Raw genomic sequence first — 57,671 nt, forward strand, 5'->3', positions numbered from 1 at the left:
CGAGTCTGAACAAGCAGATCACCAAAATACCGCTCAGGCTTCACATGACAACACACGGGAAAATAACTTGAATATAATCCGACATCTGCAGATGAATTCCAATAACCGCGCTGGTCCAAACTTGTATTTAGAATAAATGTTTCTTGATCAAAATATCTGGCAATAAAAATCTCGCTAAGCGCTAGCATCAGAACAAAAGGGGTGACTTCAGCAGACTCAACAATATGGTTAAACTGATTCAGCACTGGTTCCTCAAGCTGAAACTCATAGGAAAAAGCAGCATCATCAGCCCGATCGATCTGTTTTTCGAGATTGACCAAAGATACCGCAGACTGATAGTCCATCAGCCGATCCCGCCAAAAACTGAGCTGAGCCATTCTCTCTTCGCTGTCATGCCAAGCAATAACTTCGTCGGTGTAGGCTTGGTATGATGCCAGATCAGCCGATGCTGTGGACGTTTCAAGTTTACCTATCAGTTCTTTTTCCAGCCGCGCCTCAATCCATGCCAGTGTGTGAGCATCACAGACAATGTGGTGAATGGATAGGATAAACCAACAGCAACCTTCCCCTGGACTGACTGAAACTTTAACCAGCTCACTCTGCTCCAGATCTGAGCAGGTAAACTGATGTGGTAACAACTTGCCACTGTCTGGGTTCTGCTGAATAAAAGGCGTATACCCATGGGCAAAGCATACTTCCACAACATCACTTGAGCATCTGAATCGAGCACTCAGCACAGGCAAATCTGAAATGACTTTCTGAATAGATTTGCTCAGTTGCTCCAAAGAGCAGTTTCGCACCCGATAAAGCTGACTGATTTTATATAAATCACACTTCGCGGCATTCTCTAGAAACATTTTGTACAGCACAGCCTGTTGAGGGTGAGCCTGCTGCCATGGTGTGTATGAACTGTAAACGTTATGCATCTGATACAGCTCCATCCATCAGATTTTTGAGTGACTGCTTCGATGTCAGGAGGTCTCTGATATTGATCTCGATACCGAATTGCTTCTTCATCTCGAATCTCAGTTTCAGAGCCACTAAACTAGCCCCCCCTAACTCCCTGAACGATTTCGTATGATCGAAATTATCAATACCAAGAATGGTTTTAACCAATTTATCTCGGGGATCATCATGAGACATATAAGTAGCCGCTTTTCGCTCAGTCAGTAAATGGACGTAAGTCTTGGTCATATCTTTGAGCGCCATTTTTCCATTTTCATTGTAAATAAACTGCTCCATCTGAATGGCCTTGTAGCTGACAGAGGAAGGCATGACATTTGTAAACACAGGAACCTGTCCGGCTTTTGCCGAGTCAGCAAGAATATAAAATACAAGTAAGTCAGTATTTAAAATTGCCTTTACATCAACTGAAAGACTGGCGATACGGACACAATCCACAATATCATTGGTCTTTAATATCTGATTTTCGATTTCCGAAAGACTGAGTCTGATACCAGATATCTTGACCTGCTCATCCCGTCTCCCTTCAAAAACAATGTCACCATTTGAGTCAATATATCCAAAATCGCCAGACTGATAGGCCACAGCTCCTGAGTCACAGGGAATAAAACTGCTGTTATCATGATTCAGATACCGGCACATGCCTATCCCAGAAATATAAATTTCACCAACCTCGCCGTCTGGCAAGGGCTGCATATGTTCATCGAGAACCTCTATGACAGTGCCGCTGAAAGGTTGACCAATCGGTAAGCTTTTCAAGTTACGATAATTTTCCTGATCGATGACATAGTGAGTCGCAAGCATGGTTGTTTCAGTAGGACCATAAATATTCGCGACAACATCAGTATCAAAACAGGACAAAGCCTGCGCCAGCACGTCTTTCGTTAAAACATCACCGCCCAAAAACAGATACTTCAGATTCAACTTTTCCTCAAAATCGGAAAACTCACACAGCGCCTGAATAAACGAAGGCACCTGATTAATAAAGTTGACGCTGTATTGTTTAATGGTATTCAGATAGCCTGAGAGTTCATTAAGGTATACCTTCGGTGGGGTAATGAGAGTGCCACCACAATATAAAGTGGATAAGGTTACAAAAAGAGAGATATCGAATGAAACACTGCAACACCAGAGAGCATTCAGGTGATGGTCAAAGCCCAAATCTCTGGTTGTATTTGAAATACGCTGACTGATGTTTTCAGTACTGACAAAAACAGGCTTTTTCTTACTCACACTACCTGAGGTGAAATAAAGAAACCCACCTGACTCTAGCCCCATATCAGGTAAATCGTCCGTACCTGAATCCAGAATAAGCTGATCAAGTACAATGTTCTCAAATGCAATACTAAGATCAGATGCCACCAATGGTTCAGAAAAGGACAGACCAGAATCGGTCATCAAGGCTTTCTGAGTATCCGCGTCAAAATTTGTTACCTCAATCGGATAAACGATAGCTCGAGCCTTTAATAACGCCAGCATACAAATCAGGCTATGATTTGTCCGCCCAGCGACAAGTGGCACAATATCTCCGGCCCTGATCCCTTTGTCTTTGATTAGGATAGACGCTAGTTGATCAGATTGCGCCTCAAGCAGAGTATATGAAACAGACCCTAAATCACCATTTACAGCTAGCTTATTAGGTGTTCTTTCTGCATTGTCTTTGAGCTTTTCAAGAACAGTACCGAATTGTGAGTGTGAATTGCATTCCATTGTGCTACCTTCAACATCCAATTTAAGGTCTGACTTACCTGCGTATTAGCTAATACATGGACAGCCTGCCGATTTCACACGTCTCAGCGACTTTTTATCGTTAGCTTCGCCGGCAATCATGACTTCGTCTGACGCATAAACGACAGTGTCCGGACAAATAATATCGATATGATACTGGGTCCATGGCGTTAAGCCTAACCCCCAGTGAACTGTACCATTGCTGCCGCCATAACATTCATTAGGTGAACGGTTTCCTTTCTGGAAATCGATATCATGATTAGTCCCAAAACCAATCTCCCAAATGATTCTGTAGCGCGAGTCGATATCAAACAACTTCTCTAACATCACAATTGCGGGGTGGGTCTCGATGTCACTGCGTAGTGAAGTAATCACACCATGCTCGACGGTTGCAACAACCGGCACTTCATAAAGCGACTCTAGTGCATCGAAAATTTTATTCTGGTCTTCTCTTAAAAAAGACACAGAGCCACTGTTCACAATGGGATATCCACGAAAAGCAATTTCTCCCTGAATATTTAACCGCTTATTAGCATTGTAACTTCCGTGAAACAGCGGCAAGACGCTGATTTCACCAGAGGGTACAAATTGCTGCTCTCCCCAACTAAGACGACCCAATTGCTCAAACCAGCAATATTCGTCACTATCGTGAAGAAAAATGGCTTCACAACCGTTTTTTTTATCAACAAACTGAATGTGATCGGACTCTTCAACATGGTCAAAGAAATAATCCGCCCAAGCTTTTTGAGCATCAGGATCAGTCAACTCCATCTTCTCCAAGAAATAACTTATATCGTCCAAGAATATTTCTGTAGAGTTACATGGCATTGAAATAATCTTACACTTCTCTGCAATTTTCTCTTCTGGTGGTGAAGAGAATAAGACATGAGGAGAAATGACAAGAAAATGGGTTTGATGAGCTAACTTTTTATTATCCAAAATGTCATGAAAGCTTTCTGGTGTATCGCAAACAATTATCTTTGTTGATAGATAGTCATTCTCCGTTGATATTTCGAACTTGTCAGAGAATTCACTATTTGTCAGCAGGACAAAATCACAGTTTTCAGACGCACCCAACTGCTTATATTTTTCTGGTCTAATTACAATCATACGTTCTCCATACGCTCCCCAAATCTATGGGGAGCATACCGGTTTAGCCGATCAGGTTGCCTAAGTACTGGCCATTCTTGTTACGGCTAATTTTCGATTTTTTCTGTGCCTTTGACTTTTTCATGATTTTTTCCTTATAAACAATAGTTATCTAACGTTTCATGCCTCTCATTTTGAGACATTTCTTTCCTTTCCAATGGTAAAACCATTTTCAAGAAACTTTGAAAAGGAGTCGTATACATTTCTTTATCCCATTCATTCTGTAAGTCTTCAGGGATATGGTACTCCTCTACGATGACACCATCCTGATAGACTCGGAACACAGGATGAATAAATGTACTGCTGTCGCCATCATCCGGCACCCGGACAACATTAAATGGATCGGGATGCTCTTTCTTACCGTATTCAAATGTGAATCTAATATGGCTTTGTTTGCGATATATCTTTTCAATGAGATCAACTGGTATATCGATAACATATTCAACATTGCCATCATTAATAAGAAGAATATCGCTAATAAACCCAGGCTGCTGATATAGCGATGAATTACTATGAATCCTTTGCATGATTTTTTTATAAACAGATTCAAATGAATGTAATTTCTCACGGTGAAACGCATCTTTGCCTTGCTTCATTTTTAATATTTCAGCTAGTGCTTTCACGTTGTACCTAAATCCATGTATGAAACCAGAAAACGACTGTTTGTAATCACGCATGTGCATAATAGTTCCGGCGAAATACATATCCTCGACATTGGAAGATTCCCAGGATTCTGTCATTTTCGGATATTTCTTATTATCTGTAATCTGAGGGACTGCAGCACCTTCAAACATACTGTCGTCAAAAGAGAAACCTATACAAGAAATAATCTCATCGACAATAATCTGCCAATGCTGCCCATTCGCGTGAGTATAAGAAAAATCAACAATATACTTTTCATTATCTTTGGTAACTTTAGTCACTTCAGCATCGAGAATAGTATTCTGTGACTTTAACTGATAGGTATCTAATATATTATTATTTACTGCTCTCAGATGTCCTACATAATGTGTTTTCCAAGCCAACTTCACTGGTGTTGGGCTTAACATATGTATAACTGACGCGGTTTCAATCAAATTATCAGCCGTTTCAAAAGCAGAGTTACCTTTTCCTAATATCAAAATAGATTTGTTTTTGTAATCATCAGGATTAATTGAAGCTTTGGTGTAAGTTTTTACATATTCACTCCCAGGAAAACAAGGCTTATTTTCTTTTGCTAACCCAGTTGCAATAATAAGTTTCTCACATGTGTATACCTTACCATCAGCACCCCTTAATGAAAAATGTTCACCTTTATCGATGGATACAATATCGGTATTGTAAGCTACGTTTATTCCAAACTTATCTTTAAAGTCATTTAAATAATCAACTAAATCTTTTGCATCAGGGAAATATTTTTTAGAGTAATCTTTAAAAAGAAACCCTTCATCATTTAATAATGAATTCCAGTCCCAACGAAGATTTATTTCATCATCATTGTAACCTGTATAAACCTTATTGATAGAAATGAGCTTTCCATGCTTCGGCAATGTTTTAAATGCACTTCCCGAGCAATCTCCCTTTTCCAGAATCAAATAGTCTTCATTTGATTTCTCGAGATAATAAGCGAGCTGTAATCCAGCTGGTCCAGCGCCAATAATGATATATTCATGATGCATAATAAAATCCCTTATATAATACGCCTGTCGCAAAGCTGGTTAAATTCTGATGTTAAAGAACGCAGATCTCTGATGATATTGATTCTTTTTAGCCATCGATCATAATGATCATATTTCGCTGAAAATTGACGCCTCCCATGCACAGCCCTTCTGTTATCAATCAGCATAATCTGCCCTTCAATAAGACAGACATCAATCAGAGATTGGTTCACAATCAACTTAAACTTTTCAAGTGCCTTTGCTGCGCCTTTATTCTCACCAAGCACTGCCATATAAGGCAGATCTGCTCGCATAAAAGGCCTCTTCCGATTCCCATATAAAATTGAAATCGGTGTATCGACATATTTTGCTTCATCACTGAGATGGTACTTATGAATATCGATATCCCAATGATCACTATTATTTTCTTTAACGTGATGTGATGTATCTGGAGCAATACAAAATAAATTGCTGAACAGAATATCAATTGTTTCCTCATCTAACTGACTAACAATTTTATCGACATGGCATAATGATGTCGCTGCCTGTTCTGTATTGCGATAACACATCAACGAAACATAATCAGCTGGTGTTGGATGGAAAGCTTCTTCCGTGTGCCAGTCAAGTTCAGCTGTACTGCTTGACCCCAGCTGCTCATAAGCATCTGCTTTGATTGGTACAACATGACGCATAAAACGACCATTTTCTTGCGTTGACCACCCAAAAATTTCACCGAATAGGCAGGAGACTAATGAATGGATGACTTCATATGAAAACGTCTCAGAATGATGCCAGTCACAGTCCCATGTTCTGGGCGTCTGAATATTTTCAATATCAATCGGAAGCCCCTCAATTAAGAATGATGCGTAACTATGAGCTGTGTTTTTGAAGTCTAATACAGCCTCTCTCAAGCTCCTGCTAAGTTCCATCGCATACACAGCACAATCTCTGGCGAAACTATCTGTTTCAACTGAGTCATGTTTTGCCATCAACTGCTTACAAGCATGATTGATCAATTGCAGGTCTTCAGTCGTTAGACAATATTTTTTATAATTTTCCATTCCTGTCACTATTTAGAATAAAATTTAAATTTCTTCAGACCAATATAAAAGCTTGAGTGTTATATCTTCATGCAACATTTTATCTTCTAAGCGTTTATACTCCCTAACAATATAGTCATCGAAGTTTGTTGGCTTCCCAATTAAATATTCTAGCCATGGTTCAAGACCCATAGCATATACAAATACAGAATCAGGATTGATCAATCTAATAAGTTGTTCAGTTTCATCACTGTCACAGCCAACTAGGCGCCGGTTCTTCGCATACTCAGGTTGATAACCTTGGTTTAATAGAGGTTCATACAGCCAAGTATAGGGTGCACCTTCACATTCCATGCCGACAAACATCTTTCCAACCTTGAGTGAATTATCGACTAAATATTGATAAATTTCTGGCTGAATAAACTTCGAATCCGATAATATCAGTAACTGATCAGAATCCGTTTCAATATAATAAGATGACTTTGCATCAACCCGAAGGTCACCATGCTCTCCCAAAAAAGGAAGAGTATGTAGCTGAAAAGTATTTCCCTGGATATTTTCAAATGAGTCCACTTCGATCACATTCTCGAAGCCTATTTTCCTGAGTATCTTTGCAAGTGACGGGTCTTCAATCATGTCACCAGAACTTTTAGGAACAATAATGTTCCCCACTTTATGTCTGATTTGCAGCAAAGTTTCGACATTAAAGTGATCTGCATGCCCATGAGTTATCACAACATAATCAATACTGTCAGGTAAATCCGCTAACGAATATGACGTTTTCCCATTTTTTAAAAAAGAGTCATTCTGAATCCAGGGGTCAATCAGCAATGATTCAGATGACGTTTCAATCAGCAAAGTCGCATGACCGAAATAACGAATCTTTCCATTACTAGGCTCTGGTAGTCCTTTATATTCACACTCAGATGTAAACATCATTCTGAATTTCAGCTTCGCTTCGTCAGTTAAATTGATCTCTTGACACAGCTTATTGAAATCAACAGGACGTCGCCTTGCCTGAAAAATCTTATCAAGTACTTTTGCTTTAAAATCAATATCAATCAGAAACTGAGTTTCATGACGGCTCAAACGTGGTGTATTAAAGACTGGCGGACGTGTGGTGTGATCCGTTTTTAATGTAAACAACACGCTTTCACATTTTTCAAATATCCCACTAAATGCATTTTCAAAAAGACGATATGCACCGCTCTGATTTCTAGCGTAAAAAAGCTCAACTTTACCTTTTAACTCTGAAGGAACTTCCTGATAAAGAGACTCTAAGCTGTCCCCATTAAACTGTGAGACTAAATCATCAAGCTTTTCTACTGCTAAAAGTAGTTTTTCTTGTTGTATCTCTTGGTGTCGATTGCAATCTAAGTAGCTTTCCACACAGGACACATCATCCTTTGATAACCTAACTGTACTAACTTTCCCACTAGATATATCGCTATGAAATTCAGGATACTTTAGAAATGATCTTAATTGCTTTCTATTTTTTCTCATAAAAAAAGAACGAGAAACCGGAGAAAGTAAATAATGCCATGCATACCAATGTTCAACTAATGGCTCAACAAATACATTATTCCTTAGATAGACAAACACCTCATCTTCAGCCTCACAGCAATTCCTTCTTTTCATAAAGTTAACTATCTCATTTAAATTTATGGTGTTACTGGCTTTCGGTATAACAATGGTTTATTTAATACCATCAGCAAAATGCATTCATAGCAATTAAAAAACAAGCGCACTAAAACCAACTTATATTAACATGAACGATATACATATATATGACATGCAAATACACGACTATGCGCATAATTAATTTTAACCAAAAAAAAGTAAACGACCTGATAACAAAACTGATACAAATATCACATTAAACCATCATAATTGATTGAATTAAAAACCAATCGAGCAAGTTACAACCAAAGATATTAACTTTGAGTTAATTGCGTGTTAATTCAGTGCTTATTGAAGTTGATCGACTTTCAATGAAATCAGGATCATGATAAGTACCATGAAAATAGCAATGATTGCCCTACAAAAGTAGCAACTTGAGCAGATGCATGACTCAGGCGTGATAATCGTGTATAGAAACGGATTTACTTCCTTCGAAAGGCTGGGGTAAGGCGATGATTTCTCAAGCTCTTCGCACTCATACGCTTGATTGTTGCGCATAATCTGACTAGTGCTTTCTAAAAAGCTTAAGCCTAAAAATAGTGGTAACCAAAACAAACTTTATGAACTCACTCCATGCATATCATAGAACATTTGACTAAGCATACTTATGCGCATGATTTTCAAATTGTTTCTTATGTGAAAGACGCGTTTGGCCTTCTCTACACAGTTTCGGGTATGATATAGATGGCTGCATCATAGTAGCTTTAACTACAAACAATCGACAGGAATTCTCTCAATGTTGACAAGACTAAGTAGAAAGAGTTCATTGGTGGTTTACGAGGCTCTAAAGGCGAGTGGCGGCTAGAATGATATGACAAAGAGTTTGTCCCTGCCAGAGAGAATTGAAAGAAACTACCCAAGCGTAATAAAGCAAGGCCTAGTCGCTATACAACTAGGCCTTGCTAAAAATAGTTAAGTTGTCTTAACTTAGATGCATTAATCCTCAAACTAATCTTTTATCATGACGAAAGATCACTCGTCACCTCCATCTTCTTCAGTATCGTAGGGGTGCTCGTAGTAAGTTCCCCAACCATCATAAATAATGTCGTACTTCTCAGCGAGGTGAATTAGCTTTTCTACTTGAGCATCTATTGCCTCAGCGTTCAACGCCGATTCCATTGTCGCGTCACAGCAAAGGAGTTTGTTTCCATCTTCATCTTCAGTCTCTTCTGCTTCTAGAACCTCAAAACCCATTTTAAAAGCCTCTACAACTGCTTTCTCTAGAGTTTCAAAGTTCTCTGCAAAAAGGTGATGCTCAATGTCATACAGTGCATCTGGTTCACTCCCATCTTCCAGCAAGGCTTGGATGATATCGCGAGTCTCCTCCTTTTGAATCTCAATTAATTCTTCAACTGATAGATATTCGTCTTCATGAGACATAAGTCGGCTCCAGATAGTGGCAATATTGATCAAAAATTAACGCCAAGAAATATCGCATGGATACCATTAAATTGCTACCCACAATAACGCTAGAGTAGTAACTTGATCGCTCACATCACCGAAGATAAGAACAGATTAAGCTCACAAATGGCAAAAATTAACATTTTTTTATCATCAGTGATATTCAGAACTATCTACCGATAGTCGCCATCTATGATAAAAACGACCAATGCGTTTTTATTTTCTACTTATGCATAGATTCATTCTCATCAAAATTGCATACAAATATAACTTTCACATTATTATCTGTTAATGTGTGAATAGGTATGCTTAAAACCTTTCTAACCTATCACTAATCATTAGAAGACATAGCGAATAGCGACGCATTGTAACACCTGTTACCCAAGCCATGACTATAGGTGAAAGTAATCAAATTACAGCCCATAAACAGCATTTATCACTGAAAATAACATAAAGCCCAGTCATTGACTCCGATAAATACACTTGCATCTTGATAACAAGCTTGTCATAAATAGGTAATGGAAATTATTGTAAGGATGCAGAATGAGTAAGTTATACGTAGGTTCAGAAGTAGGCCAGTTGAGGCGTGTACTCTTGGCTCGACCAGAGCGAGCACTGACACATCTAACACCTTCAAACTGCCATGAACTACTGTTTGACGATGTTCTTGCCGTAGAAGCTGCGGGAGAAGAACATGATCAGTTTGCACAAACACTATCAAATCAGGGGGTAGAGGTTTTACTCCTCCATGATTTATTAGTCGAAACACTGTCTGTGAAAGAGGCAAAAGAGTGGCTACTAGACACCCAAATATCAGATTTTCGTTATGGCCCTACCTTTGCGAGAGATTTACGCCATTACCTATCCGATATGGATAACGAACACCTAGCCACTGTGCTGCTTGGAGGCTTGGCTTATTCTGAGTTACCAATCCAATCCTCTTCAATGCTACCCAAAATGCATCGTCCGCTGGATTTTGTGATTGAGCCCCTGCCCAATCATTTATTTACTCGTGATACATCATGTTGGGTTTATGGCGGCGTCTCTCTCAATCCAATGATGAAACCTGCAAGACAACGAGAGACCAATCACTTGAGAGCGATTTATCGTTGGCACCCTGTATTTGCAGGCCAAGATTTTATTAAATATTTTGGTGATGAAGATTTACACTATGATAATGCCAATATTGAAGGTGGCGATGTTCTCGTCATCGGAAAAGGTGCTGTACTGGTTGGAATGTCTGAACGCAGCACTCCGCAAGGGGTTGAGAATCTAGCAGCCAATCTGTTCCGTCATGGCCAAGCAAAGCAAGTCATCGCTGTTGATTTACCCAAACATAGATCTTGCATGCACCTAGATACCGTTATGACTCACATGGATATTGATACTTTCTCTGTTTATCCAGAAATCATGCGAAAAGACCTCGACACATGGAAGCTTACACCAAAAGGCAGTAATGAGATGACGGTGGAGCAAGTTCCAAGTTATACCCATGCAATTGAACAAGCTCTCGGCGTTGACTACCTCAAAATTATTACTACAGGTGGCAATAATTATGAAGCAGAGCGTGAACAATGGAATGATGCCAATAATGTGTTGACCGTCAAGCCCGGTGTTGTGATTGGCTATGAGCGCAACGTTTATACCAATGAAAAATATGACAAAGCGGGTATTACCGTTTTACCCATCCCCGGCAATGAATTAGGCCGTGGGCGAGGTGGAGCTCGTTGTATGAGCTGTCCAATAGAGAGAGATAATATCTAGAACAAAGCAATAAACGAAAAAAGGGGAAAGCATTGCTTTCCCCTTTTTTAACCAAAGCTGGCTCTGTTCAAGCTCTAACACCAGATTCTAAATTAAGCGCTTTTACTTCTTCATCTAATGCTTGGAGCTTATCTTTCATCTGCTGATGGCAAATGTTAGCAAACTCTCGAATATTAGCTTTATCGAAATCTTCTGAACTAACAGGTGGAAGCATCTCAACAATCACATGGCCATTATTCCAGCGGTTGAGTTTAAGGCCACATGTCGTGCTACACACAATTGGTACAACGGCAACCTTAGCTCCTACCGCCGCATGAAATGCGCCTGTTTTAAATGGCAATAAACCGCGTCCACGAGAACGTGTTCCTTCAGGAAACATCCATACCGATACTTCGCTAGCCTTCATATTATCGACAACTTGATCGATAGTACTTTTGGCTTTTGAGCGATTAGCCCTATCGATCAATATATTACCCGTCAACCAATACAATTGGCCAAACAAAGGCATCCAAGCCAAACTTTTTTTCCCTACCGTAACGACTTTAGGCGTCACAGCTGAAGATACGGTAAACAAATCCCAATTATTTTGGTGGTTGGCAATGTAGACGTGCTGTCCACGTTGGTATGCATCACTCGGTATGCGTAATTCGAGAGTGACACCAAAGACACGAGACATCTTGCTAAACAAGCGACCAAAGGTAAAAACGTGTTTGGGGTTTCGAGGGCTCAATAAGCAATAACCACAGCCAAATATAAACATCACAATGGCAAAAATCGCGATAGCCAATACACGTAATAGTGCAATCATTAGTTGTGCTCCAACAACAAAACAGTCAGTAGTCTATGTCCATGACTCTAACTGATCTTACCCTCATAAAAAAGCCGAAACTCCCGTTTCGGCTTAGCTTTGCGAGTTAGAATCAGTGAGAATCGCTAAAGCGCTCGATATTCGCTCCAAGAGCAGATAACTTATCTTCAATCTTATCGTAACCGCGATCTATATGATAAATTCTATCGACGATCGTTTCACCTTGAGCAATACAGCCTGCAATAACTAAACTGGCTGACGCACGTAAATCAGTCGCCATTACTTGAGCGCCACTCAATTCTTCTACATCACCACAAATAACAGTGTTACCTTCAATTTCAGCTTTTGCGCCCATGCGCATCAGTTCAGGCACGTGCATAAAGCGATTTTCGAAAATAGTTTCCGTGATCACTCCACCACCTTGAGCCATGATGTTCAGCAGAGTAAATTGCGCTTGCATATCGGTCGGAAAACCTGGGTGCGGCGAGGTTCGCACAGTCACAGCTTTTAACTCACGTTCGCGCATATCAACTGAAATCCAGTCTTCGCCAGTTTCAACTTTAGCTCCGGCCTCTTCTAGTTTTGCTAACACAGCTTCAAGTAAATGGGCTTTGGTATTACGGCATACCACTTTGCCTCGTGATACCGCGGCGGCCACTAGGAAAGTCCCTGTTTCAATGCGATCTGCCACAACAGCATGTTTACCACCACCAAGGTATTCAACACCTTCAATGGTAATAGTATCTGTACCTGCACCCGATATCTTGGCACCAAGTTGATTAAGAAACTCTGCAGTATCAACAATTTCAGGCTCGCGCGCGGCATTATCTAGCACTGTCGTTCCTTGCGCCAAGGTCGCGGCACTCATTATGGTTATCGTGGCACCAACGCTGACTTTATCCATAACAATATGAGCACCTTGTAATCGCCCATCAACACTTGCCTTTACATAACCATCTTCTAGCACAATAGTTGCGCCCAACTGCTCTAAGCCATGGATATGGAGATCAACGGGTCTGGCCCCAATAGCGCAGCCACCGGGAAGTGACACTTGTCCCTGACCAAAACGAGCAACTAAAGGTCCCAGAGCCCAAATAGAAGCACGCATTGTTTTGACTAAATCATAGGGTGCACAAAACTCATGGATACCACTTGGATCAACATGCACAGAACCATTACGTTCTACTTTCGCACCCAAACGCTTTAGCAGCTCCATTGTGGTGTCAATATCACGCAAGTGAGGAACATTAGCTACCTCTACCGGTTCTTGTGCCAAAATAGAGGCAAATAATATTGGCAATGCCGCATTTTTTGCTCCTGAAATCGTGACTTCACCATTAAGTGGTTGCTTGGAACCTATTACTCGAAACTTATCCATTATTAACCCTTACAGAGACATCAGTTTCTTATCTCGAGCCCACTCGTCCGGGGAGTAAGCCTTAATAGAAACGGCATGGATGTCATTTCGTTGAATATATTCCATCAAGGGAGCATATACCAACTGCTGTTTTTTCACTCGACTCATTCCATCAAAACAAGCATCTACCGCCACGACTTCGTAATGACTACCCTCACCTTTGACGTGAAGTTCTTCTAAATGAAGTGCTTGCTCTAAAATTTGCTGTACTTTGGCACTATCCACCACTTACCCCTGTTTACTTCTTTATATGCCCATCGATACATTCTTCAACGTTGCTCAACTGAAACAAAGTTAGCAGTTGTTTCGGCACGAAACTGAGCATTATATGACAGTTTTTAATTTTTGCATGCTCTAAAAGATGAATTAGCATCACCATACCAGCAGAGTCGACTCTCTCTACCTTTTCTAAACTTAGCTCTATATTGGAGTGACTGGGATTCCATTGAGACAAAAACGCCCACAATTCTGGCACAGACTCTCTATCAAGCACTCCTAGTATCTGATATTTGTCGTCAGGTAGTTGCCGCCATTGTTCTGAGTTCATTTGTCTTTACTCTCAAAACGAATCGGTCGAGCTGCCAGTTCTTCAAGTTCTTTAGCAACGGACAAGATACCCTCTTGACGCAATTGTGTGCTCCACTCTGATTGTTTGCTGGAAAGTAAACTGACTCCCTCAGCGATAATGTCAAAAGCCTTCCACTCACCCGTTTTTTTGTCTTTTCTCAATTTAAATTCAAGCTTGATATTGGGCCTTGGGCTATCGATAATGTCGACTTTCACGCCCGTAATCTTCTTGTTTGCATCTATTTTAGGTTCAGGGCCAAACTCAATCTCTTGGTTAGTGTATTGAGTTAAAACCTGGGCGTAAGAGCTCACCAGATAGGCTCGAAAAGCGTTAATAAACGTACCAACATCTTCACGTTTAGCGCCTTTTAAATTAGGTCCCAATAGCTTTAATGCGGCATATTTTTCGTTGATATACGGCATTAATTCTTCTTCGACAATGATCTTCAGGTGATCGGGATTTTTATGAACAGCCTCCTGTTCTGACTTCAGTCGATTAAAAGCTATTTCTGACACCTGCTTCATCATTTGGTAAGGCTGCGTTTTATCAATATCAGTCGCATTCACTGTCAAGGTGACAGTATACAGAGCTAGGCTCACTAATAACCGCTTTAACATGCTTAGTCCTCTTCCTTCTTGTCTGAATCACCGCCACCAACGCTGTATAAGACTTGCCCTATCAGATCTTCTAATACCAAAGCTGATTTAGTATCTTCGATATAGTTACCATCGACCAACATCTCTTCATCATCAAAAATAAAGCCTGGTGTTAACCCTATATATTGCTCGCCTATCAAACCTGAAGTTAATATCTTCACGCTCGATGTGTCTGGAAATTGATCATATTCCGCATTAATTGACATAGTGACAACAGGAAGAAGATTTTCTTTATTGAGTCCAATATCTGCCACACGTCCGACGACTACTCCCCCAACTTTAACAGGTGAGCGTACTTTTAAGCTTCCTATATTATCGAACTCAGCTTTGAGTGTGTAAGTATCGTTAGTACCCAACCCTTTTACGTCAGCTACTTGAAAAATCATCACCAAAACTGCGCAAATTCCAGCAATAACAAAAGTGCCAACCCATAATTCAATTTTTCTTGTTTGTTGCATAATTAATTCCCAAACATCAAGGCTGTCAGTACAAAGTCTAAACCAAGTACTGCCAATGAAGAATGTACAACGGTACGAGTCGTCGCTCGACTTATCCCTTCTGAGGTCGGAATAGCGTCATACCCATTGAACAATGCTATCCAAGTTACTGTGATAGCAAATACTAAACTCTTAATTAAGCTATTGCCGATATCCTGCCCGAGTTCAACCGAAGCTTGCATAGCAGCCCAGAAGCTCCCGTGGTCAATGCCTTTCCAATCGACACCCACTAATTGGCCACCCCAAATACCCACTGCCATAAAAATCATCGCTAGCATAGGCATTGATATCACTCCTGCCCAAAAGCGCGGTGCGATAACCCTTTTTAGAGGATCGACAGCCATCATTTCCAGACTTGATAACTGCTCAGTTGCCTTCATCAAGCCAATTTCAGCGGTCAAAGCCGATCCTGCTCTACCTGCAAACAAAAGAGCAGTAACAACAGGCCCCAATTCTCGGAGCAATGACAACGCGACCATTTGCCCCAGAGCACCCTCGGCACCAAAATCCACCAGAATGATGTAACCTTGCAGGCTCAATACCATACCGATAAACAGTCCCGATAATACAATGATGATCAAAGATTGAACGCCAACGCTATACAATTGCTTAATCAATAAAGGCAGATTTTTAATTGGTTGAGGTCGAGATGCCAGAGCACCAAACATCATCAAACTTGCGCGGCCAAAAGACTCAAATACATTGAGTGTTCTTCGTCCTGTAGCGGCAATAAAGTCTGCCAGATCAAATGCCATCGAAGATCTCCTTCGCTAAAGACTGTGCTGGGAAACGAAATGGCACTGGTCCATCGGCATCCCCATGAAGAAATTGTTGTACTTGTGGATCCGGGTTAGCTCTTAACTCTGCTGGCGTTCCCTTGGCGATAATTTTACCATTGGCCAAAATGTAGACCCAATCAGCGATACTCATTACCTCAGGAACATCATGAGACACCACCACAGAAGTAATGCTCAAAGCTTGATTTAGATTACGAATCAACTCGACCAAGACCCCCATTGTAATAGGGTCTTGACCGACAAATGGCTCATCATACATGATGAGATTTGGATCAAGAGCTATTGCACGCGCCAACGCCGCTCTCCGAGCCATCCCACCAGATAGCTCACTTGGCATCAATTGTGCCGCACCACGTAAGCCCACAGCTTCAAGCTTCAGTAATACTAAAGTACGAATCAGTTCTTCGTTTAAATGAGTATGCTCTCGAAGCGGAAATGCAACATTGTCAAAAACATTGAGATCAGTGAACAATGCGCCAGATTGAAACAACATGCTCATTTTTTTTCTCTCTTGATACAGTCGCTTACGACTTAATGTTGGAATATTTTTACCATCAAACCACACTTCTCCTTGTTCTGGATGAAGTTGCCCTCCGATGAGACGCAACAAGGTCGTTTTTCCTATGCCAGAAGGCCCCATAATCGCGGTAATTTTTCCGCTCGGAACATTCAGGCTAACATCATCAAAAATCCGCCTTTTACCGCGGGAAAAAGTTAAGTTATTAATGGTTACAAGATCAGAAGAAGACATGGCACACCCTGACTTAGCGCTTCGAATCGGCAATCATAAGCGCATTAAGTAACAATTTAAAGCACTGCTCAATGAATTATGGCTAACATTTTACTAAATAAACTTATCTCTCTTAACATAGCTGATATCGCCCATCAATTTTATTGGTGAGCAATTAATTACTTCCCTTTTTTCAGTTAAACCGTCAAAATTAGCTGTTAATTTTATCCGTTTAGCCACTAAATTAAGGATCACCATGTTTGAAGCGATTGCGTTTCTGGTTGTTGGATTAGGCTTTCTAGTTTGGAGTGCTGATAAGCTCGTTTTTGGTGCTGCAGCATTAGCACGAAACATGGGTATTTCTCCTCTTGTTATCGGCATGACCATCTTGGCGATGGGTTCTTCTGCCCCAGAAATGATGGTATCAGCAACCGCTGCGTTAGGTGGCAAAACAGATACTGCGGTTGGCAACGTATTAGGCTCAAATATTGCTAATATTGCATTAATTCTTGGTATTACTGCAATGGTCAAACCCTTGTCGATTAGCTCGGCGATTCTCCGTAGAGAGTTACCCCTAATGATTGGGGTAACCATTCTGGCTGGAGTATTACTATGGGATAGCCGACTTGGTTTTTATGAAGGTGTCTTACTATTTGTTCTGTTTACCGCTTTTATAGTCGCTATGCTAAGGATTAGCCGAAAAGAGCAACAGAGCGGTCAACAAGATCCTTTACTTGAAGAACAAGAATCAGAGATACCAGAAGGTGTTGGCAATCTCAAAGCGGTAATCTGGGTAGTTGTCGGATTAGTTATCTTACCTATTGCCGCAGATACCTTGGTTGATAGTGCTGTCTATATCGCCCAATATTTTGGTATGAGTGATCTTGTGATTGGACTGACTATTATAGCGGTCGGCACTAGCTTACCAGAACTTGCTGCTTCTCTCGCTGGAGTGATGAAAGGCGAGGACGATCTGGCTGTAGGGAATATTATCGGCTCTAACGTTTTTAATATCCTTGCCGTCATGGGCATTCCCGGAGTTTTGAATCCATCCATTCTTAGTCAATATGCTATGGGAAGAGACTTTTGGATCATGCTAGGTGTCTCTTTGCTTTTAGTTGCTATGGCTTTGGGTAAATCACGAAGTATTAATCGTATTGAGGGTGCCATACTTTTCTGCTGCTTTATTACATATCAAGGATACTTAATCCTCAATATGACCGCTTAAACTTTAATTGCTGGGAGTTTGACATGTTTGACTTTCGCTCCGCTGCCCTTGCAGTGTTGAATACAGAGATCGAGGCTCTTGAACAGCTCGAACAATATGTAAATGATGATTTCGCAAATACTTGCAAGCTTATTCTCGCCAACCATGATGGGAAAGTTGTGGTCATGGGTATGGGAAAATCTGGCCATATTGGAAAAAAAATTGCAGCTACACTTGCTAGCACAGGTACCTCAGCATTTTTTGTACATCCAGGCGAAGCCGCTCATGGCGATCTCGGCATGATAAAAGCTGGAGATATTCTCCTTGCGATCTCTAACTCTGGTGAATCCTCAGAGATTCTAGCTTTATTTCCAGTACTCAAACGGCTGAACATTAAAGTCATAAGTATGACAGGCAAACCTTATTCCACTATGGCGAAACTGTCTGACTGTCACCTGCAAGTCACCGTTCCTAAAGAAGCATGTCCTTTAGGTCTGGCTCCAACTGCAAGCACAACAGCCACTCTTGCTATGGGAGATGCGTTGGCGGTTGCTTTGCTTCAAGCACGCGGCTTTACGGCGGAAGACTTTGCTTTATCGCACCCTGGAGGCGCTTTAGGACGAAAGCTATTGCTTAGACTTTCTGATATTATGCATACAGGTGATAATCTTCCACTAGTCACGCCTGAAACCCTCGTCAGAGACGCATTATTGGTCATTAGCCAAAAAGGCCTTGGGATGACTGCTGTTGTTGACGAGAATCAAAAACTAGTCGGTATTTTCACTGATGGTGATCTGCGCCGTATACTCGACAAACGTGTTGACATACATAACGCAAAAATCAGCGACGTCATGACCACTCACCCTACGACAGCTAATCCCAACATTCTTGCCGCAGAAGGACTCAACTTAATGCAAGATAAGTCGATAAATGGTCTTATTTTGTGTGATAAAGATAAAGTAGTGGGTGCACTAAACATGCATGACCTATTGAAAGCAGGAGTCATGTAATGTCGACAATGATTCAAACTTTATACAAACCAGTGGAACCAAATACATTTAACATTGCCAAACACATTAAGTTGTTGATTTGCGACGTGGATGGCGTGTTTTCTGATGGGCTCATATACATGGGTAATAATGGTGAAGAATTAAAAACTTTCCACACCAGAGACGGGTATGGCGTTAAATCACTGATGAACGCAGGTATCGAAGTCGCAATCATCACCGGCCGACAGTCAAACATTGTGGAAAATCGCATGCACACTCTTGGCATATCGCTGGTCTACCAAGGTCAGGACGACAAACTACAGGCGTACCAAGACATATGTGATAAGTTGAAAATATCACCAAAACATACTGGCTACATTGGTGATGATCTCATCGATTGGCCCGTAATGGAAAAAGTGGCATTAAAAGTGTGCGTAGCAGACGGTCATCCCTTATTGGTACAGCGAGCAAACTATGTCACTAAAACACTTGGCGGGCATGGTGCTGTCAGAGAAGTCTGTGACCTTATCTTACAGTCTCGTAATGAACTTGAAGTCCATCAAGGTCTGAGTATATGAGCTTATCTCGTATCGGTTACCTTTTGCTGACATTCGTTATTTCTTGGTCAACATACTATTTGATCGAGAGAAGCGATGGGTACGACATACAGGTTGAACCAAACACTGAACTACCCATGTTTAGCGGTGAAAACCTAACCAACACCTCATTCAACGAGCAAGGTATTCGCAGCTATGTCATTACCTCTGTTAGACTTGACCACTTCGCCACAAGTGGCGATACCATTTTTGATCACCCAGTCTTAAAAGTTTACAAAGAGGGAACGACACAAGAGTGGGAGGTCACAGCTGAACAGGGTACCTTAGATAAAGAACATGTCCTGACTCTGCGAACAAATGTACTTGCAAAAAACCTACTGCCTGAATCAGGTTTTGATACTATGTCAACCGAAATACTGAGTATTCAATTGGATAATCGTGACTTTTGGGCTGATAACCAAGTGACTTTGGTCGGACCACAATTTGAAACCGTAGGCCAAGCGATGAAAGGTAACTTTGCCGAGAATAATGCAACCCTATACAATAACGTACAAAGTAGATATGAAACTGTCACACCTTAGCCTAATTTCTTTTTTACTCATTTCAGGACCAGTCTTGGCCTTGTCGACTGACCTAGATCAACCAGCCTATATCAATTCTGCAACTCAGCAGCTTGATATGCAGAGCAACAAAGCGATCTTTATAGGAGAGGTCACGCTCAAGCAAGGAAGTATCAATATTAATGCGGATAAGGTTATCGTCACCCGCAACCCAAAGGATGGTACAATTCAGGAAATAGAAGGGTATGGCGATCTTGCCACTTTTTCACAGCTCACTGACGATGGAAAAACACTTTATGGTGAAGCAAAAGAGCTCTACTACAAAGTCGTCAAAGACGAATTGATCATGATAGAAAAAGCGATGCTATCTCAGGATGATAGTGAAATACGCAGCAAAAAAATTCGATACAAAATTTCTGATCAGAAGCTTATCGCAGATGGAAATCAAACGGGTGAGCGTGTAAAAACAATCCTTCAGCCACAAACGATTCAAGAATAACTATGGCAAAATTAAAAGCAGAGCACTTAGCAAAGACTTACGGTAACCGACGAGTTGTCAGCGATGTAAGCCTAGAAGTGACTTCAGGGCAAATTGTTGGTCTACTCGGCCCCAATGGTGCTGGTAAAACCACGTCGTTTTACATGATAGTTGGTCTTGTCGCTCGTGATGAGGGATCCATTACCATTGATGGTAAAGATATTAGTATCCTTCCTATGCACAGCCGTTCTCGAATGGGAATTGGCTACTTACCACAAGAAGCTTCTATCTTTCGCAAACTGTCAGTTGAAGATAACATCATGGCAGTTCTGGAAACTCGTGACGAGCTTACACGCGAGCAAAGACAAGACAAGCTGGAAGATTTACTAGAGGAATTTCATATTCAGCACATTCGACACAGTGCGGGTATGGCACTCTCTGGCGGGGAACGTCGACGCGTAGAAATCGCCAGAGCTCTTGCCGCCAATCCTCAGTTTATTTTGTTGGATGAGCCCTTTGCTGGTGTCGATCCTATTTCAGTCATCGATATCAAAAAGATCATTGAACACTTACGTGATCGTGGGTTGGGTGTACTTATAACAGATCATAATGTGCGTGAGACATTAGACGTATGTGAAAAAGCATATATAGTCAGCCAAGGGCACTTGATTGCTGAAGGTACGCCAGATCAAGTGCTTAACAATGAACAAGTAAAACAAGTTTATCTCGGTGAACAATTCCGTCTATGATTAAACTGAAGAACGATAAGATTCTATAGCATCTAAGGCAAATAATACTGAATGAAACCCTCATTACAACTCAAGCTAGGACAACAGTTAGCAATGACCCCACAGTTGCAACAAGCCATTCGCTTGCTGCAACTCTCTACTCTGGATCTCCAGCAAGAGATTCAAGAAGCCTTGGACTCCAACCCACTGTTAGAATTAGAAGAGAACTCAGAAGACAATACAAACCTCGAAGACAAGTCAGCGAGGGAAGAAAAAGAAAGTAGCTCTGAAGCCACAGAACCAGAGGTGAAAGACAGTTCAGAACTTATCGAAACTTCGGAAATAAGTAAAGAACTCGAAATTGATACAACATGGGAAGATGTGTACAGCGCGAATACAGGCAGTACTGGCTTAGCTTTAGATGATGACACTCCCGTATACCAAGGTGAAACCACTCAATCGCTGCATGATTACCTTACTTGGCAGTTGGATTTAACCCCATTTAGTGACACGGACAGAACCATAGCTATGGCGATAATTGACGCCATAGACGACTATGGCTACCTCACCATATCAACCCAAGATATTCTAGAGAGCTTTAACCATGAAGAAATTGAGCTTGATGAAATTGAAGCCGTCCGCAAGCGTATTCAACAGTTTGACCCTCTAGGCGTTGCATCAAATAATTTGCAAGATTGCCTACTACTTCAGCTTGCCGCTTTCCCCGAGGATACACCTTGGCTAAAAGAAGCTCAATTAGTGCTGACTGAGCATATAGATCAGCTAGGCAATCGCGATTATAAGCTGATTATAAGAGAGGCTAAGCTAAAAGAGTCCGATCTTAAAGAAGCCTTAAATTTAATTCAACAATTGGACCCAAGACCTGGCAGCCGTATTGCAGCGGAACACGCTGAATATGTCATTCCAGATGTATCTGTATTTAAAGAGCATGGTAAATGGCGGGTAACCATAAACCCTGACTCTATACCCAGACTGAAAGTCAACCAACACTATGCAGCTTTAGGAAAGGGGAACAGCTCCGATAGCCAATATATTCGCTCCAACCTACAAGAAGCAAAATGGCTGATAAAAAGTCTAGAAAGTAGAAATGAAACTTTGTTAAAAGTTGCAAAATGTATTGTTGAACATCAGCGTGATTTCTTTGAATATGGGGAAGAAGCAATGAAACCCATGGTACTCAATGATGTCGCTCTGGATGTTGATATGCACGAATCGACAATTTCAAGGGTAACGACCCAGAAGTTCATGCACACTCCGAGAGGTATTTTTGAATTAAAATATTTCTTTTCTAGCCATGTCAGTACCGACAATGGTGGAGAGTGTTCATCCACTGCAATCCGAGCTTTGATCAAAAAGTTGGTTGCTGCCGAAAATAGTGCCAAACCACTCAGTGACAGTAAGATTGCAGCTCTACTTGCTGACCAAGGGATTCAGGTCGCTAGACGAACTATAGCGAAATACCGAGAATCTCTAGGCATCGCCCCTTCGAGTCAGCGCAAACGCCTACTTTAAGGCCTTTAACCAAGAAGGAAAGTCTATGCAAATCAATATAAACGGCCACCACATTGAGCTTACCGATTCAATGCAAGACTATGTCAATGAAAAGTTTCAAAAGCTTGAGCGGTTTTTTGACCATATAAATAACGTACATGTTGTTTTAAAAGTTGAAAAACTTCGCCAGATCGCAGAAGCTACCCTTCACGTCAACCAAGGAGAGATTCATGCATCTGCGGATGAAGAAAATATATACGCTGCAATCGACTCTTTGGTTGACAAATTGGTTAGACAATTAAACAAACACAAAGAAAAGCTGAATACACACTAAATATCATGCGATTAAGTGAAATACTCTCATTGGACTGCACCAAAAGTGCAGTCCAATGCACTAGTAAAAAACGAGCTCTAGAGATGATCAGTGAAATCGTCGCGATGCGCACTGGACAAAACCCCACAGAGCTATTTGAATGTATGCTTAGCCGAGAAAAAGTCGGCAGCACTGGCATAGGTAATGGTATTGCCATACCTCACGCTCGTATGCACTCAACAGACCAAGCCATTGCGGTTCTACTACAATGTGAATCTCCTATTGAATTTGATTCAATAGACAATCGACCTGTAGACCTACTATTTGCTCTGCTAGTACCAGATGCCCAATGTAAAGAGCACCTTAAAACCCTTTCAAACATGGCTGAAAGGCTAAATAACAAGCAAGTCTTAAAACAGTTACGTAAAGCAAAATCCGACCAAGAGCTCTACGATATTATGGTTAATCACTAATGAGACTTATCATTGTCAGCGGACAATCTGGAGCGGGAAAAACGGTAGCGCTCCGTGTTCTAGAAGATTTAGGCTATTACTGTGTTGACAACTTACCGATAGATCTACTGGACAAGTTTGTTAAATCAGTCAAATCAAGTAAACAAAATGTGGCGGTTAGTATTGATATTCGTAACTTACCCACAGAACCTAACTTGCTCACTGACGTGCTGACCAAGCTAAAAAAATCCTCTGATGTGAGTTTGCTGTTTCTGGATGCGAAAATAGATTCGCTACTAAAACGCTATAGCGAAACGCGGCGCATCCACCCATTAACACTCAGCCAAGAAAACACCTCTTTAGAACAAGCAATAGAGAAAGAACGTAGTATCCTATCCCCACTGAAAGAGCATGCAGACTTAGTGATTGACAGTAGCAATCAATCTCTGCATGAACTGAGCGAGATGGTCAGAATGCGTATTGAAGGTCGTGAACGCAAAGATCTTGTTATGGTATTTCAGTCTTTTGGCTATAAGTATGGTTTGCCTAGTGATGCAGATTATGTGTTTGACGTACGCTTTTTACCAAACCCCCATTGGGAGCCCGCATTGAGGCCAATGACAGGACTCGACGCACCTATCAGAGCTTTTCTGGAAAGTCATAAAGATGTACTTGATTTAAAAAAGCAAATTGAGACCTTCATAGAAAATTGGTTACCTTTACTTGAGAAAAATAATCGCAGCTATTTGACTGTTGCCATCGGTTGCACAGGCGGGCAACATCGTTCCGTTTATCTTGCCCAACAGATTGGTGAATATTTCGCTCAAATGGGACATCAAGTTCAGATCCGCCACAAAAGTCTAGAAAAAAAACACAAGGAATAACCCATGCCACACAAGAGCAGAACCGTCCTTATCCAAAACCGATTGGGGCTACACGCTCGTGCGGCGGTAAAACTTGTCGAACTTGCTCAATCGTTTGATGTTACCTTAACGATACAAAATCACGAGGGTAGAGAAGTCACCGCAGATAGTGTACTGGGCTTGCTCATGCTTGAGTCCTCGCAAGGTGAACATGTTACGATTATCGCTGAAGGTAACGATGCTCAACCCGCACTTGACGCAATTTGCCACCTGATTGAAGATAAATTCGAAGAGACTGAATAACTTTCTCACTCAAGATAAAAGAAAAATCACTCCCTTTGTATTAACTTATTAAATAAACACTAAAATTAAGTTACTATTCGACGTATTGTAAGCTTATAGAGTCAGGGGGAAGAGATGGCAGAGCAAATTGAATTCGATCAAGCTCACCAAGCCCTCCAAGAAGTTTCAGAAGCTCTAGAAAATGGCCGATTTGTCCATGTCCGGCGACAACTTCAGGACATGGAGCCGGAAGATATTGCCCATCTGTTAGAAGCCTCTCCACGAAAAAGCCGAGATGTACTCTGGCAACTCACCGATCCTGAAGATTACGGTGAAATTCTGGATGAACTTAATGAAGACGTCAAAGACGCTTTAGTCTCAAAGATGGAGCCTGAAGTGCTCGCGGAAGCCACCGAAGGCATGGACACCGATGATGTCGCCTACGTTCTGCGAAGCTTACCTGACAATGTCTCGCGTGAAGTCCTTTCACAAATGGACATCTCCGACCGCTTAAGGGTCGAAACAGCATTATCCTACCCTGAGGATAGCGCTGGCGGTTTGATGAACACAGATGTGATTACCATTCGTGGTGATGTCGATGTCGATGTTGTTCTTCGCTATCTGCGCATAAAAGGGGAATTACCTGAAGCAACAGATGCGCTTTACGTGATAAATGAAGACAGTCAACTTATTGGTCAGCTGCCGATCACAACCCTAATCACCACACAGCCTGATGTCAAAGTTAGTGACGTTATGGCTGATGCTGACGAAGCAATAGAAGTCACCATGAGTGACTCTGATATTGCTAGCCTTTTTGAACGGCGAAATTGGGTCTCGGCCCCTGTCATTAATGAACATCAGCATCTTGTTGGCCGAATTACTATTGATGATGTCGTAGATGTTATTCGTGAAGATGCTGAACACTCAATGATGAGTATGGCGGGTATGGATGACGATGAAGACACCTTTGCTCCCGTATTTAAATCCGCTCGCAAACGCAGTATTTGGCTAGGTGCGAATGTACTTGCAGCACTGGCCGCGGCGTCCGTATCGAATATGTTCGAAGCAACCTTAGAGCAAATGGCAGCGATTGCGGTTCTGATGACCATAGTGCCTTCGATGGGAGGTGTAGCAGGAAATCAAACCGTAGCACTTGTAATAAGAGGGCTCGCGCTTGGTCATATCGGTGATGCAAACAGGCGTGAGCTACTGGCCAAAGAAGCGGCCATAGGCCTAGTAAACGGAATAATGTGGGCACTGATCATAGGTGGTATTGTGGTCGCTTGGAAAGGCAATTGGATGTTGGGAGGAATTATCTCAGCGGCCATGCTAACCAATCTGCTCGTGGCAGGCATCGCTGGGGTTACCATTCCTATCCTACTGAAAAAAATGAATATTGACCCTGCACTTGCAGGTGGAATGGCACTAACAACCGTCACGGATGTGATTGGTTTATCCGTATTTTTAGGCTTAGCCACATTTATGATTTAGCCTAACCAGAGACCCCAAAGTACAGCAAATACTGTGCCTTGGGGCCTCTAGAAAACACTAATTGATATTAGGGCCTAACCATTTCTCAGCTTCCACATTATCCCACCCTTTGCGTCTCGCGTAACTCTCCACTTGGTCTTTCTGAATCTGAGCAATCGCAAAATAACGCGAGTCAGGATGTGAAAAATACCAACCTGAGACTGAGGCTCCTGGCCACATGGCATAACTTGTGGTTAAAGACATCTCTATTGTCTTTTCAACGTTGAGCAATTCCCACAATATTGCTTTCTCTGTATGCTCAGGGCACGCAGGGTAGCCAGGTGCTGGTCGAATACCCTGATATTTCTCCCTTATGAGCTCTTCATTAGATAAATTTTCAGCTTTAGCATAACCCCAAATTTCTTTGCGTACTCGCTCATGAAGATACTCGGCGAAGGCTTCTGCAAGCCTATCCGCCACAGCCTGAATCATAATCGCGTTATAGTCATCTCCGTTAGCTTTATATTCGTCAGCCAACTCACGTTCTCCAATTCCCCCAGTCACCGCAAAGGCACCAATCCAATCGGACTTTCCGCAAGTTTTAGGTGCAATATAATCGGATAGACAGTAATTGTAGCCCTTAGTTTTTTCAGTTTGCTGGCGCAAGTTATGTAATGTTTTATAAACTTGAGTGCGAGACTCATCGGTATAAACTTCAATATCATCACCAACACTTGCCGCTGGGAAAAGTGCGCACATGCCGCGAGCCTTTAATAATCCTTCTCTTTCAACTCTATCAAGCAATTCATTAGCATCAGCAAATAATCTTTTAGCTTCTTCTCCAACCTCTTCATGTTCAAAAATTGCTGGGTATTTTCCAACCAAAGACCAAGTCATAAAAAATGGAGTCCAGTCAATGTAACGGCGAAGAGTTGCGACATCAAAATCATCAAATACATGTACTCCTGGTTTTGCCGGAGCCGGTGGGGTATAGCTATCCCAATCTATAGCCACTTTATTCTCACGTGCTTGTTCAAGTGTTACTGGCTTGGTGCGCGGCTTCTTGCGATTATGTTGATCGCGAACTCGCACATAATCTGCATCCAACTTTTCAATAAAGGCTGGGCGTAACTCATCAGAAAGTAGGGATGTACAAACACCTACAGCACGAGACGCATTGTTCACATACACAACCGGATGGCGGTAATTTTGTTCAATTTTAACTGCGGTGTGAGCTTTAGAAGTTGTCGCTCCGCCTATCAATAAAGGCAAGTGGTAATCAAGACGCTCCATTTCTTTAGCAACATGGACCATTTCATCAAGAGAAGGGGTAATCAAACCGGACAAACCTATAATATCGACATTTTCTTCTTTGGCGACCTTGAGTATTTTCTCACATGGCACCATTACGCCCAGATCAATAATTTCGTAATTGTTGCATTGTAAAACGACCCCAACGATGTTTTTACCTATATCATGAACATCGCCTTTAACCGTTGCCAACAGTATCTTACCGTTAGAAGATCCGGCTTGTTTTTCGGCATTGATGAAGGGTTCTAAGTGTGCGACAGCTTGCTTCATCACTCGAGCAGATTTCACCACTTGGGGAAGAAACATCTTACCCTCACCAAATAAATCACCGACCACATTCATACCGTCCATTAAAGGACCTTCAATCACCTCAAGAGGCTTAACTGCGTTGATGCGTGCTTCCTCGGTATCCTCGACAATAAACTCGGTAATACCTTTCACCAAGGCATGTTCTAACCGTTTGGCTACGGGCCAAGTTCGCCACTCAAGTGCGCTAGCATCTTCCTCTTTACCGACCCCTTTTTGTGCGTATTCAGCAGCGATGTCTAGTAATCGTTCGGTTGAGTCATCGCGGCGATTAAGAACCACATCTTCTACAGCTTCTCTAAGCTTTTCAGGAACATTGTCATAGATTTCTAGCTGGCCAGCATTCACTATGCCCATATCCATACCATTACGAAAGCAATGGTAAAGAAACACAGCATGAATGGCTTCACGAACGTAATTGTTGCCCCGAAATGAAAAAGAAACGTTGGATACACCACCGGAAATCATCGCATAAGGAAGATCGCGCTTAATATCTGCAATAGCATCAATGAAATCGACCGCATAGTTGTTATGTTCTTCGATCCCCGTCGCAACGGCAAATATATTAGGATCAAAGATAATATCTTCTGCAGGAAAACCCACCTCATCAACCAAAATTCGATATGCTTGGGTACAGATTTCCAACTTTCTCTGACGAGTTTCTGCCTGACCAACTTCATCAAACGCCATGACAATAACCGCAGCACCATAGCGGCGAATTAGTTTTGCCTGCTCAATAAACTTATCTTTCCCTTCCTTCAAGGAAATAGAATTCACAATTCCCTTGCCTTGGATACACTTAAGCCCTGCTTCTATGACCTCCCATTTAGATGAGTCAACCATAATAGGAACTTTGGATATTTCAGGCTCTGAAGCACACAGGTTGAGGAAGCGCACCATGCATGCCTGCGCATCAAGCATACCCTCATCCATGTTTATATCGATAATTTGAGCGCCATTTTCCACTTGCTGACGAGCAACATCGAGCGCCTCATCGTATAACTCCTCTTTTATCAGACGTTTAAAACGTGCTGAGCCTGTCACATTAGTTCGTTCACCCACATTCACAAATAAGGTGTCTTTCTCTATGGTCAGCGGTTCTAATCCTGAAAGACGGCACGCTACGGTTAGCTCTGGCAACTGACGAGGAGTGATAGCCTCCACAGCCTCCGCCATGTGGCGTATATGCTCAGGGGTTGTGCCACAGCATCCGCCAATTAAATTGAGAAAACCACTCTGAGCCCATTCCTTAACATGCATTGCCATGTCTTGAGGAGATAGATCATATTCGCCAAAAGCATTCGGTAACCCTGCATTAGGGTGGGCAGAAACAAATGATTCTGCAATACGGGACAATTCCTCGACATAAGGACGAAGTTCATCAGGACCAAGAGCACAATTAAGACCAAATGAAATAGGCTTTACGTGGCGAAGAGAATTATAGAAAGCTTCTGTTGTCTGTCCTGATAGTGTCCTGCCTGATGCATCTGTGATGGTGCCAGAAATCATGACAGGCAATGCCAGCCCTAATTCTTCAAACACACTATCAACTGCGAATGCACAAGCTTTGGCATTTAACGTATCAAAGATGGTTTCGATAAGTATTAGATCAGAGCCACCTCTTATTAAAGCTTTGGTGGATTCTGAGTAAGCAACAACTAACTCATCAAAACTTACATTGCGGTAACCTGGGTCATTGACATCTGGAGAAATAGAGCAAGTACGATTAGTGGGACCAAGTACACCGGCAACATAACGAGGCTTTTGTGGATTCTTTACTGTCCATTCATCAGCCGCTGCACGGGCTAGTCTTGCCGCTTGGTAGTTAATCTCTTCGCTAAGGCTTTCCATATCGTAGTCAGCCATGGCGATGGTAGTAGCATTAAACGTATTGGTTTCAAGGATATCAGCACCTGCTTGTAGATACTCACAGTGGATAGCCTTAATCAAATCTGGTTGAGTTAATACTAAAAGATCATTGTTACCTTTAAGATCGCAATGCCAATTAGCAAAGCGCTCACCTCGGTAGTCTGCTTCCTCTAGTTTATGCCCCTGAATCATGGTGCCCATACCACCATCAATCAGCAATATGCGATGTTTTAACTGAGTTTCTATCTCTTGCCTTATATTACTTCCCACGATACAGCCCTATTACTTTCCTTATTCAGCCATCCTATCACAGTTTAGAAAGGAGTCTAGACGTCTAAACGACTAAATTTCTCACCTAAGAATGACAAAAAACGTTTGCTATTTAATCACGTCGAGAAGAAAATTCTCAGTCATAATTTGTCACACTTTGAGATCCCAATGTCGGTTTACTACACTCTCTGTTTTTTATCTGCCGCCGCAATGTTTATTGCCTTTATAAACAGTAAGATAGGAAAGATGCAAACAACCATTGCTATTACGGCAGGCTCAATGGTTCTATCTCTTCTTATTCTAATCGCTGGACAAAACAACTGGTTTCATCTGACTGAAATTGCCTCTGATACTGTATCAAGTATTAATTTTGAAGACTTTCTTCTCAAAGGTATTTTGGGCTTTCTGCTTTTTGCTGGTGGTTTAGGCATTAAATTGCCTCACTTAAAAAATCAGAAATGGGAAATTACCGTACTGGCATTGGGCGCTACCTTATTCTCAACCTTTTTTATCGGTTTTGTCCTGTATGGTTTCTGCCAGCTGCTCGGTGTTCAATTTGACCTTGTATATTGCTTGCTCTTTGGCGCACTAATTTCACCGACCGACCCTATTGCCGTTCTTGCTATTGTCAAAAAGCTAGACGCACCTGAGCGTATCTCCACTCAAATCGAGGGAGAATCCTTATTTAACGATGGTTTCGGCTTAGTTATATTCGTCACGCTGTTCACCATAGCATTTGGTAGTGAAGCTCCAACAGTAGGTAGCGTCACTATGCTATTTATCCAAGAAGCTATTGGTGGCATCGTATATGGATTTGCTCTTGGATTGCTATTCCATTACCTGATCAGCTCAACCGACGATCACTCAATGGAGTTACTGTTAACGATAGGTGTGCCTACGGCCGGCTATGCATTTGCGGAAGTTCTGCACGTTTCAGGGCCGCTTGCTATGGTTGTATCCGGAATTATGATCGGCAACTGGACTCGATTTATTGGCTTCTCTAAAGAGAGTGAAGACCATCTTGATCACTTCTGGGAGCTTGTCGATGAGTTTTTAAACGGCGTGCTGTTTCTTTTGATCGGTATGTCCATGCTACTGTTTGAATTCCATAAAGAAGATTGGATCTTAATGGCATTTTCCGTACCTCTAGTGCTGGGCGCGCGTTACCTAAGTGTTTTCCTTGCTTACATAGGCTTTAAACGGCATAGAAAATACAACCCATGGTCAGTCAAGATCCTGACTTGGGGCGGTTTACGAGGCGGCTTAGCGCTAGCTATGGCCCTTTCTATTCCCTCAGGTATTTGGGTTGTTCAAGACAAGCTCATCGACGTGAAAGAAATCATCCTCGTTATGACCTACTCCGTCGTAGTGTTTTCCATCTTAGTTCAGGGTTCAACGATTACTCCTATGATAGAAAAAGCCAAGCTTGCTGAAAAAGAGATGGGATCGGATAAATAGCTTTTTCAAAATTATAAAGGCTCTTTAAAGAGCCTTTAATCATCTAGTGATGATATTTGTGGCTTGAAGTGATACCAAAGTCGCATAAAGAAGTTGTTCTTTCGATTAAGAAAACTTAACCCTTTATTCTGTCAGAGTCAGAAATAGCCAAAATATACTCGTCAAACTTGTCATGATGTGCAATAGGCTTAACTCCGTCAAACGATGGTATATAAGTAATCTTTCCATAATGCTTACCAAAGCCAAGCTTAGGGATAAAATCCCCTTTAACGAAGCAATGCTCAATTTTTTCTGACGCCTCTTTTTGGGACAGCTGCCAATTGTCGCCATAGTGCTTTTTCATTGCCTTTTCATAATTGTGATCGCTAAGGGCTGCACTAGCAAAGCAATAGGCTCTTATACCATGGCTCAATGCTGCATATTCTGCCTCTGCCGCACCTTTAGAATGACCTACAGCAATAACTTCATAATCTCCAGGGGCTAGCCTTTTAAGGTTAGCAACAAGCGTTTCTGCTTGAGAGTAGCTTTTCGGAGTATGGTTACCAATAGCATTCAGTGCATTAGCCATATTTTGTTTATTTATATAACCAAGGTTAGATACTGCTCTATTTTTTAGTTTGGGGCTATTTTTTTCACCACTTGTTGTACCACCAAAAGAAATCACGATTTGCTTGGTTTTCTCATTAATTGCAATAAATGCTGTTAGCCCAGATTTGGAGCATATCAGTTTGCCATCATTACCTAAATTGATTGATTTTATACTTGTGCAAATATCTAACGACAACTGCCGGGGAGTATTTTTACCCTGTGACTGTAAATAGGCACTATCGGTTGTCCACGACTGCATACCCTCAGAAGATGGTAATGAGCCTATATAAGGAGCTTTGGCCAAATATACGAATGGCCTAAGTTCTGCTACCTTAGATTTAATCCCTTCGTATTGGGTGCTAATCATGCTCTTTTTGGATGGATCATTTGTTGTCACCAACGTTCGAAGCAATCTAGCTCTAAGTTTGTCATCTAAATCTGCAGTTTTAGCGTGTTTAACGCATATAACCTCAAGCTCTTTTTTCGAAACGTTGCGTCCTAAACTTGAACGAATTACATTACTCAAACTACTGATTGGATGTATAGTATTTACTGTCATGTTATTACCATATATATCTGGGTAAATTCACTACCGCATATGAAAGAATTCAATAAAATAATACATATGGTAGATGACAATCACTCTGGATTATTTATGAATGTTTCTGTAAATACATGGATAATTTAATGAGTGGTAAGAGCATGAACAGAATAGTATTTAGATAAAAAAGAAAACCCCAGTATTGCTGCTGGGGTTTAGAAGAAGTGGCGGAGCGGACGGGACTCGAACCCGCGACCCCCGGCGTGACAGGCCGGTATTCTAACCAACTGAACTACCGCTCCGCACTGGTTAGACCTAAGTCTAAATATAAAGCCTGGCGATGTCCTACTCTCGCATGGGGAAGCCCCACACTACCATCGGCGCTATTGCGTTTCACTACTGAGTTCGGCATGGAGTCAGGTGGGTCCACAACGCTATGGTCGCCAAGCAAATTCTTTCTCTCTATCTCTAGAGAATAACTTGGAAAGCTGTTTTTGTTCTTAACACATTCAATGTTCTAGTTGAGTCCATCAAAACCCTTTGGGTGTTGTATGGTTAAGCCTCACGGGCAATTAGTACAGGTTAGCTCAACGCCTCACAACGCTTACACACCCTGCCTATCAACGTTCTAGTCTCGAACAACCCTTTAGGACCCTCAAGGGGTCAGGGAAGACTCATCTTAGGGCTCGCTTCCCGCTTAGATGCTTTCAGCGGTTATCGATTCCGAACTTAGCTACCGGGCAATGCGTCTGGCGACACAACCCGAACACCAGAGGTTCGTCCACTCCGGTCCTCTCGTACTAGGAGCAGCCCCCTTCAATCTTCCAACGCCCACGGCAGATAGGGACCGAACTGTCTCACGACGTTCTAAACCCAGCTCGCGTACCACTTTAAATGGCGAACAGCCATACCCTTGGGACCGACTTCAGCCCCAGGATGTGATGAGCCGACATCGAGGTGCCAAACACCGCCGTCGATATGAACTCTTGGGCGGTATCAGCCTGTTATCCCCGGAGTACCTTTTATCCGTTGAGCGATGGCCCTTCCATACAGAACCACCGGATCACTATGACCTGCTTTCGCACCTGCTCGAATTGTCATTCTCGCAGTCAAGCGGGCTTATGCCATTGCACTAACCTCACGATGTCCAACCGTGATTAGCCCACCTTCGTGCTCCTCCGTTACTCTTTGGGAGGAGACCGCCCCAGTCAAACTACCCACCAGGCACTGTCCTCAACCCAGATAATGGGTCTAAGTTAGAACATCAAACATACAAGGGTGGTATTTCAAGGATGGCTCCATGCACACTGGCGTGCACACTTCAAAGCCTCCCACCTATCCTACACATGTAGGCTCAATGTTCAGTGCCAAGCTGTAGTAAAGGTTCACGGGGTCTTTCCGTCTAGCCGCGGGTACACTGCATCTTCACAGCGATTTCAATTTCACTGAGTCTCGGGTGGAGACAGCGTGGCCATCATTACGCCATTCGTGCAGGTCGGAACTTACCCGACAAGGAATTTCGCTACCTTAGGACCGTTATAGTTACGGCCGCCGTTTACCGGGGCTTCGATCAAGAGCGTCGACTTACGTCTAACCCCATCAATTAACCTTCCGGCACCGGGCAGGCGTCACACCGTATACGTCATCTTACGATTTTGCACAGTGCTGTGTTTTTAATAAACAGTTGCAGCCACCTGGTATCTGCGACTCTCATTAGCTCCATCCGCGAGGGACTTCACCGACAAGAGCGTACCTTCTCCCGAAGTTACGGTACCATTTTGCCTAGTTCCTTCACCCGAGTTCTCTCAAGCGCCTTGGTATTCTCTACCCGACCACCTGTGTCGGTTTGGGGTACGATTCCTTACAATCTGAAGCTTAGAGGCTTTTCCTAAGCATGGCATCAATGACTTCACTACCGTAGTAGCTCGACATCGTGTCTCAGCCTTGTAGAGAGCCGGATTTACCTAACTCTCAAGCCTACGCACTTGAACCTGGACGACCGTCGCCACCACCTAGCCTTCTCCGTCCCCCATCGCAATTGTAAGAAGTACGGGAATATTAACCCGTTTCCCATCGACTACGCCTTTCGGCCTCGCCTTAGGTCGACTTACCCTGCCCCGATTAACGTTGGACAGGAACCCTTGGTCTTCCGGCGAGGGGGTTTTTCACCCCCTTTATCGTTACTCATGTCAGCATTCGCACTTCTGATACCTCCAGCATGCTTTACAACACACCTTCAACGGCTTACAGAACGCTCCCCTACCCAATACGATAAATCGTATTGCCGCAGCTTCGGTTTACAGCTTAGCCCCGTTACATCTTCCGCGCAGGCCGACTCGACTAGTGAGCTATTACGCTTTCTTTAAATGATGGCTGCTTCTAAGCCAACATCCTAGCTGTCTAAGCCTTCCCACATCGTTTCCCACTTAGCTGTAATTTGGGACCTTAGCTGGCGGTCTGGGTTGTTTCCCTCTCCACGACGGACGTTAGCACCCGCCGTGTGTCTCCCGGATAGTACTTACTGGTATTCGGAGTTTGCAAAGGGTTGGTAAGTCGGGATGACCCCCTAGCCTTAACAGTGCTCTACCCCCAGTAGTATTCGTCCGAGGCTCTACCTAAATAGATTTCGGGGAGAACCAGCTATCTCCAGGTTTGATTGGCCTTTCACCCCTAGCCACAAGTCATCCGCTAATTTTTCAACATTAGTCGGTTCGGTCCTCCAGTTGATGTTACTCAACCTTCAACCTGCCCATGGCTAGATCACCTGGTTTCGGGTCTATATCCAGCAACTCGACGCCCAGTTAAGACTCGATTTCTCTACGGCTCCCCTAGATGGTTAACCTTGCTACTGAATATAAGTCGCTGACCCATTATACAAAAGGTACGCAGTCACAGGACAAGCCTGCTCCTACTGCTTGTACGTACACGGTTTCAGGTTCTATTTCACTCCCCTCACAGGGGTTCTTTTCGCCTTTCCCTCACGGTACTGGTTCACTATCGGTCAGTCAGTAGTATTTAGCCTTGGAGGATGGTCCCCCCATATTCAGACAGGATATCACGTGTCCCGCCCTACTCGATTTCACTGAACACGCGTCGTCAACTACGGGACTATCACCCTGTATTGTCGGACTTTCCAGACCGTTCGTCTAACGCGTGTAAAGCTTAAGGGCTAATCCAATTTCGCTCGCCGCTACTTTCGGAATCTCGGTTGATTTCTTTTCCTCGGGGTACTTAGATGTTTCAGTTCCCCCGGTTCGCTCTGTTAACCTATGAATTCAGTTAACAGTAACTGCTTATGCAGTTGGGTTTCCCCATTCGGAAATCCCAGACTCAAATGGTTTTTACTACCTAATCTGGGCTTATCGCAAGTTAATACGTCCTTCATCGCCTCTGACTGCCAAGGCATCCACCGTGTACGCTTAGTCACTTAACCATACAACCCCAAAGGGTCTTAGATTAAACAACCAAAGTGTCTGCAATTATTTAAACATGATGCAGACTCGATTTTGCCGGACTCAAATATAAACAACACACTAAGGTGTTGTTTCCAAGAACACTTGAATGTGTTTATTGGTGTTTATCTTTCGATAAACATTGAGAACTTTACAAACAATCTTATTCACAAAGAATCAAGATTGCTTTGTCAGCTTTCCAAATTGTTAAAGAGCGTTGTTTTCCCAAAGGGAAGCACATTATCTAAAGATTCTCGGCGTCATTTATCTAACCACATACGTTTACTGACGTGGTTTGGATAAAACAACCAAAAATACTTAGAGAATGGTGGGCGATACCGGGCTCGAACCAGTGACCCCCTGCTTGTAAGGCAGGTGCTCTCCCAACTGAGCTAATCGCCCACATAAGTTTTTATTCTTCGTGGAGAAGAATGGTGGGTCGTGCAGGATTCGAACCTGCGACCAATTGATTAAAAGTCAACTGCTCTACCAACTGAGCTAACGACCCAATGGTATCCCGTAGGGGAGTCGAACCCCTGTTACCGCCGTGAAAGGGCGGTGTCCTAGGCCTCTAGACGAACGGGACACTAAGTCGAAGATATTGGGATATCTTCTTTCTCTTAAACTACATAAACCATCAATCTGTGTGGACACTTGTCTTAATAATCATCGTATAAGGAGGTGATCCAGCGCCAGGTTCCCCTAGCGCTACCTTGTTACGACTTCACCCCAGTCATGAACCACAAAGTGGTGAGCGTCCCCCCGAAGGTTAAACTACCCACTTCTTTTGCAGCCCACTCCCATGGTGTGACGGGCGGTGTGTACAAGGCCCGGGAACGTATTCACCGTGGCATTCTGATCCACGATTACTAGCGATTCCGACTTCATGGAGTCGAGTTGCAGACTCCAATCCGGACTACGACGCACTTTTTGGGATTCGCTCACTTTCGCAAGTTGGCCGCCCTCTGTATGCGCCATTGTAGCACGTGTGTAGCCCTACTCGTAAGGGCCATGATGACTTGACGTCGTCCCCACCTTCCTCCGGTTTATCACCGGCAGTCTCCCTGGAGTTCCCACCCGAAGTGCTGGCAAACAAGGATAAGGGTTGCGCTCGTTGCGGGACTTAACCCAACATTTCACAACACGAGCTGACGACAGCCATGCAGCACCTGTCTCATAGTTCCCGAAGGCACCAATCCATCTCTGGAAAGTTCTATGGATGTCAAGAGTAGGTAAGGTTCTTCGCGTTGCATCGAATTAAACCACATGCTCCACCGCTTGTGCGGGCCCCCGTCAATTCATTTGAGTTTTAATCTTGCGACCGTACTCTAGGCGGTCTACTTAACGCGTTAGCTCCGAAAGCCACGGCTCAAGGCCACAACCTCCAAGTAGACATCGTTTACGGCGTGGACTACCAGGGTATCTAATCCTGTTTGCTCCCCACGCTTTCGCATCTGAGTGTCAGTATCTGTCCAGGGCCGCCTTCGCCACCGGTATTCCTTCAGATCTCTACGCATTTCACCGCTACACCTGAAATTCTACCCCCTCTACAGTACTCTAGATGACCAGTTTCAAATGCTATTCCGAGGTTGAGCCCCGGGCTTTCACATCTGACTTAATCATCCACCTGCATGCGCTTTACGCCCAGTAATTCCGATTAACGCTCGCACCCTCCGTATTACCGCGGCTGCTGGCACGGAGTTAGCCGGTGCTTCTTCTGCAGCTAACGTCAAATGAGTATGCTATTAACATACCCACCTTCCTCACTGCTGAAAGTACTTTACAACCCGAAGGCCTTCTTCATACACGCGGCATGGCTGCATCAGGCTTGCGCCCATTGTGCAATATTCCCCACTGCTGCCTCCCGTAGGAGTCTGGACCGTGTCTCAGTTCCAGTGTGGCTGATCATCCTCTCAGACCAGCTAGGGATCGTCGCCTTGGTGAGCCCTTACCTCACCAACTAGCTAATCCCACCTGGGCATATCCTGACGCGAGAGGCCCGAAGGTCCCCCTCTTTGAGCCGAAGCTATTATGCGGTATTAGCCATCGTTTCCAATGGTTATCCCCCACATCAGGGCAATTTCCCAGGCATTACTCACCCGTCCGCCGCTCGACGCCGTTATCGTCACCCGAAGGGTCAGATAACTCGTTTCCGCTCGACTTGCATGTGTTAGGCCTGCCGCCAGCGTTCAATCTGAGCCATGATCAAACTCTTCAATTTAAAGTTTTGATTCCCTAAATAAATAGGGGAGGCTCAATGAATACTGATAACATTACTGTGTAATGTTGAATTGACTGTGCCGGTATTACTACCGATTGGTCACTCAGTTCATTGATAAATCTTTTGGATTATCATCAACGAGTGCCCACACAGATTGATAGGTTTAGTTTGTTAAAGAGCGTTGCTTTCAATGCCTTAGCACTTGAGCAGGACGCGCATAATACGCGAATGACTGTTGAAGTCAACATAAAACTCTACAATTTTTAGAATCTTATGGTGACCTGTCTATCAAATAGACAAAGTCGCTATTTTGTTTTCATTTTTCTAAAAAATGAAAGTAAATAGAAGCCTGGCGATGTCCTACTCTCGCATGGGGAAGCCCCACACTACCATCGGCGCTATTGCGTTTCACTACTGAGTTCGGCATGGAGTCAGGTGGGTCCACAACGCTATGGTCGCCAAGCAAATTCTTTCTCTCTATCTCTAGAGAATAACTTGGAAAGCTGTTTTTGTTCTTAACACATTCAATGTTCTAGTTGAGTCCATCAAAACCCTTTGGGTGTTGTATGGTTAAGCCTCACGGGCAATTAGTACAGGTTAGCTCAACGCCTCACAACGCTTACACACCCTGCCTATCAACGTTCTAGTCTCGAACAACCCTTTAGGACCCTCAAGGGGTCAGGGAAGACTCATCTTAGGGCTCGCTTCCCGCTTAGATGCTTTCAGCGGTTATCGATTCCGAACTTAGCTACCGGGCAATGCGTCTGGCGACACAACCCGAACACCAGAGGTTCGTCCACTCCGGTCCTCTCGTACTAGGAGCAGCCCCCTTCAATCTTCCAACGCCCACGGCAGATAGGGACCGAACTGTCTCACGACGTTCTAAACCCAGCTCGCGTACCACTTTAAATGGCGAACAGCCATACCCTTGGGACCGACTTCAGCCCCAGGATGTGATGAGCCGACATCGAGGTGCCAAACACCGCCGTCGATATGAACTCTTGGGCGGTATCAGCCTGTTATCCCCGGAGTACCTTTTATCCGTTGAGCGATGGCCCTTCCATACAGAACCACCGGATCACTATGACCTGCTTTCGCACCTGCTCGAATTGTCATTCTCGCAGTCAAGCGGGCTTATGCCATTGCACTAACCTCACGATGTCCAACCGTGATTAGCCCACCTTCGTGCTCCTCCGTTACTCTTTGGGAGGAGACCGCCCCAGTCAAACTACCCACCATAAGACTGTCCTCAACCCAGATAATGGGTCTAAGTTAGAACATCAAACATACAAGGGTGGTATTTCAAGGATGGCTCCATGCACACTGGCGTGCACACTTCAAAGCCTCCCACCTATCCTACACATGTAGGCTCAATGTTCAGTGCCAAGCTGTAGTAAAGGTTCACGGGGTCTTTCCGTCTAGCCGCGGGTACACTGCATCTTCACAGCGATTTCAATTTCACTGAGTCTCGGGTGGAGACAGCGTGGCCATCATTACGCCATTCGTGCAGGTCGGAACTTACCCGACAAGGAATTTCGCTACCTTAGGACCGTTATAGTTACGGCCGCCGTTTACCGGGGCTTCGATCAAGAGCGTCGACTTACGTCTAACCCCATCAATTAACCTTCCGGCACCGGGCAGGCGTCACACCGTATACGTCATCTTACGATTTTGCACAGTGCTGTGTTTTAATAAACAGTTGCAGCCACCTGGTATCTGCGACTCTCATTAGCTCCATCCGCGAGGGACTTCACCGACAAGAGCGTACCTTCTCCCGAAGTTACGGTACCATTTTGCCTAGTTCCTTCACCCGAGTTCTCTCAAGCGCCTTGGTATTCTCTACCCGACCACCTGTGTCGGTTTGGGGTACGATTCCTTACAATCTGAAGCTTAGAGGCTTTTCCTAAGCATGGCATCAATGACTTCACTACCGTAGTAGCTCGACATCGTGTCTCAGCCTTGTAGAGAGCCGGATTTACCTAACTCTCAAGCCTACGCACTTGAACCTGGACGACCGTCGCCAGGCCCACCTAGCCTTCTCCGTCCCCCCATCGCAATTGTAAGAAGTACGGGAATATTAACCCGTTTCCCATCGACTACGCCTTTCGGCCTCGCCTTAGGGGTCGACTTACCCTGCCCCGATTAACGTTGGACAGGAACCCTTGGTCTTCCGGCGAGGGGGTTTTTCACCCCCTTTATCGTTACTCATGTCAGCATTCGCACTTCTGATACCTCCAGCATGCTTTACAACACACCTTCAACGGCTTACAGAACGCTCCCCTACCCAATACGATAAATCGTATTGCCGCAGCTTCGGTTTACAACTTAGCCCCGTTACATCTTCCGCGCAGGCCGACTCGACTAGTGAGCTATTACGCTTTCTTTAAATGATGGCTGCTTCTAAGCCAACATCCTAGCTGTCTAAGCCTTCCCACATCGTTTCCCACTTAGCTGTAATTTGGGACCTTAGCTGGCGGTCTGGGTTTTTCCTCTCCACGACGGACGTTAGCACCCGCCGTGTGTCTCCCGGATAGTACTTACTGGTATTCGGAGTTTGCAAAGGGTTGGTAAGTCGGGATGACCCCCTAGCCTTAACAGTGCTCTACCCCCAGTAGTATTCGTCCGAGGCTCTACCTAAATAGATTTCGGGGAGAACCAGCTATCTCCAGGTTTGATTGGCCTTTCACCCCTAGCCACAAGTCATCCGCTAATTTTTCAACATTAGTCGGTTCGGTCCTCCAGTTGATGTTACTCAACCTTCAACCTGCTCATGGCTAGATCACCTGGTTTCGGGTCTATATCCAGCAACTCGACGCCCAGTTAAGACTCGATTTCTCTACGGCTCCCCTAGATGGTTAACCTTGCTACTGAATATAAGTCGCTGACCCATTATACAAAAGGTACGCAGTCACAGGACAAGCCTGCTCCTACTGCTTGTACGTACACGGTTTCAGGTTCTATTTCACTCCCCTCACAGGGGTTCTTTTCGCCTTTCCCTCACGGTACTGGTTCACTATCGGTCAGTCAGTAGTATTTAGCCTTGGAGGATGGTCCCCCCATATTCAGACAGGATATCACGTGTCCCGCCCTACTCGATTTCACTGAACACGCGTCGTCAACTACGGGACTATCACCCTGTATCGTCGGACTTTCCAGACCGTTCGTCTAACGCGTGTAAAGCTTAAGGGCTAATCCAATTTCGCTCGCCGCTACTTTCGGAATCTCGGTTGATTTCTTTTCCTCGGGGTACTTAGATGTTTCAGTTCCCCCGGTTCGCTCTGTTAACCTATGAATTCAGTTAACAGTAACTGCTTATGCAGTTGGGTTTCCCCATTCGGAAATCCCAGACTCAAATGGTTTTTACTACCTAATCTGGGCTTATCGCAAGTTAATACGTCCTTCATCGCCTCTGACTGCCAAGGCATCCACCGTGTACGCTTAGTCACTTAACCATACAACCCCAAAGGGTCTTAGATTAAACAACCAAAGTTGTCTGCAATTATTTAAACATGATGCAGACTCGATTTTGCCGGACTCAAATATAAACAACACACTAAGGTGTTGTTTCCAAGAACACTTGAATGTGTTTATTGGTGTTTATCTTTCGATAAACATTGAGAACTTTACAAACAATCTTATTCACAAAGAATCAAGATTGTTTTGTCAGCTTTCCAAATTGTTAAAGAGCAGATTTCATAACGAAACCATCTTTAAACGCACTACTTTTAATGCGTTTAAAGATGGTATCCCGTAGGGGAGTCGAACCCCTGTTACCGCCGTGAAAGGGCGGTGTCCTAGGCCTCTAGACGAACGGGACACTGTGTTCTTACTATGAACTGGTGGAGCTAATCGGGATCGAACCGATGACCTCTTCGCTGCCAGCGAAGCGCTCTCCCAGCTGAGCTATAGCCCCATCTTTAAACTACATAAACCATCAATCTGTGTGGACACTTGTCTTAATAATCATCGTATAAGGAGGTGATCCAGCGCCAGGTTCCCCTAGCGCTACCTTGTTACGACTTCACCCCAGTCATGAACCACAAAGTGGTGAGCGTCCCCCCGAAGGTTAAACTACCCACTTCTTTTGCAGCCCACTCCCATGGTGTGACGGGCGGTGTGTACAAGGCCCGGGAACGTATTCACCGTGGCATTCTGATCCACGATTACTAGCGATTCCGACTTCATGGAGTCGAGTTGCAGACTCCAATCCGGACTACGACGCACTTTTTGGGATTCGCTCACTTTCGCAAGTTGGCCGCCCTCTGTATGCGCCATTGTAGCACGTGTGTAGCCCTACTCGTAAGGGCCATGATGACTTGACGTCGTCCCCACCTTCCTCCGGTTTATCACCGGCAGTCTCCCTGGAGTTCCCACCCGAAGTGCTGGCAAACAAGGATAAGGGTTGCGCTCGTTGCGGGACTTAACCCAACATTTCACAACACGAGCTGACGACAGCCATGCAGCACCTGTCTCATAGTTCCCGAAGGCACCAATCCATCTCTGGAAAGTTCTATGGATGTCAAGAGTAGGTAAGGTTCTTCGCGTTGCATCGAATTAAACCACATGCTCCACCGCTTGTGCGGGCCCCCGTCAATTCATTTGAGTTTTAATCTTGCGACCGTACTCCCCAGGCGGTCTACTTAACGCGTTAGCTCCGAAAGCCACGGCTCAAGGCCACAACCTCCAAGTAGACATCGTTTACGGCGTGGACTACCAGGGTATCTAATCCTGTTTGCTCCCCACGCTTTCGCATCTGAGTGTCAGTATCTGTCCAGGGGGCCGCCTTCGCCACCGGTATTCCTTCAGATCTCTACGCATTTCACCGCTACACCTGAAATTCTACCCCCCTCTACAGTACTCTAGATGACCAGTTTCAAATGCTATTCCGAGGTTGAGCCCCGGGCTTTCACATCTGACTTAATCATCCACCTGCATGCGCTTTACGCCCAGTAATTCCGATTAACGCTCGCACCCTCCGTATTACCGCGGCTGCTGGCACGGAGTTAGCCGGTGCTTCTTCTGCAGCTAACGTCAAATGAGTATGCTATTAACATACCCACCTTCCTCACTGCTGAAAGTACTTTACAACCCGAAGGCCTTCTTCATACACGCGGCATGGCTGCATCAGGCTTGCGCCCATTGTGCAATATTCCCCACTGCTGCCTCCCGTAGGAGTCTGGACCGTGTCTCAGTTCCAGTGTGGCTGATCATCCTCTCAGACCAGCTAGGATCGTCGCCTTGGTGAGCCCTTACCTCACCAACTAGCTAATCCCCCTGGGCATATCCTGACGCGAGAGGCCCGAAGGTCCCCTCTTTGAGCCGAAGCTATTATGCGGTATTAGCCATCGTTTCCAATGGTTATCCCCACATCAGGGCAATTTCCCAGGCATTACTCACCCGTCCGCCGCTCGACGCCGTTATCGTCACCCGAAGGGTCAGATAACTCGTTTCCGCTCGACTTGCATGTGTTAGGCCTGCCGCCAGCGTTCAATCTGAGCCATGATCAAACTCTTCAATTTAAAGTTTTGATTCCCTAAATAAATAGGGGAGGCTCAATGAATACTGATAACATTACTGTGTAATGTTGAATTGACTGTGCCGGTATTACTACCGATTGGTCACTCAGTTCATTGATAAATCTTTTGGATTATCATCAACGAGTGCCCACACAGATTGATAGGTTTAGTTTGTTAAAGAGCGTTGCTTTCAATGCCTTAGCACTTGAGCAGGACGCGCATAATACGCGAATGACTGTTGAAGTCAACATAAAACTCTACAATTTTTAGAATCTTATGGTGACCTGTCTATCAAATAGACAAAGTCGCTATTTTGTTTTCATTTTTCTAAAAATGAAAGTAAATAGAAGCCTTACGATGTCCTACTCTCGCATGGGGAAGCCCCACACTACCATCGGCGCTATTGCGTTTCACTACTGAGTTCGGCATGGAGTCAGGTGGGTCCACAACGCTATGGTCGCCAAGCAAATTCTTTCTCTCTATCTCTAGAGAATAACTTGGAAAGCTGTTTTTGTTCTTAACACATTCAATGTTCTAGTTGAGTCCATCAAAACCCTTTGGGTGTTGTATGGTTAAGCCTCACGGGCAATTAGTACAGGTTAGCTCAACGCCTCACAACGCTTACACACCCTGCCTATCAACGTTCTAGTCTCGAACAACCCTTTAGGACCCTCAAGGGGTCAGGGAAGACTCATCTTAGGGCTCGCTTCCCGCTTAGATGCTTTCAGCGGTTATCGATTCCGAACTTAGCTACCGGGCAATGCGTCTGGCGACACAACCCGAACACCAGAGGTTCGTCCACTCCGGTCCTCTCGTACTAGGAGCAGCCCCCTTCAATCTTCCAACGCCCACGGCAGATAGGGACCGAACTGTCTCACGACGTTCTAAACCCAGCTCGCGTACCACTTTAAATGGCGAACAGCCATACCCTTGGGACCGACTTCAGCCCCAGGATGTGATGAGCCGACATCGAGGTGCCAAACACCGCCGTCGATATGAACTCTTGGGCGGTATCAGCCTGTTATCCCCGGAGTACCTTTTATCCGTTGAGCGATGGCCCTTCCATACAGAACCACCGGATCACTATGACCTGCTTTCGCACCTGCTCGAATTGTCATTCTCGCAGTCAAGCGGGCTTATGCCATTGCACTAACCTCACGATGTCCAACCGTGATTAGCCCACCTTCGTGCTCCTCCGTTACTCTTTGGGAGGAGACCGCCCCAGTCAAACTACCCACCAGGCACTGTCCTCAACCCAGATAATGGGTCTAAGTTAGAACATCAAACATACAAGGGTGGTATTTCAAGGATGGCTCCATGCATACTGGCGTACACACTTCAAAGCCTCCCACCTATCCTACACATGTAGGCTCAATGTTCAGTGCCAAGCTGTAGTAAAGGTTCACGGGGTCTTTCCGTCTAGCCGCGGGTACACTGCATCTTCACAGCGATTTCAATTTCACTGAGTCTCGGGTGGAGACAGCGTGGCCATCATTACGCCATTCGTGCAGGTCGGAACTTACCCGACAAGGAATTTCGCTACCTTAGGACCGTTATAGTTACGGCCGCCGTTTACCGGGGCTTCGATCAAGAGCGTCGACTTACGTCTAACCCCATCAATTAACCTTCCGGCACCGGGCAGGCGTCACACCGTATACGTCATCTTACGATTTTGCACAGTGCTGTGTTTTTAATAAACAGTTGCAGCCACCTGGTATCTGCGACTCTCATTAGCTCCATCCGCGAGGGACTTCACCGACAAGAGCGTACCTTCTCCCGAAGTTACGGTACCATTTTGCCTAGTTCCTTCACCCGAGTTCTCTCAAGCGCCTTGGTATTCTCTACCCGACCACCTGTGTCGGTTTGGGGTACGATTCCTTACAATCTGAAGCTTAGAGGCTTTTCCTGGAAGCATGGCATCAATGACTTCACTACCGTAGTAGCTCGACATCGTGTCTCAGCCTTGTAGAGAGCCGGATTTACCTAACTCTCAAGCCTACGCACTTGAACCTGGACGACCGTCGCCAGGCCCACCTAGCCTTCTCCGTCCCCCCATCGCAATTGTAAGAAGTACGGGAATATTAACCCGTTTCCCATCGACTACGCCTTTCGGCCTCGCCTTAGGGGTCGACTTACCCTGCCCCGATTAACGTTGGACAGGAACCCTTGGTCTTCCGGCGAGGGGGTTTTTCACCCCCTTTATCGTTACTCATGTCAGCATTCGCACTTCTGATACCTCCAGCATGCTTTACAACACACCTTCAACGGCTTACAGAACGCTCCCCTACCCAATACGATAAATCGTATTGCCGCAGCTTCGGTTTACAGCTTAGCCCCGTTACATCTTCCGCGCAGGCCGACTCGACTAGTGAGCTATTACGCTTTCTTTAAATGATGGCTGCTTCTAAGCCAACATCCTAGCTGTCTAAGCCTTCCCACATCGTTTCCCACTTAGCTGTAATTTGGGACCTTAGCTGGCGGTCTGGGTTGTTTCCCTCTCCACGACGGACGTTAGCACCCGCCGTGTGTCTCCCGGATAGTACTTACTGGTATTCGGAGTTTGCAAAGGGTTGGTAAGTCGGGATGACCCCTAGCCTTAACAGTGCTCTACCCCAGTAGTATTCGTCCGAGGCTCTACCTAAATAGATTTCGGGGAGAACCAGCTATCTCCAGGTTTGATTGGCCTTTCACCCCTAGCCACAAGTCATCCGCTAATTTTTCAACATTAGTCGGTTCGGTCCTCCAGTTGATGTTACTCAACCTTCAACCTGCCCATGGCTAGATCACCTGGTTTCGGGTCTATATCCAGCAACTCGACGCCCAGTTAAGACTCGATTTCTCTACGGCTCCCCTAGATGGTTAACCTTGCTACTGAATATAAGTCGCTGACCCATTATACAAAAGGTACGCAGTCACAGGACAAGCCTGCTCCTACTGCTTGTACGTACACGGTTTCAGGTTCTATTTCACTCCCCTCACAGGGGTTCTTTTCGCCTTTCCCTCACGGTACTGGTTCACTATCGGTCAGTCAGTAGTATTTAGCCTTGGAGGATGGTGCCCCCCCATATTCAGACAGGATATCACGTGTCCCGCCCTACTCGATTTCACTGAACACGCGTCGTCAACTACGGGACTATCACCCTGTATTGTCGGACTTTCCAGACCGTTCGTCTAACGCGTGTAAAGCTTAAGGGCTAATCCAATTTCGCTCGCCGCTACTTTCGGAATCTCGGTTGATTTCTTTTCCTCGGGGTACTTAGATGTTTCAGTTCCCCCGGTTCGCTCTGTTAACCTATGAATTCAGTTAACAGTAACTGCTTATGCAGTTGGGTTTCCCCATTCGGAAATCCCAGACTCAAATGGTTTTTACTACCTAATCTGGGCTTATCGCAAGTTAATACGTCCTTCATCGCCTCTGACTGCCAAGGCATCCACCGTGTACGCTTAGTCACTTAACCATACAACCCCAAAGGGTCTTAGATTAAACAACCAAAGTTGTCTGCAATTATTTAAACATGATGCAGACTCGATTTTGCCGGACTCAAATATAAACAACACACTAAGGTGTTGTTTCCAAGAACACTTGAATGTGTTTATTGGTGTTTATCTTTCGATAAACATTGAGAACTTTACAAATAATCTTATTCACAAAGAATCAAGATTGCTTTGTCAGCTTTCCAAATTGTTAAAGAGCAAATAGCTCGAAGCTTTCGCTTCAAAACCATCAATCTGTGTGGACACTTGTCTCAATAATCATCGTATAAGGAGGTGATCCAGCGCCAGGTTCCCCTAGCGCTACCTTGTTACGACTTCACCCCAGTCATGAACCACAAAGTGGTGAGCGTCCCCCCGAAGGTTAAACTACCCACTTCTTTTGCAGCCCACTCCCATGGTGTGACGGGCGGTGTGTACAAGGCCCGGGAACGTATTCACCGTGGCATTCTGATCCACGATTACTAGCGATTCCGACTTCATGGAGTCGAGTTGCAGACTCCAATCCGGACTACGACGCACTTTTTGGGATTCGCTCACTTTCGCAAGTTGGCCGCCCTCTGTATGCGCCATTGTAGCACGTGTGTAGCCCTACTCGTAAGGGCCATGATGACTTGACGTCGTCCCCACCTTCCTCCGGTTTATCACCGGCAGTCTCCCTGGAGTTCCCACCCGAAGTGCTGGCAAACAAGGATAAGGGTTGCGCTCGTTGCGGGACTTAACCCAACATTTCACAACACGAGCTGACGACAGCCATGCAGCACCTGTCTCATAGTTCCCGAAGGCACCAATCCATCTCTGGAAAGTTCTATGGATGTCAAGAGTAGGTAAGGTTCTTCGCGTTGCATCGAATTAAACCACATGCTCCACCGCTTGTGCGGGCCCCCGTCAATTCATTTGAGTTTTAATCTTGCGACCGTACTCCCCAGGCGGTCTACTTAACGCGTTAGCTCCGAAAGCCACGGCTCAAGGCCACAACCTCCAAGTAGACATCGTTTACGGCGTGGACTACCAGGGTATCTAATCCTGTTTGCTCCCCACGCTTTCGCATCTGAGTGTCAGTATCTGTCCAGGGGGCCGCCTTCGCCACCGGTATTCCTTCAGATCTCTACGCATTTCACCGCTACACCTGAAATTCTACCCCCCTCTACAGTACTCTAGATAACCAGTTTCAAATGCTATTCCGAGGTTGAGCCCCGGGCTTTCACATCTGACTTAATCATCCACCTGCATGCGCTTTACGCCCAGTAATTCCGATTAACGCTCGCACCCTCCGTATTACCGCGGCTGCTGGCACGGAGTTAGCCGGTGCTTCTTCTGCAGCTAACGTCAAATGAGTATGCTATTAACATATCCACCTTCCTCACTGCTGAAAGTACTTTACAACCCGAAGGCCTTCTTCATACACGCGGCATGGCTGCATCAGGCTTGCGCCCATTGTGCAATATTCCCCACTGCTGCCTCCCGTAGGAGTCTGGACCGTGTCTCAGTTCCAGTGTGGCTGATCATCCTCTCAGACCAGCTAGGGATCGTCGCCTTGGTGAGCCCTTACCTCACCAACTAGCTAATCCCACCTGGGCATATCCTGACGCGAGAGGCCCGAAGGTCCCCCTCTTTGAGCCGAAGCTATTATGCGGTATTAGCCATCGTTTCCAATGGTTATCCCCCACATCAGGGCAATTTCCCAGGCATTACTCACCCGTCCGCCGCTCGACGCCGTTATCGTCACCCGAAGGGTCAGATAACTCGTTTCCGCTCGACTTGCATGTGTTAGGCCTGCCGCCAGCGTTCAATCTGAGCCATGATCAAACTCTTCAATTTAAAGTTTTGATTCCCTAAATAAATAGGGGAGGCTCAATGAATACTGAACATTACATAACGTAATGTTTGAATTGACTGTGCTCTTATTGGTGTTCACTTTTGAAAAAGTAAAACAAAACAGCTCAAGGCTGCTTCCCAATTCGAATGGTCACTTCGTATCATTGAAACCTAAATTGTTTCTAAAGAAACTATTTGGATTATCATCAACGAGTGCCCACACAGATTGATAGGTTTAGTTTGTTAAAGAGCGTTCTTCTTTAGCTTTATTTACTCTCTAAAGAAGAGTCGGCCATTCTAGCGATATAAAATAAAGAGTCAAACACTTTTTACTAATTATTTATTTTCTTACTTGGCCTGTCGTCATTGCTGTTTGAGCTGTAAGCCCTTGCCCTGTCGACGAGGAGGCATTATAGAGATCCTCATCACGTTGGCAAGCAGAAATTTAAAAAAATTAGAAAAATAAAGCTTAAACGTCCAATATTCACTCAAGCCTTTGTTTATTCAAGTTTACCCATAGCATTTAAAGAAAATATTAACAGAGTTATCCACAAACTGCATTTTAAGATACAAAGGAAAGGCCACTATCATGGTCTTTCATTAAAGAAAAATGCTCACTAGATACCTGAACCGTCTTGCTCTTCGTCATCATGAAGGCCGCACTCTCGCTTTAAACCGAAGAAACGCGTTTGCTCCTCACTCATACCTGGCTGCCATTTCTGAGTAGTATGTGTGTCTCCAACAGATAAGTATCCTTGATCACGCAATGGATGATATCTTAAACCATGCCTTTCCAAGTAGTAGTGAACATCTTTGTTAGTCCAATCAATAATAGGAAGGAACTTAAACACACCGTTTTGGATAGATAATATGGGTAAATTCGCACGTGAATTGGATTGACCCCGCCGCAGGCCAGAAAACCAAACTTTGCTATTTAACTCTTCCAGTGCTCGGCGCATAGGTTCAACTTTATTAAGACGGTTATAGGTTTCAATACCATCAACCCCTTGTTCCCATAATTTGCCGTAGCGAGATTCTTGCCACGCGTTACTTAGCTCTGCGCGATATACTTTGAGATTAAGATTCAATGTCTCGGTTAATTCATCAATAAATAGATAAGTCTCGGGGAATAGATAACCTGTATCTGTCAATATGACTGGAATACTGGGTTGCACTTGAGTTATAAGATGTAACATCACCGCGGCTTGGACACCGAAGCTTGATGAAACGACCTGTTCCCCTTCAAGATTTTCTGCCGCCCATATTACTCGTTCTTGAGCCGTTTTCTTTTCTAACTCAGCATTGATTTGCGCAAGTCTCAAGGTTTGCTCGGTTTTCGTCGCATTGAGAAGATCCGCTAGATTCGGTTTTTCAATCACAATATCATGCATAAAAGTCCCTCTTTGACACCACCACTTCATCAATAATGCCTGAGCGAATAGTAAAATCGCCGAAGCACTCACCCTCAAGGCGCTCTTTTGACCAGCGCTCAACAAGGTGATCTATCTCTTGTAAAATCTGTTTGTCGCTAATGTTCTCTTTATACATCTTAGGTACACGAGTACCACCACGATTCCCACCCAAATGCAGGTTGTAACGACCTGGCGCTTTACCCACTAGACCAATCTCTGCCAACATGGCGCGGCCACACCCGTTTGGACAGCCCGTCACACGTAATATGATGTTATCTTGCTCAGGCAAATCATGCTTGCGCAGTATCTTTTCTACATCAGTGACAAATTCGGGCAAAAAGCGTTCAGCTTCAGCCATTGCTAATGGACAGGTTGGAAAGGCCACACAAGCCATCGAATTCTTTCGTTGTTCACTGACAGTTTCGTCCATCAAGCCATGCTCAATAGCAATACGTTCAATTTGCGTTTTTTCTTCGCTCGGCACACCAGCCACAATAAGATTTTGGTTAGCTGTCATGCGAAAATCACCTTGGTGGATCCTAGCTATCTTAGCGACACCTGATTTCAGCGGTTTGTCGGGATAATCAAGTAAACGCCCATTTTCGATAAAGAGCGTCAAATGATGTTTGCCATCAATACCCTCAACCCAACCAATTCGATCTCCGCGTTCGGTAAACTCATAAGGGCGACTCTTTTCAAATACCACACCAGCCCGCTTTTCTACTTCCGCTTTAAATACATCACTGCCTACACGATCTAATGTGTACTTAGTTTTGGCGTTTTTACGATTTGAGCGGTTCCCCCAATCGCGCTGAGTAGTGACGACAGCAGCCGCCACATCAAGTGTTTTATCTAGTGGTATGTAGCCAAAGTCATCCGCACGTCTTGGATAGGTAGACGTGTCTCCATGTGTCATCGCCAAGCCACCACCAACGAGGACGTTAAAGCCCACCAGCTTGCCTTGCTCGGCAATGGCAACAAAATTAAGGTCATTGGCATGAACATCAACGTCGTTTTGCGGCGGTATGACTACCGTCGTCTTAAACTTACGCGGTAAAAAATGGCTGCCTAAAATTGGCTCATCATCTTGTGTGGTCTCTACCTTTTCTCCATCAAGCCAAATTTCAGCATAGGCTTTGGTTTTAGGTAGCAGATGCTCACTGATTTTTTTCGCCCATTGATAGGCTTGTTGATGAAGTTCAGACTCAACCGGATTGGTGGTACAAAGTACATTACGATTGACATCACCCGCCGTCGCTATCGAGTCTATACCAATACTATTGAGGGTCTGGTGCATCAGTTTAATATTCGGCTTCAATACACCATGAAACTGAAAAGTCTGACGCGTGGTCAATCGAATGCTGCCATACAAGGAATGATCAGTAGCAAACTTATCAATCGCTAACCACTGCTCTGGTGAAATAATACCGCCAGGCATTCGCGCTCTGAGCATTACATTATGTAAAGGTTCGAGTTTTTGTTTCACCCTTTCATTACGTATATCACGATCGTCTTGCTGATACATTCCATGAAAGCGAATCAATTGGAAGTTATCAGAGGTAAATCCCCCCGTGATCGGATCTTGCAGATCTTGCTCGATCGTGCCGCGCAGAAAGTTACTCTCTCTTTTTAGACGTTCATTATCTGCCAATGGGCCAAGCTCTTCGCCCAATACGGACTGAGTATGAGTGGTCGTTGAAGTGCTCATTAGTATACATCCCTTTGATAACGTTTTTCTTTACGCAATTGATTGATAAACTCTTCGGCATCATCACGTGATTGCTTGCTATGCTGCTCGACCACATGGATCAGAGCTTGGTGAACATCTTTTGCCATTCGCGTCGCATCTCCGCAGACATAGATATAAGCGCCTTGCTCCAGCCAGCGCCACACTTCATCACCTTTTTCCAAAATTCGATGTTGAACGTAGACCTTTTCCTCTTGATCGCGACTAAAGGCCACATCGAGGCGATTGAGCTTGCCGGATTTTAAGTATTTCTGCCATTCGGCTTGATAGAGGAAGTCTTGAGTAAAGGTGCGATCACCAAAAAACAACCAGTTCTTGCCAGGTGCTCCACGAGCATCACGCTCTTGGATAAAACTACGAAACGGCGCAATTCCTGTACCTGGGCCAATCATAATGATTGGTGCGCTGTCATCGGCTGGGAGTTTGAAGCTGTTGTTGTGCTCAACAAACACCTTGACCTGCGAGCCTTCATCAAGGCGGCGGCTAAGAAAACTTGAGGCGCCACCAAAGCGCTGCTCATCCCCTTGCTGATACTCAAGGAGACCAACCGTTAGGTGAACTTCTTGTTCAACTTCACTTTGACTTGATGCAATCGAGTACAAACGTGGTGTAAGTCGGCGCAGTAAACTGGCTAACTCTGACGCGGACATTTGGGTTTTCTTCTCGTTAAGTACATCGAGAATCTGAGTTTGATTAGCGTATTCGCGCAGCTTATCTTTATCTTTTATCAGCTTGAGTAGTTTTTGACTTGCCGAAGCTTGAGCAAATTTAGTGACAAACTGGGGGTTAGCCGTTGTAATTTCGAAATGGCTGACTAGCGCGCTATGAATAGAGAGGCTTTCTCCGTCAAGTTCTATGCTTTCAACGCCAGAAAGTCCAACCTTGGTCAAGATGGCACTCGCCAGTTCCGAACTGTTTTCATACCAGACACCAAGTGCATCACCTGGCTGATAACTTAGACCTGACCCTTCCAAATCAATCTCAATATGACGCACATCTTTACCAGAATCGCGACCTGTAATTTTTTGATTGGTCAGCAAGGTAGCTGCGAAGGGATGATTCTTATTATAAGGCGATGGCGATGTAGTTTGACCCAATGGCAATTGCACCACTTCAGCTTCACTGTTCGTCGTTGCTAAGTCTTGTTTTACTTTATCAAGCGCTTGTTTTCGCCAGCTCGCCGCATCAGCTTCATAGTCCACATCACAATCAACGCGCTCTATAAAAGCTGTAGCGCCTAGCTTAGAGAGGTAAGTGTCAAAATCTTTACCTGTCTGACAGAAAAACTCGTAGCTCGAGTCACCCAAAGCTATCACACCATATTGTAAGTTCGGTAACTTGGACGCTTTCTTAGATTGAAGAAATTCATGCAGTTCAATGGCGTTATCTGGCGCCTCACCTTCACCATTGGTCGAAGCAACAATAATGACATGGGTTTCTTTTGCCAGCTGTTTCCCCTTGTAATCACTGGCATCGAAAAGATCGACAGCAATACCTTGAGCCCTTGCTTCTTGCTCTAGAGTTTCTGCTACCCCCTTAGCATTGCCGGTTTGAGAGGCAAAAATAATACTCAATTTACCCGCAGGTTTTGCAGCCAATACCATTTGCGCATTTGACGACCCTTGAGTTAAAGCTGGCGATTGAGCTTGAGATAATCCCCAAAAATAACCACTGACCCAAGCCAGTTGCTGCGGTGACAGCTCTGAGGTCGTTTGCTGAAGGCTATTCAACTGCTGATCATTTAAGGGGGACGCGATTGATGGTAGTGCTGCTGGTATCTGTACCGAAGGTGATACCTTGTTATTTGAAGACATGGTCTCGACATCCCTATTCATTGCATGATGTTAGATTAACTACTCATAGTAATAACAAGAAAGAATAGAAATGAATGCTTTATAACTTTTTGGATTAAATAAAGGCTATTATTTCATCAGAGTCGGTTAATCGACCTCGACACGGACCTGAGAAAAACCCACTGCCATCGCTGATTTGGACGCCATATCCAAGTCAGGATAGTGGCATTCTTCGCCATGAACATCGGTGAGCAAAACTAACCCACCACAAGTATGACGAAATTCAACTATCCAAGTACCTTCCTCAGCAGAGGGCTCAATGATGGCCTCAATAAGCTGATGTTCGCGGTAAAGACCTCTGAGCTCATTTATCGTCATAACAATCCTTTACACTTATAATGACAATTGTCATTACTAAGCATGGCCCACAGGACAGAAAACTGCTAAAAAAACCGTCTTGGTATAACTTATAAGCATAAAAAAACGCCGCGATATTACGCAGCGCTTTATAAACTTTGGGCAATACTAGAAACTGTATTCAGCTCCTACAAAGAAGCCATCAGCCATAATGAAAGGCTTACCCAATATAGTACTCGTGGTGGTTGCTTTAAAATCGTCAGATTCAAGGTCTATCGCGCGATAGCCGCCACGGAAGGTAATAGTCGACTCTTTAAGCGGCATACGATACTGCACACCTGCAGTAAGATCGGTACTTTTAATACCACTGCTATCGCCAAAGTTCGTTTCACCAATGATATCAAAGTTAGTATCTGGTACCGTGATTTCTGCATAACCATAAAACGCCCAGATAAACCCGTCAAAGTCTTTAATTTGGCCGTTATCGGCATTTTTATACTTGGTATTGCTGAGATCGCTCAAAGTCACACCGGCATCAAAATGCAATAGGTCATGGTCCATCAACGAGTAGTACAGGGTTAAATCCAGCTTGTCGAAGGCCATGTAATCATTTTCAACACCCGTAGTCTTTAACCTAGCGTTTGGAACATATTTGAGATCGTGCTCGATGGATAAATAAACCGATGGCGTGACTTCTTTATCACGATCAATTTCATTCACTTCCGTTTCTATCCACCAGGCATCAGCCCCCACTTTTACGACAACCGAATCTGAATCCTCTGCCATCGCTGCAGAACTTGCCATTGACATTGCAACTGCAGTCATCGCTGCCAGTGCGGAATTGTTCATCGCTTGAACTCCTGAACCTATCTACCATGAAACCTTGCAGCGATAGTAACACAATCTATAGCAGGGGAATTGTCAATTTCCTGCTTGGATTAACGATGGTTGTACACGTAATTTTTGAAAAACCAAATACCGACCGCAATTACAATAAGATAAGGAATAAGCTTAAAGGCTGCGCCAATCATTCCAAATAACGCCATCACCAATAAAGCGAAACCGGTCGCGGCAAAGACCGTCATCATAGTCAAGCCAGTGACGAGCAAGGTCGCGATAAAAACCAGTATAAAGATGAGTTCTAGCATAGTTTCTCCTTTGTTAATTCTTACATAGCAGAAACCACGCCAAGTTTTTTAATAACGATAAACCTTTGATTTTTAGGCAATAAAAAGCCCACCTTATAAGGTGAGCTAATTATATATAGTAACAACTGGCGAAATTTACCAAGTAACGATCAGAACTTGGTAATATTTACACATTAAGCTCTTGAGGAATTTTGCTCAGCGCAGCTTCGACCACTTCTACCCCTGAACCTGGTTTGTGCGCATTTTCACTAATGTAACGGCGCCACTGACGTGCACCTGGCATATTTTGAAATAGACCTAACATATGACGGGTGATGTGACCAAGGTAAGCACCATTTGTAAGCTGTTGCTCAATATAGGGATACATCTCTTCTACCACTTGAGTACGCTTTTTGACTGGCTTATCCAAACCAAATATATCTTGGTCAACTTTAGCGAGTAGATATGGGTTTTGATAGGCTTCACGGCCAACCATAACACCATCTAAATGTACTAGGTGCTCTTTACTCTCTTCGAGACTCTTTACACCACCATTAATGGCAATGTTGAGATGAGCGAAATCTTGCTTGAGTTGATAAGCACGCGGATAGTCGAGCGGCGGGATCTCTCGGTTTTGCTTTGGACTCAGTCCAGATAGCCAAGCTTTGCGCGCATGAATGGTAAACTGCTCACAGCCACCTTTTTCAGACACAATGGAGACAAAATCCGTCAAAAACTCATACGAGTCCTGCTCATCAATACCAATACGCGTTTTCACTGTGACGGGAATATCCACCACCTCACGCATTGCCGCGATACAATCGGCCACCAGCTGAGGCTCTGCCATTAAGCATGCACCAAAACGGCCATTTTGCACTCGATCTGACGGGCAACCAACATTAAGGTTCACCTCATCATAGCCTCTTTGCTGCGCGAGCTTGGCACATGTCGCCAAATCCTTCGGGTTTGATCCACCAAGTTGCAGCGCCACCGGATGCTCTTCTTGGTTATAAGCCAAAAAGTCACCTTTACCATGAATGATCGCCCCTGTCGTCACCATCTCGGTATAGAGCAAAGACTCACTGGTCAGCAAACGATGGAAGTAGCGACAATGGCGATCCGTCCAATCAAGCATAGGCGCAATGGAAAATCGGTTAGCGGCGTATTTACTAATATTGTCAGGCTTCATAAGGTGTTACTCAAAAATCTCGCTATCGTATAGCAGTACAGAAATTGGCTACAAAAACATATAAACCGACTACGCAAAGTTTATTGTGAATATCGTAGTTAAAAATAATCGGCAGATTATACACACATAATCGGATACATTCAGGAAAAAGAATCTACAAGGGATGGATTGACTATGTATGTGATTAGCATTCACAAAACACAGATTCAATATGCAATAAACCACGCATTTCAAGTTACACTAACCTTTCTTTAAAAACCAACGAGATATGTCTTTTGACATCAAAAATAAAATATCTCATTCCACTATTACTACTTATGCTTGGATCTGCATATATGAATGCCTACAACACAGTTGGTGATAGTGTTGAACTCTTTATCGCATTTATAAATCCACTTTTAGCATATATAGCTATCGCTGCTTTAATTGCGAAGTTTCAAGGATTAAATTTATTTAGCTCAAAATTTATCAAATATTTTTCTATTGCACTGATAATCACAACTATTGCAGACACTGCTTACCCTGCTTTTATTTACCGTGATCAAACATATCCGACAGACCTATGGACAGTGTTTTGTATTCAACTTCTTCTTAATATATACATCGTGAGTATTATCCGTAATGACAAATCTGATTAAAGAATTAAGCCCAGCGGCTCCCCGTGTAACACTTCTACTGAAGATGAAAGCGCAAATTGACTCTAAATATAGTGCTAATCAAGCCTATAAGGACGTGTACCCTGCATTAGAGGAACTTCTCGCAAAGGCTATAGTTTTGAATCGCAAGAGATACAAGGAATAGTTTCATTATTAGAAAAAATGTCTGCTTGGGGAACAAGAAGAGAAAAATTCAAGAAATTCTATTTAAAGGATGAGTATGGATTAAGGAAGCTTCCTCGTGACCCTAGCTTTATTCCAAGTGGAATTTGGCACTAAAAATACACCCGGTAGTGTTTAGA

General features: G+C 44.1%; 39 protein-coding genes, 6 tRNA genes and 9 rRNA genes (1 of these 54 running past the window's edge). 15 read left to right on the forward strand and 39 right to left on the reverse strand.

The window, feature by feature from the left end:
• The 7 genes from FIV01_RS12740 to rraB all read right to left on the reverse strand — a co-directional run.
• Nucleotides 1-926 carry the beginning of an amino acid adenylation domain-containing protein gene (locus tag FIV01_RS12740; protein ID WP_172971836.1) on the reverse strand. It extends 3,391 nt beyond the left edge of the window, so only the first 926 of its 4,317 coding nucleotides appear in the window; the start codon lies at nucleotides 924-926; the stop codon falls past the left edge of the window.
• Complete coding sequence (locus FIV01_RS12745) at nucleotides 919-2,673, reverse strand: non-ribosomal peptide synthetase (protein WP_152431322.1); 1,755 nt, start codon at nucleotides 2,671-2,673, stop codon at nucleotides 919-921. Before FIV01_RS12745 ends, FIV01_RS12740 begins: the two co-directional genes overlap by 8 nt.
• Before the next feature lie 45 nt (nucleotides 2,674-2,718).
• Entirely contained in the window at nucleotides 2,719-3,801 is a 1,083-nt protein-coding gene (locus FIV01_RS12750) for a hypothetical protein (protein WP_152431323.1), read from the reverse strand.
• Between the two features lie 134 nt (nucleotides 3,802-3,935).
• Nucleotides 3,936-5,498 carry an NAD(P)-binding domain-containing protein gene (locus FIV01_RS12755; RefSeq protein ID WP_152431324.1) on the reverse strand — a complete coding sequence of 521 codons (1,563 nt, stop codon included), beginning with the start codon at nucleotides 5,496-5,498 and terminating at the stop codon, nucleotides 3,936-3,938.
• An 11-nt stretch (nucleotides 5,499-5,509) separates the two neighbouring features.
• On the reverse strand, nucleotides 5,510-6,538 hold the full coding sequence (locus FIV01_RS12760) for a TauD/TfdA family dioxygenase (RefSeq protein ID WP_152431325.1): 1,029 nt from the start codon (nucleotides 6,536-6,538) through the stop codon (nucleotides 5,510-5,512).
• Nucleotides 6,539-6,562: 24 nt separating this feature from the next.
• Nucleotides 6,563-8,155 (reverse strand): MBL fold metallo-hydrolase, encoded by a 1,593-nt coding sequence (locus FIV01_RS12765; protein ID WP_152431326.1) that lies wholly within the window; start codon nucleotides 8,153-8,155, stop codon nucleotides 6,563-6,565.
• A 1,014-nt stretch (nucleotides 8,156-9,169) separates the two neighbouring features.
• Entirely contained in the window at nucleotides 9,170-9,577 is a 408-nt protein-coding gene (rraB, locus tag FIV01_RS12770; RefSeq protein WP_152431327.1) for a ribonuclease E inhibitor RraB, read from the reverse strand.
• Nucleotides 9,578-10,141: 564 nt separating this feature from the next.
• Between rraB and arcA the strand changes: the two genes are divergently transcribed.
• Nucleotides 10,142-11,362, forward strand: coding sequence for an arginine deiminase (gene arcA / locus FIV01_RS12775; protein WP_152431328.1), 1,221 nt, complete (start codon nucleotides 10,142-10,144; stop codon nucleotides 11,360-11,362).
• 67 nt (nucleotides 11,363-11,429) lie between these two features.
• On the opposite strand, the gene FIV01_RS12780 is transcribed toward arcA, so the two are convergent.
• The 8 genes from FIV01_RS12780 to mlaF form a co-directional block, all read right to left on the reverse strand.
• Nucleotides 11,430-12,170 (reverse strand): 1-acylglycerol-3-phosphate O-acyltransferase, encoded by a 741-nt coding sequence (locus FIV01_RS12780; RefSeq protein ID WP_152431329.1) that lies wholly within the window; start codon nucleotides 12,168-12,170, stop codon nucleotides 11,430-11,432.
• Nucleotides 12,171-12,282: 112 nt separating this feature from the next.
• Nucleotides 12,283-13,548 carry a UDP-N-acetylglucosamine 1-carboxyvinyltransferase gene (gene murA / locus FIV01_RS12785; RefSeq protein ID WP_152431330.1) on the reverse strand — a complete coding sequence of 422 codons (1,266 nt, stop codon included), beginning with the start codon at nucleotides 13,546-13,548 and terminating at the stop codon, nucleotides 12,283-12,285.
• Between the two features lie 9 nt (nucleotides 13,549-13,557).
• Entirely contained in the window at nucleotides 13,558-13,812 is a 255-nt protein-coding gene (ibaG, locus tag FIV01_RS12790; protein WP_152431331.1) for a BolA family iron metabolism protein IbaG, read from the reverse strand.
• 13 nt (nucleotides 13,813-13,825) lie between these two features.
• On the reverse strand, nucleotides 13,826-14,134 hold the full coding sequence (locus FIV01_RS12795) for an STAS domain-containing protein (RefSeq protein WP_152431332.1): 309 nt from the start codon (nucleotides 14,132-14,134) through the stop codon (nucleotides 13,826-13,828).
• Entirely contained in the window at nucleotides 14,131-14,772 is a 642-nt protein-coding gene (gene mlaC, locus FIV01_RS12800; protein ID WP_152431333.1) for a phospholipid-binding protein MlaC, read from the reverse strand. The genes FIV01_RS12795 and mlaC overlap by 4 nt, the downstream gene beginning before the upstream one ends.
• A 2-nt stretch (nucleotides 14,773-14,774) precedes the next feature.
• Nucleotides 14,775-15,269, reverse strand: a complete 495-nt coding sequence (gene mlaD, locus FIV01_RS12805; RefSeq protein ID WP_152431334.1) for an outer membrane lipid asymmetry maintenance protein MlaD — start codon at nucleotides 15,267-15,269, stop codon at nucleotides 14,775-14,777.
• A gap of 2 nt (nucleotides 15,270-15,271) precedes the next feature.
• Nucleotides 15,272-16,063: a lipid asymmetry maintenance ABC transporter permease subunit MlaE gene (mlaE, locus tag FIV01_RS12810; protein ID WP_152431335.1), complete on the reverse strand. Its 792-nt coding sequence runs from the start codon at nucleotides 16,061-16,063 to the stop codon at nucleotides 15,272-15,274.
• A complete protein-coding gene (gene mlaF, locus FIV01_RS12815) occupies nucleotides 16,053-16,856 on the reverse strand; it encodes a phospholipid ABC transporter ATP-binding protein MlaF (RefSeq protein ID WP_152431336.1) in 804 nt (267 codons plus the stop codon). The genes mlaE and mlaF overlap by 11 nt, the downstream gene beginning before the upstream one ends.
• 235 nt (nucleotides 16,857-17,091) lie before the next feature.
• Here mlaF and FIV01_RS12820 point away from each other — a divergent pair, with 235 nt between their 5' ends.
• The 12 genes from FIV01_RS12820 (at nucleotide 17,092) to mgtE (ending at nucleotide 26,267) form a co-directional block, all read left to right on the forward strand.
• Complete coding sequence (locus tag FIV01_RS12820) at nucleotides 17,092-18,063, forward strand: calcium/sodium antiporter (protein WP_152431337.1); 972 nt, start codon at nucleotides 17,092-17,094, stop codon at nucleotides 18,061-18,063.
• 23 nt (nucleotides 18,064-18,086) lie between these two features.
• Nucleotides 18,087-19,052 carry a KpsF/GutQ family sugar-phosphate isomerase gene (locus FIV01_RS12825; RefSeq protein WP_152431338.1) on the forward strand — a complete coding sequence of 322 codons (966 nt, stop codon included), beginning with the start codon at nucleotides 18,087-18,089 and terminating at the stop codon, nucleotides 19,050-19,052.
• The gene (gene kdsC / locus FIV01_RS12830; protein WP_152431339.1) at nucleotides 19,052-19,609 is read left to right on the forward strand and encodes a 3-deoxy-manno-octulosonate-8-phosphatase KdsC; all 558 of its coding nucleotides are present in this window, start codon (nucleotides 19,052-19,054) and stop codon (nucleotides 19,607-19,609) included. The genes FIV01_RS12825 and kdsC overlap by 1 nt, the downstream gene beginning before the upstream one ends.
• Nucleotides 19,606-20,169, forward strand: coding sequence for an LPS export ABC transporter periplasmic protein LptC (lptC, locus tag FIV01_RS12835; RefSeq protein ID WP_152431340.1), 564 nt, complete (start codon nucleotides 19,606-19,608; stop codon nucleotides 20,167-20,169). Before kdsC ends, lptC begins: the two co-directional genes overlap by 4 nt.
• Nucleotides 20,150-20,647, forward strand: coding sequence for a lipopolysaccharide transport periplasmic protein LptA (gene lptA, locus FIV01_RS12840; RefSeq protein WP_152431341.1), 498 nt, complete (start codon nucleotides 20,150-20,152; stop codon nucleotides 20,645-20,647). Before lptC ends, lptA begins: the two co-directional genes overlap by 20 nt.
• A gap of 2 nt (nucleotides 20,648-20,649) precedes the next feature.
• The gene (lptB, locus tag FIV01_RS12845) at nucleotides 20,650-21,375 is read left to right on the forward strand and encodes an LPS export ABC transporter ATP-binding protein (protein WP_114787775.1); all 726 of its coding nucleotides are present in this window, start codon (nucleotides 20,650-20,652) and stop codon (nucleotides 21,373-21,375) included.
• A gap of 51 nt (nucleotides 21,376-21,426) precedes the next feature.
• Nucleotides 21,427-22,887: an RNA polymerase factor sigma-54 gene (locus FIV01_RS12850; protein WP_152431342.1), complete on the forward strand. Its 1,461-nt coding sequence runs from the start codon at nucleotides 21,427-21,429 to the stop codon at nucleotides 22,885-22,887.
• A gap of 25 nt (nucleotides 22,888-22,912) precedes the next feature.
• Nucleotides 22,913-23,200: a ribosome hibernation promoting factor gene (gene hpf, locus FIV01_RS12855; protein ID WP_152431343.1), complete on the forward strand. Its 288-nt coding sequence runs from the start codon at nucleotides 22,913-22,915 to the stop codon at nucleotides 23,198-23,200.
• Nucleotides 23,201-23,205: 5 nt separating this feature from the next.
• Nucleotides 23,206-23,652, forward strand: a complete 447-nt coding sequence (gene ptsN / locus FIV01_RS12860; RefSeq protein WP_152431344.1) for a PTS IIA-like nitrogen regulatory protein PtsN — start codon at nucleotides 23,206-23,208, stop codon at nucleotides 23,650-23,652.
• Nucleotides 23,652-24,515, forward strand: a complete 864-nt coding sequence (rapZ, locus tag FIV01_RS12865) for an RNase adapter RapZ (protein WP_152431345.1) — start codon at nucleotides 23,652-23,654, stop codon at nucleotides 24,513-24,515. The genes ptsN and rapZ overlap by 1 nt, the downstream gene beginning before the upstream one ends.
• 3 nt (nucleotides 24,516-24,518) lie before the next feature.
• Nucleotides 24,519-24,797: an HPr family phosphocarrier protein gene (locus FIV01_RS12870; RefSeq protein ID WP_152431346.1), complete on the forward strand. Its 279-nt coding sequence runs from the start codon at nucleotides 24,519-24,521 to the stop codon at nucleotides 24,795-24,797.
• Nucleotides 24,798-24,911: 114 nt separating this feature from the next.
• Complete coding sequence (gene mgtE / locus FIV01_RS12875) at nucleotides 24,912-26,267, forward strand: magnesium transporter (protein ID WP_152431347.1); 1,356 nt, start codon at nucleotides 24,912-24,914, stop codon at nucleotides 26,265-26,267.
• A gap of 57 nt (nucleotides 26,268-26,324) precedes the next feature.
• Here mgtE and metH read toward each other — a convergent pair whose 3' ends face one another.
• Complete coding sequence (metH, locus tag FIV01_RS12880; RefSeq protein ID WP_152431348.1) at nucleotides 26,325-30,002, reverse strand: methionine synthase; 3,678 nt, start codon at nucleotides 30,000-30,002, stop codon at nucleotides 26,325-26,327.
• Between the two features lie 168 nt (nucleotides 30,003-30,170).
• Between metH and FIV01_RS12885 the strand changes: the two genes are divergently transcribed.
• Complete coding sequence (locus tag FIV01_RS12885; RefSeq protein WP_152431349.1) at nucleotides 30,171-31,460, forward strand: cation:proton antiporter; 1,290 nt, start codon at nucleotides 30,171-30,173, stop codon at nucleotides 31,458-31,460.
• 115 nt (nucleotides 31,461-31,575) lie between these two features.
• On the opposite strand, the gene FIV01_RS12890 is transcribed toward FIV01_RS12885, so the two are convergent.
• The 23 genes from FIV01_RS12890 to dusA all read right to left on the reverse strand — a co-directional run bounded on the left by FIV01_RS12890 (nucleotide 31,576) and on the right by dusA (nucleotide 56,713).
• Nucleotides 31,576-32,607: a Tle-like phospholipase domain-containing protein gene (locus FIV01_RS12890; protein ID WP_152431350.1), complete on the reverse strand. Its 1,032-nt coding sequence runs from the start codon at nucleotides 32,605-32,607 to the stop codon at nucleotides 31,576-31,578.
• Nucleotides 32,608-32,814: 207 nt separating this feature from the next.
• Nucleotides 32,815-32,891 (reverse strand) — tRNA-Asp (locus FIV01_RS12895).
• A gap of 30 nt (nucleotides 32,892-32,921) precedes the next feature.
• Nucleotides 32,922-33,037, reverse strand: a 5S ribosomal RNA gene (gene rrf, locus FIV01_RS12900).
• 103 nt (nucleotides 33,038-33,140) lie between these two features.
• Nucleotides 33,141-36,022: ribosomal RNA gene (locus FIV01_RS12905) — 23S ribosomal RNA — on the reverse strand.
• Between the two features lie 345 nt (nucleotides 36,023-36,367).
• A tRNA-Val gene (locus FIV01_RS12910) sits at nucleotides 36,368-36,443 on the reverse strand.
• Nucleotides 36,444-36,473: 30 nt separating this feature from the next.
• Nucleotides 36,474-36,549, reverse strand: a tRNA-Lys gene (locus tag FIV01_RS12915).
• 2 nt (nucleotides 36,550-36,551) lie between these two features.
• A tRNA-Glu gene (locus tag FIV01_RS12920) sits at nucleotides 36,552-36,627 on the reverse strand.
• An 88-nt stretch (nucleotides 36,628-36,715) separates the two neighbouring features.
• A 16S ribosomal RNA gene (locus tag FIV01_RS12925) occupies nucleotides 36,716-38,262 on the reverse strand.
• A gap of 347 nt (nucleotides 38,263-38,609) precedes the next feature.
• Nucleotides 38,610-38,725, reverse strand: a 5S ribosomal RNA gene (gene rrf / locus FIV01_RS12930).
• A 103-nt stretch (nucleotides 38,726-38,828) separates the two neighbouring features.
• Nucleotides 38,829-41,714, reverse strand: a 23S ribosomal RNA gene (locus FIV01_RS12935).
• A gap of 289 nt (nucleotides 41,715-42,003) precedes the next feature.
• Nucleotides 42,004-42,079, reverse strand: a tRNA-Glu gene (locus FIV01_RS12940).
• A gap of 20 nt (nucleotides 42,080-42,099) precedes the next feature.
• Nucleotides 42,100-42,175 (reverse strand) — tRNA-Ala (locus FIV01_RS12945).
• Nucleotides 42,176-42,233: 58 nt separating this feature from the next.
• Nucleotides 42,234-43,781, reverse strand: a 16S ribosomal RNA gene (locus FIV01_RS12950).
• A gap of 346 nt (nucleotides 43,782-44,127) precedes the next feature.
• Nucleotides 44,128-44,243, reverse strand: a 5S ribosomal RNA gene (gene rrf / locus FIV01_RS12955).
• A gap of 103 nt (nucleotides 44,244-44,346) precedes the next feature.
• Nucleotides 44,347-47,236, reverse strand: a 23S ribosomal RNA gene (locus tag FIV01_RS12960).
• A gap of 303 nt (nucleotides 47,237-47,539) precedes the next feature.
• A 16S ribosomal RNA gene (locus tag FIV01_RS12965) occupies nucleotides 47,540-49,091 on the reverse strand.
• Together the 16S, 23S and 5S rRNA genes with 6 tRNA genes alongside form the textbook arrangement of a ribosomal RNA operon.
• 614 nt (nucleotides 49,092-49,705) lie before the next feature.
• Complete coding sequence (locus FIV01_RS12970) at nucleotides 49,706-50,479, reverse strand: phosphoadenylyl-sulfate reductase (RefSeq protein WP_152431351.1); 774 nt, start codon at nucleotides 50,477-50,479, stop codon at nucleotides 49,706-49,708.
• On the reverse strand, nucleotides 50,472-52,208 hold the full coding sequence (cysI, locus tag FIV01_RS12975) for an assimilatory sulfite reductase (NADPH) hemoprotein subunit (protein WP_152431352.1): 1,737 nt from the start codon (nucleotides 52,206-52,208) through the stop codon (nucleotides 50,472-50,474). The genes FIV01_RS12970 and cysI overlap by 8 nt, the downstream gene beginning before the upstream one ends.
• Nucleotides 52,208-54,061 (reverse strand): assimilatory sulfite reductase (NADPH) flavoprotein subunit, encoded by a 1,854-nt coding sequence (locus FIV01_RS12980; protein WP_246210405.1) that lies wholly within the window; start codon nucleotides 54,059-54,061, stop codon nucleotides 52,208-52,210. Before FIV01_RS12980 ends, cysI begins: the two co-directional genes overlap by 1 nt.
• Before the next feature lie 126 nt (nucleotides 54,062-54,187).
• Nucleotides 54,188-54,418 carry a hypothetical protein gene (locus FIV01_RS12985; protein ID WP_152431354.1) on the reverse strand — a complete coding sequence of 77 codons (231 nt, stop codon included), beginning with the start codon at nucleotides 54,416-54,418 and terminating at the stop codon, nucleotides 54,188-54,190.
• Nucleotides 54,419-54,565: 147 nt separating this feature from the next.
• A complete protein-coding gene (locus tag FIV01_RS12990) occupies nucleotides 54,566-55,246 on the reverse strand; it encodes a TIGR04219 family outer membrane beta-barrel protein (RefSeq protein WP_152431355.1) in 681 nt (226 codons plus the stop codon).
• Between the two features lie 89 nt (nucleotides 55,247-55,335).
• Nucleotides 55,336-55,545, reverse strand: a complete 210-nt coding sequence (gene pspG / locus FIV01_RS12995) for an envelope stress response protein PspG (protein ID WP_152431356.1) — start codon at nucleotides 55,543-55,545, stop codon at nucleotides 55,336-55,338.
• A gap of 166 nt (nucleotides 55,546-55,711) precedes the next feature.
• Nucleotides 55,712-56,713, reverse strand: a complete 1,002-nt coding sequence (gene dusA, locus FIV01_RS13000; RefSeq protein ID WP_152431357.1) for a tRNA dihydrouridine(20/20a) synthase DusA — start codon at nucleotides 56,711-56,713, stop codon at nucleotides 55,712-55,714.
• A gap of 335 nt (nucleotides 56,714-57,048) precedes the next feature.
• On the opposite strand from dusA, the gene FIV01_RS13005 reads away from it, so the two are divergent.
• Nucleotides 57,049-57,351, forward strand: coding sequence for a hypothetical protein (locus FIV01_RS13005; protein WP_152431358.1), 303 nt, complete (start codon nucleotides 57,049-57,051; stop codon nucleotides 57,349-57,351).
• Nucleotides 57,352-57,671 lie beyond the last annotated feature (320 nt).

Source organism: Vibrio aquimaris, assembly GCF_009363415.1.
Taxonomy (GTDB): domain Bacteria; phylum Pseudomonadota; class Gammaproteobacteria; order Enterobacterales; family Vibrionaceae; genus Vibrio; species Vibrio aquimaris.

What these genes read in the sequence shown, in the direction of transcription:
- FIV01_RS12745 (WP_152431322.1), bottom strand. Translation starts at nt 2,673, where the DNA reads ATGGAATGCAATTCACACTCACAATTCGGTACTGTTCTTGAAAAGCTC.
- FIV01_RS12750 (WP_152431323.1), bottom strand. Translation starts at nt 3,801, where the DNA reads ATGATTGTAATTAGACCAGAAAAATATAAGCAGTTGGGTGCGTCTGAA.
- FIV01_RS12755 (WP_152431324.1), bottom strand. Translation starts at nt 5,498, where the DNA reads ATGCATCATGAATATATCATTATTGGCGCTGGACCAGCTGGATTACAG.
- FIV01_RS12760 (WP_152431325.1), bottom strand. Translation starts at nt 6,538, where the DNA reads ATGGAAAATTATAAAAAATATTGTCTAACGACTGAAGACCTGCAATTG.
- FIV01_RS12765 (WP_152431326.1), bottom strand. Translation starts at nt 8,155, where the DNA reads ATGAAAAGAAGGAATTGCTGTGAGGCTGAAGATGAGGTGTTTGTCTAT.
- rraB (WP_152431327.1), bottom strand. Translation starts at nt 9,577, where the DNA reads ATGTCTCATGAAGACGAATATCTATCAGTTGAAGAATTAATTGAGATT.
- arcA (WP_152431328.1), top strand. Translation starts at nt 10,142, where the DNA reads ATGAGTAAGTTATACGTAGGTTCAGAAGTAGGCCAGTTGAGGCGTGTA.
- FIV01_RS12780 (WP_152431329.1), bottom strand. Translation starts at nt 12,170, where the DNA reads ATGATTGCACTATTACGTGTATTGGCTATCGCGATTTTTGCCATTGTG.
- murA (WP_152431330.1), bottom strand. Translation starts at nt 13,548, where the DNA reads ATGGATAAGTTTCGAGTAATAGGTTCCAAGCAACCACTTAATGGTGAA.
- FIV01_RS12795 (WP_152431332.1), bottom strand. Translation starts at nt 14,134, where the DNA reads ATGAACTCAGAACAATGGCGGCAACTACCTGACGACAAATATCAGATA.
- mlaC (WP_152431333.1), bottom strand. Translation starts at nt 14,772, where the DNA reads ATGTTAAAGCGGTTATTAGTGAGCCTAGCTCTGTATACTGTCACCTTG.
- mlaD (WP_152431334.1), bottom strand. Translation starts at nt 15,269, where the DNA reads ATGCAACAAACAAGAAAAATTGAATTATGGGTTGGCACTTTTGTTATT.
- mlaE (WP_152431335.1), bottom strand. Translation starts at nt 16,063, where the DNA reads ATGGCATTTGATCTGGCAGACTTTATTGCCGCTACAGGACGAAGAACA.
- mlaF (WP_152431336.1), bottom strand. Translation starts at nt 16,856, where the DNA reads ATGTCTTCTTCTGATCTTGTAACCATTAATAACTTAACTTTTTCCCGC.
- FIV01_RS12820 (WP_152431337.1), top strand. Translation starts at nt 17,092, where the DNA reads ATGTTTGAAGCGATTGCGTTTCTGGTTGTTGGATTAGGCTTTCTAGTT.
- FIV01_RS12825 (WP_152431338.1), top strand. Translation starts at nt 18,087, where the DNA reads ATGTTTGACTTTCGCTCCGCTGCCCTTGCAGTGTTGAATACAGAGATC.
- kdsC (WP_152431339.1), top strand. Translation starts at nt 19,052, where the DNA reads ATGTCGACAATGATTCAAACTTTATACAAACCAGTGGAACCAAATACA.
- lptC (WP_152431340.1), top strand. Translation starts at nt 19,606, where the DNA reads ATGAGCTTATCTCGTATCGGTTACCTTTTGCTGACATTCGTTATTTCT.
- lptA (WP_152431341.1), top strand. Translation starts at nt 20,150, where the DNA reads ATGAAACTGTCACACCTTAGCCTAATTTCTTTTTTACTCATTTCAGGA.
- lptB (WP_114787775.1), top strand. Translation starts at nt 20,650, where the DNA reads ATGGCAAAATTAAAAGCAGAGCACTTAGCAAAGACTTACGGTAACCGA.
- FIV01_RS12850 (WP_152431342.1), top strand. Translation starts at nt 21,427, where the DNA reads ATGAAACCCTCATTACAACTCAAGCTAGGACAACAGTTAGCAATGACC.
- hpf (WP_152431343.1), top strand. Translation starts at nt 22,913, where the DNA reads ATGCAAATCAATATAAACGGCCACCACATTGAGCTTACCGATTCAATG.
- ptsN (WP_152431344.1), top strand. Translation starts at nt 23,206, where the DNA reads ATGCGATTAAGTGAAATACTCTCATTGGACTGCACCAAAAGTGCAGTC.
- rapZ (WP_152431345.1), top strand. Translation starts at nt 23,652, where the DNA reads ATGAGACTTATCATTGTCAGCGGACAATCTGGAGCGGGAAAAACGGTA.
- FIV01_RS12870 (WP_152431346.1), top strand. Translation starts at nt 24,519, where the DNA reads ATGCCACACAAGAGCAGAACCGTCCTTATCCAAAACCGATTGGGGCTA.
- mgtE (WP_152431347.1), top strand. Translation starts at nt 24,912, where the DNA reads ATGGCAGAGCAAATTGAATTCGATCAAGCTCACCAAGCCCTCCAAGAA.
- FIV01_RS12885 (WP_152431349.1), top strand. Translation starts at nt 30,171, where the DNA reads ATGTCGGTTTACTACACTCTCTGTTTTTTATCTGCCGCCGCAATGTTT.
- FIV01_RS12890 (WP_152431350.1), bottom strand. Translation starts at nt 32,607, where the DNA reads ATGACAGTAAATACTATACATCCAATCAGTAGTTTGAGTAATGTAATT.
- FIV01_RS12970 (WP_152431351.1), bottom strand. Translation starts at nt 50,479, where the DNA reads ATGCATGATATTGTGATTGAAAAACCGAATCTAGCGGATCTTCTCAAT.
- cysI (WP_152431352.1), bottom strand. Translation starts at nt 52,208, where the DNA reads ATGAGCACTTCAACGACCACTCATACTCAGTCCGTATTGGGCGAAGAG.
- FIV01_RS12980 (WP_246210405.1), bottom strand. Translation starts at nt 54,061, where the DNA reads ATGTCTTCAAATAACAAGGTATCACCTTCGGTACAGATACCAGCAGCA.
- FIV01_RS12985 (WP_152431354.1), bottom strand. Translation starts at nt 54,418, where the DNA reads ATGACGATAAATGAGCTCAGAGGTCTTTACCGCGAACATCAGCTTATT.
- FIV01_RS12990 (WP_152431355.1), bottom strand. Translation starts at nt 55,246, where the DNA reads ATGAACAATTCCGCACTGGCAGCGATGACTGCAGTTGCAATGTCAATG.
- pspG (WP_152431356.1), bottom strand. Translation starts at nt 55,545, where the DNA reads ATGCTAGAACTCATCTTTATACTGGTTTTTATCGCGACCTTGCTCGTC.
- dusA (WP_152431357.1), bottom strand. Translation starts at nt 56,713, where the DNA reads ATGAAGCCTGACAATATTAGTAAATACGCCGCTAACCGATTTTCCATT.
- FIV01_RS13005 (WP_152431358.1), top strand. Translation starts at nt 57,049, where the DNA reads ATGAATGCCTACAACACAGTTGGTGATAGTGTTGAACTCTTTATCGCA.